This is a genomic window from Citrobacter sp. RHBSTW-01013 (genome assembly GCF_013781985.1).
GTDB classification, from domain to species: domain Bacteria; phylum Pseudomonadota; class Gammaproteobacteria; order Enterobacterales; family Enterobacteriaceae; genus Citrobacter; species Citrobacter braakii.
The window spans coordinates 3,684,179-3,741,252 of sequence record NZ_CP056185.1 but is presented as its reverse complement, the minus strand read 5'-3'; the positions used below and the strand labels follow the sequence as shown (position 1 = coordinate 3,741,252).

The 57,074-nt window shown below is 54.0% G+C and carries 55 protein-coding genes, 2 pseudogenes and 1 other annotated feature (2 of these 58 running past the window's edge); of the genes and pseudogenes, 26 read left to right on the top strand and 31 right to left on the bottom strand.

The window, feature by feature from the left end:
- Positions 1–706 carry the final stretch of a mechanosensitive channel MscK gene (gene mscK, locus HV350_RS18060; RefSeq protein ID WP_016152076.1) on the top strand. It extends 2,660 nt beyond the left edge of the window, so 706 of the gene's 3,366 nt are visible here — the last part of the coding sequence; its start codon lies off the left edge, out of view; its stop codon occupies positions 704–706.
- Between the two features lie 74 nt (positions 707–780).
- On the opposite strand, the gene rsmS is transcribed toward mscK, so the two are convergent.
- On the bottom strand, positions 781–942 hold the full coding sequence (gene rsmS, locus HV350_RS18055) for a pleiotropic regulatory protein RsmS (RefSeq protein ID WP_016155875.1): 162 nt from the start codon (positions 940–942) through the stop codon (positions 781–783).
- A 14-nt stretch (positions 943–956) separates the two neighbouring features.
- Positions 957–1,484 (bottom strand): primosomal replication protein N'', encoded by a 528-nt coding sequence (gene priC, locus HV350_RS18050; RefSeq protein ID WP_103283557.1) that lies wholly within the window; start codon positions 1,482–1,484, stop codon positions 957–959.
- 69 nt (positions 1,485–1,553) lie between these two features.
- On the opposite strand from priC, the gene HV350_RS18045 reads away from it, so the two are divergent.
- From HV350_RS18045 to hemH, 8 genes are all read left to right on the top strand, one after another.
- A complete protein-coding gene (locus tag HV350_RS18045) occupies positions 1,554–1,931 on the top strand; it encodes a DUF454 family protein (protein WP_103284448.1) in 378 nt (125 codons plus the stop codon).
- 193 nt (positions 1,932–2,124) lie between these two features.
- Positions 2,125–2,676: an adenine phosphoribosyltransferase gene (gene apt / locus HV350_RS18040; RefSeq protein ID WP_006685676.1), complete on the top strand. Its 552-nt coding sequence runs from the start codon at positions 2,125–2,127 to the stop codon at positions 2,674–2,676.
- A gap of 118 nt (positions 2,677–2,794) precedes the next feature.
- On the top strand, positions 2,795–4,723 hold the full coding sequence (gene dnaX / locus HV350_RS18035) for a DNA polymerase III subunit gamma/tau (protein WP_181629068.1): 1,929 nt from the start codon (positions 2,795–2,797) through the stop codon (positions 4,721–4,723).
- Positions 4,056–4,120, top strand: a sequence feature (DnaX frameshifting element). It overlaps the preceding gene by 65 nt.
- A 58-nt stretch (positions 4,724–4,781) precedes the next feature.
- Complete coding sequence (locus HV350_RS18030; protein ID WP_003021764.1) at positions 4,782–5,111, top strand: YbaB/EbfC family nucleoid-associated protein; 330 nt, start codon at positions 4,782–4,784, stop codon at positions 5,109–5,111.
- Positions 5,111–5,716 (top strand): recombination mediator RecR, encoded by a 606-nt coding sequence (gene recR / locus HV350_RS18025; RefSeq protein ID WP_016152082.1) that lies wholly within the window; start codon positions 5,111–5,113, stop codon positions 5,714–5,716. Before HV350_RS18030 ends, recR begins: the two co-directional genes overlap by 1 nt.
- Before the next feature lie 110 nt (positions 5,717–5,826).
- Complete coding sequence (gene htpG / locus HV350_RS18020) at positions 5,827–7,701, top strand: molecular chaperone HtpG (protein WP_181629066.1); 1,875 nt, start codon at positions 5,827–5,829, stop codon at positions 7,699–7,701.
- A 232-nt stretch (positions 7,702–7,933) separates the two neighbouring features.
- The gene (gene adk / locus HV350_RS18015; protein ID WP_003021773.1) at positions 7,934–8,578 is read left to right on the top strand and encodes an adenylate kinase; all 645 of its coding nucleotides are present in this window, start codon (positions 7,934–7,936) and stop codon (positions 8,576–8,578) included.
- 180 nt (positions 8,579–8,758) lie between these two features.
- A complete protein-coding gene (gene hemH / locus HV350_RS18010) occupies positions 8,759–9,721 on the top strand; it encodes a ferrochelatase (RefSeq protein WP_049042601.1) in 963 nt (320 codons plus the stop codon).
- Here hemH and aes read toward each other — a convergent pair.
- Positions 9,718–10,677, bottom strand: coding sequence for an acetyl esterase (aes, locus tag HV350_RS18005; RefSeq protein WP_181629064.1), 960 nt, complete (start codon positions 10,675–10,677; stop codon positions 9,718–9,720). The two genes, hemH and aes, sit on opposite strands and share 4 nt — an antisense overlap.
- Positions 10,678–10,829: 152 nt before the next feature.
- Here aes and gsk point away from each other — a divergent pair, with 152 nt between their 5' ends.
- Positions 10,830–12,134 (top strand): inosine/guanosine kinase, encoded by a 1,305-nt coding sequence (gene gsk / locus HV350_RS18000; protein WP_016152086.1) that lies wholly within the window; start codon positions 10,830–10,832, stop codon positions 12,132–12,134.
- Between the two features lie 45 nt (positions 12,135–12,179).
- On the opposite strand, the gene ybaL is transcribed toward gsk, so the two are convergent.
- Both ybaL and fsr read right to left on the bottom strand, forming a co-directional pair.
- The gene (ybaL, locus tag HV350_RS17995) at positions 12,180–13,859 is read right to left on the bottom strand and encodes a YbaL family putative K(+) efflux transporter (protein ID WP_016152087.1); all 1,680 of its coding nucleotides are present in this window, start codon (positions 13,857–13,859) and stop codon (positions 12,180–12,182) included.
- 224 nt (positions 13,860–14,083) lie between these two features.
- Positions 14,084–15,304, bottom strand: a complete 1,221-nt coding sequence (fsr, locus tag HV350_RS17990; protein ID WP_016155879.1) for a fosmidomycin MFS transporter — start codon at positions 15,302–15,304, stop codon at positions 14,084–14,086.
- Positions 15,305–15,601: 297 nt separating this feature from the next.
- On the opposite strand from fsr, the gene ushA reads away from it, so the two are divergent.
- The gene (ushA, locus tag HV350_RS17985; protein WP_181629063.1) at positions 15,602–17,254 is read left to right on the top strand and encodes a bifunctional UDP-sugar hydrolase/5'-nucleotidase UshA; all 1,653 of its coding nucleotides are present in this window, start codon (positions 15,602–15,604) and stop codon (positions 17,252–17,254) included.
- Positions 17,255–17,435: 181 nt separating this feature from the next.
- On the opposite strand, the gene ybaK is transcribed toward ushA, so the two are convergent.
- The 10 genes from ybaK to HV350_RS17935 form a co-directional block, all read right to left on the bottom strand.
- Entirely contained in the window at positions 17,436–17,915 is a 480-nt protein-coding gene (gene ybaK / locus HV350_RS17980) for a Cys-tRNA(Pro)/Cys-tRNA(Cys) deacylase YbaK (RefSeq protein WP_016152092.1), read from the bottom strand.
- A gap of 200 nt (positions 17,916–18,115) precedes the next feature.
- Positions 18,116–18,910 carry a TraB/GumN family protein gene (locus tag HV350_RS17975; protein WP_019076185.1) on the bottom strand — a complete coding sequence of 265 codons (795 nt, stop codon included), beginning with the start codon at positions 18,908–18,910 and terminating at the stop codon, positions 18,116–18,118.
- Between the two features lie 202 nt (positions 18,911–19,112).
- Positions 19,113–21,614, bottom strand: a complete 2,502-nt coding sequence (gene copA / locus HV350_RS17970) for a copper-exporting P-type ATPase CopA (protein ID WP_181629062.1) — start codon at positions 21,612–21,614, stop codon at positions 19,113–19,115.
- Positions 21,615–21,760: 146 nt separating this feature from the next.
- On the bottom strand, positions 21,761–22,531 hold the full coding sequence (locus HV350_RS17965) for a heme ABC transporter ATP-binding protein (RefSeq protein WP_181629060.1): 771 nt from the start codon (positions 22,529–22,531) through the stop codon (positions 21,761–21,763).
- Complete coding sequence (locus HV350_RS17960) at positions 22,528–23,520, bottom strand: iron ABC transporter permease (RefSeq protein WP_207388536.1); 993 nt, start codon at positions 23,518–23,520, stop codon at positions 22,528–22,530. Before HV350_RS17960 ends, HV350_RS17965 begins: the two co-directional genes overlap by 4 nt.
- Before the next feature lie 51 nt (positions 23,521–23,571).
- Positions 23,572–24,195, bottom strand: a complete 624-nt coding sequence (chuY, locus tag HV350_RS17955; RefSeq protein WP_016152097.1) for an anaerobilin reductase — start codon at positions 24,193–24,195, stop codon at positions 23,572–23,574.
- On the bottom strand, positions 24,195–24,689 hold the full coding sequence (gene hutX / locus HV350_RS17950) for a heme utilization cystosolic carrier protein HutX (protein ID WP_181598503.1): 495 nt from the start codon (positions 24,687–24,689) through the stop codon (positions 24,195–24,197). Before hutX ends, chuY begins: the two co-directional genes overlap by 1 nt.
- Positions 24,690–24,692: 3 nt before the next feature.
- Positions 24,693–26,039, bottom strand: coding sequence for a heme anaerobic degradation radical SAM methyltransferase ChuW/HutW (hutW, locus tag HV350_RS17945; protein WP_181598502.1), 1,347 nt, complete (start codon positions 26,037–26,039; stop codon positions 24,693–24,695).
- A gap of 18 nt (positions 26,040–26,057) precedes the next feature.
- Positions 26,058–26,882 carry an ABC transporter substrate-binding protein gene (locus HV350_RS17940; RefSeq protein ID WP_181629058.1) on the bottom strand — a complete coding sequence of 275 codons (825 nt, stop codon included), beginning with the start codon at positions 26,880–26,882 and terminating at the stop codon, positions 26,058–26,060.
- A 2-nt stretch (positions 26,883–26,884) separates the two neighbouring features.
- Positions 26,885–29,029, bottom strand: a complete 2,145-nt coding sequence (locus tag HV350_RS17935; RefSeq protein WP_137379469.1) for a TonB-dependent receptor — start codon at positions 29,027–29,029, stop codon at positions 26,885–26,887.
- A 290-nt stretch (positions 29,030–29,319) separates the two neighbouring features.
- Here HV350_RS17935 and cueR point away from each other — a divergent pair, with 290 nt between their 5' ends.
- Positions 29,320–29,730, top strand: coding sequence for a Cu(I)-responsive transcriptional regulator (cueR, locus tag HV350_RS17930; RefSeq protein ID WP_029139441.1), 411 nt, complete (start codon positions 29,320–29,322; stop codon positions 29,728–29,730).
- On the opposite strand, the gene HV350_RS17925 is transcribed toward cueR, so the two are convergent.
- From HV350_RS17925 to HV350_RS17910, 4 genes are read right to left on the bottom strand one after another with little or no spacing between them, the layout of a single operon-like run.
- Positions 29,727–30,443 (bottom strand): DUF3142 domain-containing protein, encoded by a 717-nt coding sequence (locus HV350_RS17925; RefSeq protein ID WP_181629056.1) that lies wholly within the window; start codon positions 30,441–30,443, stop codon positions 29,727–29,729. The genes cueR and HV350_RS17925 overlap by 4 nt on opposite strands.
- Positions 30,413–32,557 (bottom strand): hypothetical protein, encoded by a 2,145-nt coding sequence (locus tag HV350_RS17920; RefSeq protein ID WP_181629054.1) that lies wholly within the window; start codon positions 32,555–32,557, stop codon positions 30,413–30,415. Before HV350_RS17920 ends, HV350_RS17925 begins: the two co-directional genes overlap by 31 nt.
- A gap of 19 nt (positions 32,558–32,576) precedes the next feature.
- Entirely contained in the window at positions 32,577–33,035 is a 459-nt protein-coding gene (locus tag HV350_RS17915) for an NfeD family protein (RefSeq protein ID WP_016152105.1), read from the bottom strand.
- Positions 33,032–33,949, bottom strand: coding sequence for an SPFH domain-containing protein (locus HV350_RS17910; protein WP_016152106.1), 918 nt, complete (start codon positions 33,947–33,949; stop codon positions 33,032–33,034). The genes HV350_RS17915 and HV350_RS17910 overlap by 4 nt, the downstream gene beginning before the upstream one ends.
- 134 nt (positions 33,950–34,083) lie before the next feature.
- On the opposite strand from HV350_RS17910, the gene fetA reads away from it, so the two are divergent.
- Entirely contained in the window at positions 34,084–34,761 is a 678-nt protein-coding gene (gene fetA, locus HV350_RS17905; RefSeq protein ID WP_016155893.1) for an iron ABC transporter ATP-binding protein FetA, read from the top strand.
- The gene (fetB, locus tag HV350_RS17900) at positions 34,748–35,527 is read left to right on the top strand and encodes an iron export ABC transporter permease subunit FetB (RefSeq protein ID WP_181629052.1); all 780 of its coding nucleotides are present in this window, start codon (positions 34,748–34,750) and stop codon (positions 35,525–35,527) included. The genes fetA and fetB overlap by 14 nt, the downstream gene beginning before the upstream one ends.
- A 78-nt stretch (positions 35,528–35,605) precedes the next feature.
- Here the strand turns inward: fetB and HV350_RS17895 are convergent, their stop codons facing one another.
- From HV350_RS17895 to tesA, 3 genes are read right to left on the bottom strand one after another with little or no spacing between them, the layout of a single operon-like run.
- Positions 35,606–36,460: a co-chaperone YbbN gene (locus HV350_RS17895; protein WP_016152110.1), complete on the bottom strand. Its 855-nt coding sequence runs from the start codon at positions 36,458–36,460 to the stop codon at positions 35,606–35,608.
- A 58-nt stretch (positions 36,461–36,518) separates the two neighbouring features.
- Complete coding sequence (locus tag HV350_RS17890) at positions 36,519–37,289, bottom strand: SDR family oxidoreductase (RefSeq protein ID WP_155574034.1); 771 nt, start codon at positions 37,287–37,289, stop codon at positions 36,519–36,521.
- Between the two features lie 28 nt (positions 37,290–37,317).
- Positions 37,318–37,944, bottom strand: a complete 627-nt coding sequence (tesA, locus tag HV350_RS17885; protein ID WP_085951033.1) for a multifunctional acyl-CoA thioesterase I/protease I/lysophospholipase L1 — start codon at positions 37,942–37,944, stop codon at positions 37,318–37,320.
- On the opposite strand from tesA, the gene ybbA reads away from it, so the two are divergent.
- The 3 genes and pseudogenes from ybbA to HV350_RS17870 form a co-directional block, all read left to right on the top strand.
- On the top strand, positions 37,912–38,598 hold the full coding sequence (ybbA, locus tag HV350_RS17880) for a putative ABC transporter ATP-binding protein YbbA (RefSeq protein WP_016152113.1): 687 nt from the start codon (positions 37,912–37,914) through the stop codon (positions 38,596–38,598). The genes tesA and ybbA overlap by 33 nt on opposite strands.
- On the top strand, positions 38,595–41,009 hold the full coding sequence (gene ybbP, locus HV350_RS17875; protein WP_181629051.1) for a putative ABC transporter permease subunit YbbP: 2,415 nt from the start codon (positions 38,595–38,597) through the stop codon (positions 41,007–41,009). The genes ybbA and ybbP overlap by 4 nt, the downstream gene beginning before the upstream one ends.
- Before the next feature lie 187 nt (positions 41,010–41,196).
- Positions 41,197–42,156 (top strand): annotated as a pseudogene (locus HV350_RS17870) (porin); the annotation flags it as partial.
- Positions 42,157–42,410: 254 nt separating this feature from the next.
- Here HV350_RS17870 and HV350_RS17865 read toward each other — a convergent pair.
- Positions 42,411–43,433 carry an IS110-like element IS5708 family transposase gene (locus HV350_RS17865; RefSeq protein ID WP_000156884.1) on the bottom strand — a complete coding sequence of 341 codons (1,023 nt, stop codon included), beginning with the start codon at positions 43,431–43,433 and terminating at the stop codon, positions 42,411–42,413.
- A 77-nt stretch (positions 43,434–43,510) separates the two neighbouring features.
- Between HV350_RS17865 and HV350_RS17860 the strand changes: the two are divergent.
- The 4 genes and pseudogenes from HV350_RS17860 to HV350_RS17845 form a co-directional block, all read left to right on the top strand.
- Positions 43,511–43,693, top strand: a pseudogene (locus HV350_RS17860) (porin); the annotation flags it as partial.
- A gap of 244 nt (positions 43,694–43,937) precedes the next feature.
- Positions 43,938–44,768 carry a MetQ/NlpA family ABC transporter substrate-binding protein gene (locus HV350_RS17855; protein ID WP_016155899.1) on the top strand — a complete coding sequence of 277 codons (831 nt, stop codon included), beginning with the start codon at positions 43,938–43,940 and terminating at the stop codon, positions 44,766–44,768.
- Positions 44,769–44,830: 62 nt separating this feature from the next.
- Positions 44,831–45,847 (top strand): virulence-associated ABC transporter ATP-binding protein SfbB, encoded by a 1,017-nt coding sequence (sfbB, locus tag HV350_RS17850; RefSeq protein WP_046276103.1) that lies wholly within the window; start codon positions 44,831–44,833, stop codon positions 45,845–45,847.
- Positions 45,840–46,499, top strand: coding sequence for a methionine ABC transporter permease (locus tag HV350_RS17845; RefSeq protein WP_003831085.1), 660 nt, complete (start codon positions 45,840–45,842; stop codon positions 46,497–46,499). The genes sfbB and HV350_RS17845 overlap by 8 nt, the downstream gene beginning before the upstream one ends.
- On the opposite strand, the gene mnmH is transcribed toward HV350_RS17845, so the two are convergent.
- The 5 genes from mnmH to ppiB all read right to left on the bottom strand — a co-directional run bounded on the left by mnmH (position 46,500) and on the right by ppiB (position 50,649).
- Positions 46,500–47,585, bottom strand: a complete 1,086-nt coding sequence (gene mnmH / locus HV350_RS17840; protein ID WP_016152118.1) for a tRNA 2-selenouridine(34) synthase MnmH — start codon at positions 47,583–47,585, stop codon at positions 46,500–46,502.
- A 97-nt stretch (positions 47,586–47,682) separates the two neighbouring features.
- Complete coding sequence (purK, locus tag HV350_RS17835; RefSeq protein WP_181629050.1) at positions 47,683–48,750, bottom strand: 5-(carboxyamino)imidazole ribonucleotide synthase; 1,068 nt, start codon at positions 48,748–48,750, stop codon at positions 47,683–47,685.
- A complete protein-coding gene (gene purE / locus HV350_RS17830; protein ID WP_049042612.1) occupies positions 48,747–49,256 on the bottom strand; it encodes a 5-(carboxyamino)imidazole ribonucleotide mutase in 510 nt (169 codons plus the stop codon). Before purE ends, purK begins: the two co-directional genes overlap by 4 nt.
- Before the next feature lie 173 nt (positions 49,257–49,429).
- Positions 49,430–50,152: a UDP-2,3-diacylglucosamine diphosphatase gene (gene lpxH, locus HV350_RS17825; RefSeq protein WP_181629048.1), complete on the bottom strand. Its 723-nt coding sequence runs from the start codon at positions 50,150–50,152 to the stop codon at positions 49,430–49,432.
- A 2-nt stretch (positions 50,153–50,154) separates the two neighbouring features.
- Positions 50,155–50,649 (bottom strand): peptidylprolyl isomerase B, encoded by a 495-nt coding sequence (ppiB, locus tag HV350_RS17820; protein ID WP_003021875.1) that lies wholly within the window; start codon positions 50,647–50,649, stop codon positions 50,155–50,157.
- Between the two features lie 173 nt (positions 50,650–50,822).
- On the opposite strand from ppiB, the gene cysS reads away from it, so the two are divergent.
- On the top strand, positions 50,823–52,208 hold the full coding sequence (gene cysS, locus HV350_RS17815; RefSeq protein ID WP_006685638.1) for a cysteine--tRNA ligase: 1,386 nt from the start codon (positions 50,823–50,825) through the stop codon (positions 52,206–52,208).
- 93 nt (positions 52,209–52,301) lie between these two features.
- Here the strand turns inward: cysS and HV350_RS17810 are convergent, their stop codons facing one another.
- The 3 genes from HV350_RS17810 to folD form a co-directional block, all read right to left on the bottom strand.
- Positions 52,302–52,826: a metal-dependent hydrolase gene (locus HV350_RS17810; RefSeq protein WP_046276061.1), complete on the bottom strand. Its 525-nt coding sequence runs from the start codon at positions 52,824–52,826 to the stop codon at positions 52,302–52,304.
- Positions 52,827–52,949: 123 nt separating this feature from the next.
- On the bottom strand, positions 52,950–53,162 hold the full coding sequence (ybcJ, locus tag HV350_RS17805; protein ID WP_181629046.1) for a ribosome-associated protein YbcJ: 213 nt from the start codon (positions 53,160–53,162) through the stop codon (positions 52,950–52,952).
- Between the two features lies 1 nt (position 53,163).
- A complete protein-coding gene (folD, locus tag HV350_RS17800) occupies positions 53,164–54,030 on the bottom strand; it encodes a bifunctional methylenetetrahydrofolate dehydrogenase/methenyltetrahydrofolate cyclohydrolase FolD (RefSeq protein WP_003021887.1) in 867 nt (288 codons plus the stop codon).
- A 575-nt stretch (positions 54,031–54,605) separates the two neighbouring features.
- Between folD and fimA the strand changes: the two genes are divergently transcribed.
- The 4 genes from fimA to HV350_RS17780 all read left to right on the top strand — a co-directional run.
- Positions 54,606–55,160, top strand: coding sequence for a type 1 fimbrial major subunit FimA (gene fimA / locus HV350_RS17795; RefSeq protein ID WP_019076202.1), 555 nt, complete (start codon positions 54,606–54,608; stop codon positions 55,158–55,160).
- Positions 55,161–55,237: 77 nt separating this feature from the next.
- On the top strand, positions 55,238–55,771 hold the full coding sequence (fimI, locus tag HV350_RS17790) for a type 1 fimbrial protein subunit FimI (RefSeq protein ID WP_016152126.1): 534 nt from the start codon (positions 55,238–55,240) through the stop codon (positions 55,769–55,771).
- Positions 55,772–55,812: 41 nt separating this feature from the next.
- Complete coding sequence (gene fimC, locus HV350_RS17785; protein WP_016152127.1) at positions 55,813–56,505, top strand: type 1 fimbria chaperone FimC; 693 nt, start codon at positions 55,813–55,815, stop codon at positions 56,503–56,505.
- Between the two features lie 7 nt (positions 56,506–56,512).
- Positions 56,513–57,074, top strand: the start of a protein-coding gene (locus HV350_RS17780; protein WP_131405683.1) for a fimbrial biogenesis usher protein. The gene runs 2,060 nt beyond the window's last position; only the first 562 of its 2,622 coding nucleotides appear in the window; the start codon lies at positions 56,513–56,515; its stop codon lies beyond the right edge, outside the window.

Here is a 57,074-nt window from a genome sequence, read left to right as displayed (position 1 = left end):
GATCCTGAATTACGCCATCATCGCCATCGGTGCGATGACGGTCTTCGGATCGCTCGGCGTTTCGTGGGATAAGCTACAGTGGCTGGCCGCTGCTCTCTCGGTTGGTCTTGGTTTCGGCTTGCAGGAAATTTTCGGTAACTTTGTTTCCGGTCTGATTATTCTGTTTGAACGCCCGGTACGCATCGGCGATACCGTGACCATCGGTACGTTCTCCGGAACGGTCAGCAAGATTCGTATCCGTGCCACCACCATTACTGACTTCGATCGTAAAGAGGTGATCATCCCGAACAAAGCATTCGTGACGGAGCGTTTGATCAACTGGTCGCTCTCCGATACCACCACGCGTCTGGTGATCCGCATTGGCGTGGCCTATGGTTCGGATCTGGACAAAGTGAAGAAGGTGCTGTTGCAGGCGGCGACAGAACACCCGAAAGTGATGCACGATCCGGAGCCTGCAGTGTTCTTTACTGCCTTCGGCGCCAGCACGCTGGATCATGAGCTGCGTTTATACGTGCGTGAATTGCGCGATCGTAGCCACACGGTTGATGAACTTAACCGGGCGGTCGATCGTTTGTGCCGTGAAAATGACATTGATATCGCCTTTAACCAGCTCGAAGTTCATCTGCATAACGCGAAAGGTGACACCGTGACCGAGGTTAAACGTGACATCATTAAAGGTGACGATCCGACGCCTTCGGTAGGTTAACAGAAATAATCATCAGGCCTGCGAGCTTCGATTCATTCGTAGGCCTGATAAGTGCAAAGCCATCAGGTTTTCAGTTACAGCTCTTTTTTAGATAAAGAGAGTAGTTTCTTCTCGTAATCCTGCTTCACAATCTCCAGTGCTTTCAGAACTGTTTCAGGCTCCATCTGATTCTCTTCAAGCAGGACAATCAAATCGACGGCCAGTTTGACTTCATCTGGGGCGTTCTCTAATGACATAAATTCTCCGGGGATTAGCGGGTTAAACGCGCCAGCATGTTATCTATTCTTGCCAGTGCATGACGACAGCGTGCCAGTCGTGCTTCGAATGCCTCTACTTCGCGATGCAGTTTTTGCTGTTCTTCAAAGCCTGTAACCTGTGCCAGGCGTTCTTTACGTTCACGCGTCATTTCAACCAGGCGGCGCTCAAACTCCTGGTGTTGAACTCGCTTACGCTGCCAGCGCGCCAGACCAGGAGAGGCGCAGTCCCACTCCCGGAGCGACCAACTGGCGGTTTCACGTGAAATCGCCTCTAACTGTGAGGCAAGGTGTTCCGTAAGCCAGGTAATTTGTGGTAGTTGTTGCTGTTCAACTGCGCGACGTAGAGCAGTGAGATTATCATCAGCTTCATCCAGACAGGCCTGTAGCAACGTGCTGCGGGTGTGAAACAGATGCCTGTCAAAGCGGGCGCTAAGCGTGGCATGGTGTGCCAGTGGGGCACAACGCTGCCGCAAGCGGTTAAGCTGGTTTTCGAGCGTCTGAAGCAGCATGACGGTTTTCACGACAACACTCCGATGAAAATGAGAACTGTTATGATAAAGTAGCGATTCTCTGTGTTAAGTATTCATATTATGCAACGCATTATTCTAATCATCATAGGCTGGATAGCGGTAGTGTCAGGAACGCTTGGCGTTGTATTGCCTCTGTTGCCGACAACGCCGTTTATCTTGCTGGCCGCCTGGTGTTTTGCTCGCTCGTCGCCGCGTTTTCACGACTGGTTGCTGTACCGTTCGTGGTTCGGCGGGTATCTGCGCCACTGGCAAAAACACCGCGCGATGCCGCCGGGAGCAAAGCCGCGCGCTATTTTGTTGATCCTGGTAACGTTTAGTATTTCACTGTGGCTGGTCAATATGATGTGGGTACGCGGCCTGCTGCTGGTTATTCTCGCCTGTTTACTGATTTTTATGTGGCGGATCCCGGTGATTGATGAAAAACAACAAAAGCAGTAAAGCGCAATAAACGCTGTTGCAATTGTCTCTCACAGCCAGTAAATTCGACCGTTTTCGAGCACAGGCGCAGGTGGTCAAAGGTTAAGCAAATATAACCTTGGCTCTTATACAGACACAAAATCATTCAAGATACGTCGAGGATGAAGTGTATAGTGCGCCGTGAAGTAATACTGTATTAATCAGGCACAAACTTATGACCGCGACTGCACAGCAGCTTGAGTTTCTCAAAAATAGCATCAAAAGCATCCACGATTACCCAAAACCGGGCATTCTTTTTCGTGATGTCACCAGTTTACTGGAAGACCCGAAAGCCTACGCCCTCAGTATTGAATTGCTGGTTGAACGCTACAAAAATGCGGGTATCACTAAAGTGGTTGGTACCGAAGCGCGTGGCTTCCTGTTTGGCGCGCCGGTAGCGTTGGGTCTGGGCGTTGGTTTTGTTCCGGTACGTAAACCCCGTAAGCTTCCGCGTGAAGTTATTGCTGAGAGCTATGAGCTGGAATACGGCACCGATCAACTGGAAATCCACGTTGATGCCATCAAACCTGGTGATAAAGTCCTGGTTGTGGACGACCTGTTGGCAACCGGCGGCACGATTGAAGCGACCGTGAAACTGATCCGCCGTCTGGGTGGCGAAGTGACCGATGCTGCATTTATCATTAACCTGTTTGATCTGGGTGGCGAGCAGCGTCTGGAAAAGCAGGGACTGACCTGTTATAGCCTGGTTCCATTCCCGGGCCACTAATTTCGGGCTATCTTATCTCGGCAGATTAATACCGAGACACACAACCTCGCCGTCGCTGCGAGGTTGTGTTAGCATTATCTCCCTGTGAATCCACCCTCCAGCCTTTCAGAGCCTGCCAATGAGTTATCAGGTCTTAGCCCGAAAATGGCGCCCACAAACCTTTGCTGACGTCGTCGGCCAGGAACATGTGCTGACGGCACTGGCGAACGGCTTGTCGTTAGGGCGTATTCATCATGCTTATTTGTTTTCCGGCACCCGTGGCGTCGGGAAAACGTCAATCGCCCGTTTGCTGGCGAAGGGATTAAACTGTGAAACCGGCATCACCGCTACGCCGTGCGGCGTGTGTGATAACTGCCGTGAAATCGAGCAGGGGCGCTTTGTCGATCTGATTGAAATCGACGCCGCCTCACGCACCAAAGTCGAAGACACCCGTGACCTGCTGGATAACGTCCAGTACGCGCCAGCGCGCGGTCGCTTTAAGGTCTATTTGATTGACGAAGTGCACATGCTGTCGCGCCACAGTTTTAACGCCTTGCTGAAAACGCTCGAAGAGCCGCCCGCACACGTTAAGTTCCTGCTGGCGACCACCGATCCGCAGAAGCTGCCGGTGACTATCCTGTCGCGCTGTCTGCAATTCCATCTTAAAGCGTTGGATGTCGAACAGATTCGCCATCAGCTTGAGCATATCCTCAAAGAAGAGCATATCGCCCATGAGCCACGTGCGTTGCAACTGCTGGCTCGCGCCGCGGACGGCAGCCTGCGCGATGCGCTGAGCCTGACCGATCAAGCGATCGCCAGCGGCGATGGTCAGGTCTCGACCGACGCGGTCAGCACCATGCTTGGTACGCTGGACGACGACCAGGCGCTTTCGCTGGTTGAAGCGGTTGTGGCTGCGGACGGCGAACGCGTTATGACGCTGGTGAACGATGCCGCCGCGCGCGGTATTGAATGGGAAGCGCTACTGGTTGAGATGTCGGCTCTGCTGCATCGTATTGCCATGGTTCAGCTTTCACCTGCCGCGCTCGGCAGCGATATGGCCGCCATTGAACAGCGTATGCGCGAACTGGCGCGAATCGTCCCGCCAACCGATGTGCAGCTTTACTACCAGACCCTGTTAATCGGGCGCAAAGAACTGCCGTATGCGCCGGACAGGCGAATGGGCGTTGAAATGACGCTGCTACGTGCGCTGGCTTTTCATCCGCGCATGCCGCTCCCGGAACCTGAAGCCCCGCGACAGTCTTTTGCCCCGGTCGCCCCCACTGCGGTGATGAACCCGACGCAGGTGCCGCAGCAGCCTGCGGCAGCGCAACAGCAACAGAATGTACCGCTCTCCGATGCTACCAGCCAGGTGCTGGCGGCACGCAGCCAGCTGCAACGCGCTCAGGGAGCAACCAAACCAAAAAAGAGTGAACCGGCAGCCGCTTCCCGCGCGCGGCCGGTGAATAATGCTGCGCTGGAAAGACTGGCTTCGGTGTCGGAACGTGTTCAGGCGCGTCCAGCTGTCTCTGCGCTGGAAAAAGCGCCAGCGAAGAAAGAAGCGTATCGCTGGAAAGCGACCAATCCTGTTGCAGAAGTCAAAGAAGTCGTCGCTACGCCGAAAGCGCTGAAAAAAGCGCTTGAGCATGAAAAAACGCCAGAACTGGCGGCAAAGCTGGCGGCTGAGGCCATCGAACGCGACCCGTGGGCCGCACAGGTAAGCCAGCTCTCGCTGCCTAAACTGGTGGAGCAGGTGGCGCTTAATGCCTGGAAAGAAGAGAATGGCAACGTGGTTTGCCTGCACCTGCGTTCCACGCAGCGACACCTTAACTCCAGCGGCGCGCAGCAAAAACTGGCCGAAGCATTGAGTTCCTTAACAGGGTCAACGGTTGAATTGACCATCGTTGAAGATGATAATCCAGCGGTGCGCACGCCGCTGGAGTGGCGTCAGGCCATTTATGAAGAGAAACTCGCGCAGGCGCGTGAGTCGATTATTGCGGATAATAACATTCAGACGCTGCGTCGTTTTTTCGATGCGGACCTGGACGAAGGGAGTATTCGCCCCATTTGATCGTCAGCCATTACGGTTTGACGGTCGTCATCCCTTAACGTGATTGAGAGAGAAGCCTATGTTTGGTAAAGGCGGTCTGGGTAACCTGATGAAACAGGCCCAGCAGATGCAAGAAAAAATGCAGCAGATGCAGGAAGAAGTCGCCAAGCTGGAAGTGACCGGCGAATCTGGCGCTGGTCTGGTAAAAGTAACCATCAACGGCGCGCATAACTGCCGTCGTGTGGAGATCGATCCAAGCCTGCTGGAAGACGACAAAGAGATGCTGGAAGACTTGGTTGCTGCGGCATTCAACGACGCCGCGCGCCGTATTGAAGAGACGCAGAAAGAGAAGATGGCCTCTGTTTCCTCCGGAATGCAGCTGCCGCCTGGCTTTAAGATGCCGTTCTGATGCAAACCAGCCCGCTGTTAACTCAGCTTATGGAAGCTCTGCGCTGTCTGCCGGGCGTTGGCCCGAAGTCTGCGCAGCGCATGGCGTTCACGCTGCTTCAGCGCGATCGCAGCGGCGGGATGCGTCTGGCGCAGGCGTTAACGAAGGCGATGTCGGAAATCGGCCACTGTGCCGATTGCCGCACATTCACAGAACAGGACGTCTGCAACATCTGCTCGAACCCGCGTCGCCAGGAAAACGGTCAGATTTGCGTGGTGGAGAGTCCGGCGGACATCTACGCCATTGAGCAAACCGGGCAATTTTCCGGACGTTACTTCGTGCTGATGGGACACCTGTCGCCGCTGGACGGTATTGGCCCTGATGATATCGGACTGGATCGTCTTGAGCAGCGGCTGGCATCTGAGCAAATCAGCGAACTGATCCTGGCGACCAATCCCACGGTCGAAGGAGAGGCGACCGCCAACTATATTGCTGAGCTTTGCATGCAATATGACGTTGAAGCCAGCCGTATCGCCCATGGCGTTCCGGTTGGTGGCGAGCTGGAAATGGTCGATGGCACCACGCTGTCGCACTCTCTGGCAGGACGACACAAGATTAAATTCTGAACAAACGGAGGCCGCGACGGCGGCTTCCGCTTGAAATCCTTCCCGCTTGTCCCCATTTCACCCTCAACCTGTTTTTACCATTGAAAATGGCATTGTTGAGGTAGACCTACATGAAAGGACAAGAAACTCGTGGTTTTCAGTCAGAAGTAAAACAGCTTCTGCACCTGATGATCCATTCTCTGTATTCCAATAAAGAAATCTTCCTGCGTGAGCTTATCTCTAACGCCTCGGATGCGGCAGACAAGCTGCGTTTTCGCGCACTGTCTAACCCGGACCTGTATGAAGGTGACGGTGAGCTGCGTGTGCGTGTTTCCTTCGATAAAGATAAGCGTACGTTGACCATTGCCGATAACGGCGTGGGGATGAACCGTGATGACGTTATCGATCATCTAGGGACCATTGCGAAATCCGGCACTAAATCTTTCCTTGAATCCATGGGGTCCGATCAGGCGAAAGACAGCCAGTTGATCGGCCAGTTCGGGGTTGGCTTCTACTCTGCGTTCATCGTGGCGGATAAAGTCACCGTGCGTACCCGCGCAGCGGGTGATAAACCGGAAAACGGCGTGTTCTGGGAATCTGCGGGTGAAGGTGAGTACACCGTTGCCGACATCACCAAAGACGATCGCGGCACCGAAATCACGCTGCATCTGCGCGAAGGCGAAGACGAGTTCCTTGATGACTGGCGCGTACGTTCCATCATCAGCAAATATTCCGACCATATCGCGCTGCCGGTAGAGATCGAAAAATCCGAAGAGAAAGACGGCGAGACCGTGGTTTCCTGGGAAAAGATCAACAAGGCGCAGGCGCTGTGGACCCGTAACAAGTCGGAAATCAAAGACGACGAGTACAACGAATTCTACAAACATATCGCGCACGACTTCACTGATCCGCTGACCTGGAGTCATAACCGTGTGGAAGGTAAGCAGGAGTACACCAGCCTGCTGTACATCCCGTCTCAGGCTCCGTGGGATATGTGGAACCGCGATCACAAGCATGGTCTGAAACTGTACGTTCAGCGCGTGTTCATTATGGACGACGCCGAGCAGTTTATGCCGAATTACCTGCGCTTTGTGCGTGGCCTGATAGATTCTAACGATCTGCCGCTGAACGTTTCTCGTGAGATCCTGCAGGACAGCACCGTCACCCGTAACCTGCGTAGCGCGCTGACCAAACGCGTACTGCAGATGCTGGAAAAACTGGCGAAAGACGACGCGGAAAAATACCAGACCTTCTGGAAACAGTTCGGCCTGGTACTGAAAGAAGGTCCGGCGGAAGACAACGCTAACCAGGAAACGATCGCTAAGCTGATGCGCTTCGCGTCCACGCACACTGACTCCTCCGCACAAACCGTGTCGCTGGAAGACTACGTGTCGCGTATGAAAGAAGGGCAGGAGAAAATCTACTACATCACCGCAGACAGCTATGCGGCGGCGAAGAGCAGCCCGCACCTGGAACTGTTGCGTAAGAAAGGCATCGAAGTGCTGCTGCTTTCTGACCGTATCGATGAGTGGATGATGAACTACCTGACCGAGTTCGACGGTAAGGCATTCCAGTCCGTAGCCAAAGCTGACGAGTCCATCGACAAGCTGGCGGATGACGTTGACGAATCGACAAAAGAAGCGGAAAAAGCGCTGACGCCGTTCGTTGAGCGCGTGAAAACCCTGCTGGGCGATCGCGTAAAAGAAGTGCGTCTGACTCACCGTCTGACCGACACGCCGGCCATCGTTACCACCGATGCGGACGAAATGAGCACCCAGATGGCGAAACTGTTCGCTGCTGCCGGCCAGGCCGTACCGGAAGTGAAATATATCTTTGAACTCAACCCGGATCACGTGCTGGTCAAACGCACGGCGGATACCCAGGACGAAGCGCAGTTCAAAGAGTGGGTTGAACTGCTGCTGGATCAGGCGCTGTTTGCTGAACGCGGCACGCTGGAAGATCCGAACCAGTTCATTCGTCGTATGAACCAGTTGCTGGTGTCCTGATAGCCGTAAGGTAATGCCGGATGATGCTAACGCGTGTCCGGCTTACACCATCTCGTCGATCCCTGGCCGGATATGGTGTTTACACCGCGATCCGGCATTTTCTCTCCTCATTTTTAATTTTCCCACCGTTAACCGTTTCAGCGTCGGGCGTCTTCCTTGAGCCAATTGCGTGATGGTGGTATCGTTTAGCGCTTTTTAAAAAATATCGACAACCTTTAAGGGGATTTTCGTAATGCGTATCATTCTGCTTGGCGCTCCGGGCGCGGGTAAAGGAACTCAGGCTCAGTTCATCATGGAGAAGTATGGTATTCCGCAAATCTCCACCGGTGATATGCTGCGTGCTGCCGTGAAATCTGGCTCCGAGCTGGGCAAACAAGCGAAAGACATCATGGACGCCGGTAAGCTGGTGACTGATGAGCTGGTGATCGCGCTGGTAAAAGAGCGTATTGCTCAGGAAGACTGCCGTAATGGTTTCCTGCTTGATGGCTTCCCGCGTACTATTCCGCAGGCTGATGCCATGAAAGAAGCAGGCATCAACGTGGACTACGTTCTTGAATTCGACGTTCCGGACGAGCTGATCGTTGACCGTATCGTGGGTCGTCGCGTACACGCTGCTTCTGGCCGCGTTTACCACATCAAATTCAACCCGCCTAAGGTTGAAGGCAAAGACGACGTGACCGGCGAAGAGCTGACCACCCGTAAAGACGATCAGGAAGAGACCGTACGTAAGCGCCTGGTGGAATACCATCAGATGACCGCTCCGCTGATCGGCTACTACTCTAAAGAAGCGCAGGCGGGTAACACCAAATACGCGAAAGTTGACGGCACCCAGGCTGTGGCTGACGTTCGCGCAGCGCTGGAAAAAATCCTCGGTTAAGTTTTAGCGCAGTCAATGCCGGATGGCGGTGTAAACACCTTATCCGGCCTACGATTTTATGTAGGCCTGATAAGCGCAGCGCCATCAGGCAAATTCTCGTCTTACCTTTCACAGCAATTAGTTCTTCTTTATCGCTTTTCCGCTACAATTATCAACAATTTGAATCGATAAGAGGCGGTAATGCGTCAGACGAAAACCGGTATCCTGCTGGCAAACCTCGGCACTCCCGATGCCCCAACCCCCGAAGCCGTTAAGCGCTACCTGCGCCAGTTTTTAAGCGATCAACGCGTAGTCGATACGTCACCTGCGCTGTGGTGGCCGCTGCTGCGTGGTGTGATTTTGCCGCTACGTGCGCCACGCGTGGCAAAGCTGTACCAGTCAATCTGGATGGAAGACGGTTCCCCGCTGATGGTCTACAGCAGAGCGCAACAGCAGGCGCTGGCGCAACGTCTGCCAAATACGCCTGTCGCGCTGGGGATGAGCTACGGTTCACCGTCGCTTGAAAACGCGGTCGATGAACTGCTGGCAAGCGGAGTTGAACACATGGTGGTGTTACCGCTGTACCCGCAATATTCCTGTTCTACCGTGGCGGCAGTCTGGGATGAACTGGCGCGAATCTTAGCGCGTAAACGCAGTATTCCTGGTATCTCATTTATTCGTGATTACGCTGATGACAGCAGCTACATTGATGCGCTGGCCAAGAGCGCCCGTGATTCGTTTGCTCAACATGGTGAACCCGATTTGCTGCTGCTTTCCTATCACGGCATTCCGCAGCGCTACGCCGATGAAGGCGATGACTACCCGCAGCGTTGTCGCGATACGACTCGTGAGCTGGTTTCAGCGCTTGGCTTGCCGCCGGAAAAAGTGATGATGACCTTCCAGTCTCGTTTTGGCCGTGAACCGTGGTTGACGCCATATACCGATGAAACGTTAAAAATGCTGGCGGAGAAAGGGACCCGACATATCCAGGTCATGTGTCCGGGCTTCGCGGCTGATTGTCTCGAAACGCTGGAAGAGATAGCGGTGCAAAACCGGGAGATTTTCCTTGAGGCTGGCGGGAAGCAATATGAGTATATTCCGGCGCTGAATGCCACACCGGAACATATCGAAATGATGGTTAAACTGACCGCAGCCTACCGTTAAAGCTGCGCTCTGAAGTAACGCGCGCCCTCCCGCAACGCATCGTCGGCGGTTTTCATCATCCGCGAATAGTGCAGGAAGGCGTGCAACGTGCCGGGGTACATTTTGTACTGGCAGGGCTGCTGATGCGCCTGTAGCGTCTGGAACAATAAGCGGCTGTCGTCAATCAGCGGATCAAACTCCGCACCGGCGATAAAGCACGGCGGCACGTCGCGCGTCAGGTCGTTATTAAACAGGCAATAGTACGGTGATTCGCGATCGTCGGCGCTACGCAGGTACGCGTTTTCGTACATCTGCAGATCCTCGCGAGTTAAACCATCCCAGGCTCCGCCCATTAGCCGTCGGCTCAGTGAATCCTGCAGGCCGTAAAGTCCATACCACAACAGCACGCCAGCCACCTTGCCGCAGGCAATTTGTTTATCCCGCAACCACAACGCGCTGGCAAGCGCCAGCATGGCCCCGGCGGAATCGCCCGCAAAACCAATATGATTCACATTAAGGGAATAATCGCCAGCGTGCTGATAAAAGTACTGACAGACGGCGACAATCTCTTCGATGGCTTGCGGGTAGCGGGCCTCTGGCGCAAGCGAATAGTCGATGCCAATGATCGTGCACTGCGTATAGCGCGCCAGTAAACGCATAATGCGATCGTGGGTATCCAGATTACCGAGAATAAAACCGCCGCCGTGCAGGTAATATAGCGTCGCCTGGCTATGGGGCAGCGGAGCGTAAATTCGTGTGGCAACGGGGCCGCATGCGGTGGAAATAACACATTCTCGGGTATTCATCTGTGGGGCATCGGCATTCCACAACTGCCGTTCATGAATGTAGTGTTTACGCTGGGCCACGAAGTCATCGGCAGCGGGCCACGGCGGCAAATCTTCGCGATGGAAATTCACTACACTTTTCATTTCATCCGAAATGTTGTCGAGTACGGGGATCTTGTTTTCCGGCTTCATAAAGCGCTCCTTGTGAAGGTGAGTTATTGTAGAAATTCATCCCGGATAAACTGCGATCTCACCGTCCGATATTGAAACTCAGCGCCGCATCGCATGCGCAGCGGGGAATGTGCTACCATGCATCGCTCAGCTAACCACCCGTAAAATCGACCATGAAATTTCCCGGTAAACGTAAATCCAAACACTATTTTCCCGTCAGCGCGCGCGATCCGTTGCTGCAACAAATTCAGCCAGAAAATGAAACCAGCGCAGCCTGGGTGGTGGGTATTGACCAGACGCTGGTGGATATTGAAGCCAAAGTTGATGATAACTTTGTAAAACGTTATGGATTAAGTGCCGGGCACTCTCTGGTGATTGCAGATGATGTCGCTGAAGCGCTCTACCAGGAACTGGTACGTGAAAATTTGATCACCCATCAGTTTGCGGGCGGTACTATCGGTAATACGATGCACAACTACTCCGTGCTGGCGGATGACCGCTCGGTGCTGCTGGGTGTGATGTGCAGCAATATCGAGATTGGCAGCTATGCGTACCGCTATTTATGCAATACCTCCAGTCGTACCGATCTGAACTACCTGCAGGGCGTAGATGGACCGATTGGTCGCTGCTTTACGCTGATTGGCGAGTCCGGTGAGCGTACCTTTGCAATCAGCCCTGGGCATATGAACAAGCTGCGGGCGGATAGCATCCCTGAATCGGTGATTGCCGGAGCGTCCGCGCTGGTGCTGACATCCTATCTGGTGCGCTGCGAGCCGGGCGAGCCAATGCCGGAAGCGACCATGAAGGCGATCGAATTTGCTAAAAAACACAATGTACCGGTGGTACTGACGCTGGGCACCAAATTTGTCATTGCCGATAATCCGCAGTGGTGGCAGGCATTCCTGAAAGAGCATGTCTCAATTCTGGCGATGAATGAAGAAGAGGCCGAAGCGCTGACCGGCGAAAACGATCCGCTGCTGGCGTCCGACAAGGCGCTGGATTGGGTGGATCTGGTGCTGTGCACAGCGGGTCCGGCGGGTCTTTATATGGCGGGCTTTACGGAAGAAGAAGTCAAACGTAAAACCCAGCATCCGCTGCTGCCTGGGGCCATTGCCGAATTCAACCAGTACGAGTTTAGCCGCGCCATGCGCCATAAAGATTGTACCAATCCGCTGCGTGTGTATTCGCACATCGCACCGTATATGGGCGGGCCAGAGAAGATCATGAATACCAACGGCGCTGGCGACGGCGCGCTGGCGGCATTACTGCATGATATTACCGCTAACAGCTATCACCGCAGCAACGTGCCTAACTCCAGCAAGCACAAGTTCACCTGGCTGACCTATTCGTCGTTAGCCCAGGTGTGTAAATATGCGAATCGCGTGAGTTATCAGGTGCTGAACCAGCATTCCCCGCGCCTGACGCGCGGTTTGCCGGAACGCGAAGATAGTCTCGAAGAGTCGTACTGGGATCGTTAAATCATGCACATGCCGGATAAGCGATAGCGTCATCCGGCAACGACATCAGCCTGTAACGACCACCTCACCAGCAGGCGGCGTTTCAATCAGCTCCAGCATGGTACGGGCGATTTCACGCTCACCCATGACGACCTGATTGGCGCCGCGTTCGGTAATGTATTCCACCTCGTCGTCATAATGCGCGCGGGCGATAATTTCAATCGACGGGCACTTCTCGCGTGCTGAAGCGACAATTTCACCCGCTTCATAGCCATTGGGAATGGTCAGCAGCAGCCAGCGTGCGCAATCCAGATGCGCCAGATTCATAATTTCTTCGTTGGCGGCATTCCCCAGCACCGCGCGGATCCCGCGCTCGCGCAGTTCATCCACTCGGGTGCGTGAGGTTTCGATAACTACCAGCGGGATCCCCGCAGCCATCAATTTCTCGCCCAGCAGGCTACCGACGCGCCCAAAGCCAACCAGCAGGGCGTGATTGCAGATATCCACCGGAATTTGCTTCTCTTCTTCAATAGCCTCTTCCAGCGTCTGTTCTTCCAGCGTTTCTGTTTTGGCGAGATATTTTTCTAACACCGCGAACAGCACCGGGTTAAGCATGATGGACAGGATCGCCCCCGCCAGCACCAGATTCTGTCCGGCCTGCGGCAGCAGGTTTAACGCCATGCCCAGACCCGCCAGGATAAAGGCAAATTCACCAATCTGCGCCAGGCTGGTGGCAATGGTGAGCGCTGTGCGTTGGGAGTGACCAAACAGGCGCACCAGGAAATAGGCGGCAAGGGATTTACCAAAGATGATAATCGCCAGCGTGCCCAGTACCGCCAGCGGCTGCTGAATCAGAATCATGGGATCAAAGAGCATCCCGACGGAAACGAAGAACAGTACGGCGAACGCATCGCGCAGCGGCAGGGTGTCATGCGCCGCACGGTGACTCAGTTCAGATTCGTTCAGCACCATGCCGGCGAAGAATGCCCCCAGTGCAAAGGAGACATCGAACAGCTCCACTGCGCCAAATGCGATACCTAATGCGAGGGCGAGGACTGACAGGGTAAACAGTTCGCGTGAGCCGGTTGCGGCGCTACGGGCCATAATCCACGGTACCAGGCGACGACCGACCAGCATCATAATTGCGATAAACGCCACCACCTTACCGATGGTAATGCCCATATCTACGGCCAGCGAGGCAAAGCCGACATCTTCTTTTTCCAGCATTCCAGCGACGGCTGGCAGGAGAACCAGCGTCAGCACCATCATCAGGTCTTCGACAATCAGCCAGCCAATGGCGATTTGCCCGCGCTGACTGTCAATGAGCTGCCTTTCTTCAAGCGCACGCAATAGCACCACGGTACTGGCGGTTGAAAGACACAGACCAAACACGATCCCTACCATCAGCGACCAGCCCATCACCGCTGAAAGCGCCATGCCCAGCAGCGTTGCCACCGCTATCTGGGCAATCGCGCCGGGAATGGCGATAGACTTTACCGCCATCAAATCCTTCAGCGAAAAGTGCAGCCCCACGCCGAACATCAGCAGGATTACGCCAAGCTCGGCCAGTTCAGGCGCTAACTTGGTATCAGCAACAAAACCAGGTGTAAATGGACCGGCCAGAACGCCCGCTAACAGATATCCCACCAGAGGAGAAATACGTAGTTTATTGGCAATCATGCCTAATATAAAAGCGAGCACAAGGCCGCCGACAATGGTGGTGATAAGCGGGGTGGCGTGATGCATTCCGTCTCCTTTGGTTGCTGTGATAATCCTGAAAACTCAAACGACGAGTAATAGTTTATGACAATTTTGATGTTTTTGTTTGTGAATAATTATTGAATTTTGATGAAAATAGGATTTTAGACGTAAAAAAGCACGGATCGGAAAAGTACAGCGGTATGTGAGAGGCAAAGGCTGATGGCTGCTGTAAGTCTGACGGCCAAAATTTACTTTTGGCCGTCAGGAAATCACGCTTTATGTCGGTTATCAGGTAAGAATATGGTCAGTATCCCCAGTAGTGGCAGGAAAGCACATATTTTGTAGACCAAATCGATGCTGGTATGGTCGGCAATCAGCCCTAACACCGCGGCTCCCAAGCCGCCCATGCCGAAGGCAAAACCGAAAAATAGCCCAGAAACCATGCCGATACGGCCAGGAAGCAGTTCCTGCGCGTAGACCAGAATGGCAGAAAACGCCGATGCGAGGATAAAACCAATGATCACGGTTAAAATCCCGGTCCATTCCAGCGTTGCGTAGGGTAAAAAGAGGGTAAAGGGTGCTACGCCGAGGATAGAGCCCCAAATAACATATTTTCTGCCAATTTTATCGCCCAATGGTCCACCAATCACCGTCCCGGCTGCGACGGCAAACAGGAAGGCAAACAGGTGAAACTGGGCATTTTGTACCGATAATCCGAATTTTTGCATCAGATAAAAGGTGTAATAGCTGCTGATGCTCGCCATATAGAAGTATTTGGAGAAAATCAGCACCAGCAGGATGCTTACCGCCAGTACCACTTTATTCCGTGGTAACGGATTCACGATGGCGACTTTCGGTTTTCCTTTACTCATCCGGTGCTGCGCGGCATACCAACGGCTGATTTGCGCCAGGACGACAATCGCTAATAACGCAGCCAGCACAAACCAGGCCACATTACCCTTACCATATGGCGCGATGATGACAGCCGCCAGTAACGGTCCCAGAGAGCTACCGAAGTTGCCGCCAACCTGGAAAATTGACTGGGCAAGACCGTGACGACCGCCGGAGGCCATTCGCGCCACGCGGGATGATTCCGGGTGAAATACCGAAGAGCCGGTACCAACCAGCGCTGCGGCGAGCAGGACCATATGGAAACTGCCGGCCATGGCCAGCAAAACAAGCCCACTCAGCGTGAAGCACATCCCAATGGGCAGCGACCACGGCATTGGGTATTTATCCGTCCAGTAACCCACAACCGGTTGCAGCAGTGAGGAAGCAAGCTGGAAGGTCAGGGTAATCATCCCTATCTGCATAAACGTCAGCGAGAACTCTGACTGCAATAGCGGATAAATCGCCAGGATCAGCGACTGGATCATATCGTTTAGCAGATGGGAGAGGCTGATTGCCCCTAAAATGCCAAATGAGGTGCGTGCTTTAGCAACCGACGCTGACGCGCCAGCCACTGGCTGGGTTGGTTCACTTATTGCCATAGAAAGTCACTTCTGTTTGGGTTGCGATTATGAGGGTAATCTAATTTGTTATTATTACCTGACTAACATACCTGCGGAAGGTGTTTGAAGGAAGTCTCATTTCTGAAAACATTTTCGGCTATTATTTTCAGTAGCTGTAATTTTATGCCCGAACTAATTCGACTTACAGGCAGGCGGCAAACGCGAGAGTCCCAGGAGCTTACTGCATAAGCGACAGGGGGAAGTGAGCGCAGCCAACGCACATGTAATTTGAAGGATAACGGGTATGGCGGTTGATATTGAGTCAGGGAGTGAAATATGAAGTTTTTAAAACGGGGCGTGGCGCTGGCGTTATTTGCCGCATTTGCGCTGGCAGGTCAACCTGCACAGGCGTACGAAAAAGATAAAACCTACAAAATTACCATTCTGCATACCAACGATCATCACGGTCACTTCTGGCGCAGCGAATACGGTGAATACGGGCTGGCGGCACAAAAAACGCTGGTGGACGGTATTCGTAAAGAGGTGGCTGAGGAAGGAGGCAGTGTACTGCTGCTTTCCGGTGGCGACATTAATACCGGCGTACCGGAGTCCGATCTGCAGGATGCGGAACCTGATTTTCGCGGAATGAACCTGATTGGCTATGATGCGATGGCGGTCGGAAACCACGAGTTTGATAATCCGCTTAGCGTATTGCGCCAGCAGGAAAAATGGTCCAAATTCCCGTTTCTCTCGGCCAATATCTATCAGAAAAGCACCGGCGAGCGTTTGTTTAAGCCGTGGGCCATCTTTAAGCGCCAGGATTTAAAAATTGCCGTACTCGGTTTAACCACTGACGATACGGCGAAAATTGGCAACCCAGAGTTCTTTACCGATATTGAGTTCCGTAAACCTGCTGATGAAGCCAAACTGGTTATCCAGGAACTGAACATGGGGGAAAAGCCGGACATCATTATTGCGACCACCCATATGGGACATTATGACAATGGCAATCACGGCTCGAACGCGCCTGGCGACGTAGAAATGGCGCGCAGCCTGCCGGCGGGATCGCTGGCAATGATTGTGGGTGGTCACTCGCAGGATCCGGTATGTATGGCCGCGGAAAACAAGAAGCAGGTTGATTACGTACCGGGTACGCCGTGTGCGCCAGACAAGCAAAACGGGATCTGGATTGTGCAGGCGCATGAGTGGGGGAAATACGTGGGGCGGGCGGACTTTGAGTTCCGCAATGGCGAAATGAAAATGGTTAATTACCAGCTCATCCCCGTCAACCTTAAGAAAAAAGTGACCTGGGACAACGGTAAAAGTGAGCGCGTACTCTACACCCCGGAAATTGCAGAAAATCAGCAAATGCTTTCTCTGCTGACGCCGTTCCAGAATAAAGGTAAAGCGCAGCTCGACGTGAAAATTGGTAGCGTCAATGCGCGCCTCGAAGGCGACCGTAGCAAAGTCCGTTTCGTGCAGACCAACATGGGGCATTTACTGCTGGCTGCGCAAATGGCGCGAACCAGCGCTGATTTTGGCGTGATGAGCGGCGGCGGTATCCGTGACTCCATCGAAGGCGGTGATATCACCTATAAGAGCGTGCTGAAAGTGCAGCCGTTCGGTAACATCGTGGTGTACGCCGACATGAGCGGGAAAGAGGTGATTGACTATCTGACCGCCGTGGCGCAAATGAAGCCGGATTCCGGGGCCTATCCGCAGTTTGCCAATGTCAGCTTCGTGGCGAAAGACGGCAAGCTTAACGATTTGAAAATTAAAGGCGAACCCGTTGATCCAGCCAAAACCTATCGCATGGCAACGCTGAGCTTCAATGCCACCGGCGGCGATGGCTATCCGCAAATTGATAACAAGCCTGGCTATGTAAATACCGGGTTTATTGATGCGGAAGTGCTGAAAGAGTACGTGCAGAAGAACTCACCGCTCGATGCTGGTGCGTATGAGCCGAAGGGCGAGGTAAGCTGGCAGTAACAGGGCAATTTGGGGCATCATTTTATCCGCTCCTCCGGGCCGCCCTTCATGGCGGCCCAATAATCCTACTTATTACCTCTATGCTCCGGTTCCTGCACGCTGGCCGAGTCCAAACTGTCTTCACCAATCACACCCTGTAATCGCAGTAGGCTCAATTGCCGTATCACCGGGCAAAAGACAATTAATCACGGCGTGCGATATCGGCGAATTTCGCATCCAGAATTTTCGCCAAATCGCCCGCTGCCAGTTCAATATCCAGCCCGCGTTTGCCGCCGGACACATAAATGGTGTCAAACGTCTGGGCGGGAGCGTCGATGAGCGTCGGCAATCTTTTTTTCTGCCCCAGCGGGCTGATGCCGCCTACCAGATACCCGGTGGTTCGCTGCGCGATCATCGGATCGGCCATATCGACCTTTTTGGCTCCCAACGCCCTGGCGACTTTTTTGAGATCCAGTTGACCGGCTACCGGCGTAACGGCAACCGCCAGGTGCTTCATATCGCCATTCACGGCAACCAGTAGCGTTTTGTAGACCTGGTCCGCATTCAGACCTAACTTGCGTACCACTTCGTCACCAAAGTTCGTCTCGGACGGATCGTGATCGTAGGTGTGGATCTGGAAAGAAATTTTGTTTTTTTCGAGTAATTTAACGGCGGGTGTCATAGCAATTTTCCTGGCCCAGACAAAATACGACACAAGCATACGCCTGATGTCTGTCTAAAAAATAGTACCATCTTGCGCAATAGTGTTGGCAGGATGATGACTTTGAGCGACAATCGAACTACACCGATGCTTTAAGCGTCGGGATCATAATAATGATGAAATTCCTCTTTGACGGGCCAATAGCAATATTGGCCATTTTTTTACCGTAACATCTCCGGCAAATTTCCTTCTCCATACAAATGCAGCGCACCAACGGCCACGACATAGTGACCGGCGGGCATCGCCCTGAGTCGATCGCGCCAGGCCGCATTACGCTGATGCATCAAAACGTCATACAGCGACTGGCTAAAAGTATTGGGTAGATTGAGTTCGCTATTGCGTGGCGGCGTTTTAAGCCACCAGCCCATCATCTGTTGTAGCAGTCTGGCATTGGTGTGCCAGTGCGTCAGGGTATCGTCCAGCAGAGCCAGTCCGTTATCGGGTAACTGACACAACAGCTCGATTTGGCTGGATGCGCCTTCCAGCTCGATTATGGGTTTATGCACCTGTTTTGCCGCATTCAGAAGTTGGTAATCAATGCCGTATTCTGCCCGCAACCCCAACTGCTGCGCCTGCGTTGCCTGCAAGACCATGGCGATTTGCCACAGCGGCTGTGTAGACAGCAGGGAAGGGGAAATACCCAGCTCGTCGGTGACTTTGTGCAGATTATCTAGCAGCTCTGGGCTGATGCGCTCTTCCAGTGCGGCAAAGGTCGGAAGGTTGGCAAACGGCGCGTCGTCGCCGGAAACATCGGCTTCGACAATGAGCGCATCGGCACGCTGGAGCTTTTTGAGTAATTTGGCAGGCAGAGGCGCCATATCGCGGCTGCCCATGTGAATACTGCCAATCAGATGAAAATGGCGGTTTCCGGGCAAGGAGATGTCGATGGCAGGCCAGGTATAGTGGTTGCCGCGTAGCGCGGTGAAAAATGATTTTACCCGGTACAACAGATCCATACGGCCTCCCTAAGTAGACTTCCATGCTAGCGCGTGGTCCTGGAAGGTGCAAATACACTTCATCATTCGCTCCGCCTCTTTATTGGCAGCGTGCAAAAACCCCAGTCACATAATTGGCTATGCTCCTGGGGTTTTTATACTTGCCGCCTTGAGGCAACGCGAATGATTTGGGGCCCCGTTCAGAGCGACATCCGGTAAAGGCTTACTCTTTAGGTTTGAAGCGCAGCAGTCGATTAGCGTTGCTCACCACGGTAATGGAGGAGAGCGCCATCGCCGCTCCGGCAACGACCGGGTTGAGCAGTGTTCCGGTGAACGGCCACAAAATCCCGGCGGCAACGGGGATACCGATGCTGTTATAGATAAACGCGCCGAGCAGGTTCTGCTTCATATTGCGCAGCGTTGCCCGGGAGATAGACAGCGCATCTGCAACGCCCATCAGGCTATGGCGCATCAGCGTAATCGCGGCGGTTTCAATCGCCACATCGCTGCCGCCACCCATGGCAATCCCTACGTCAGCCTGAGCCAGCGCAGGCGCATCGTTGATACCGTCACCGACCATGGCAACCTGACGCCCCTGGCTCTGCAGACGTTTAATCGCCTCGGCTTTACCGTCCGGCAGAACGCCAGCAATCACCTCATCAATACCCGCCTCTTTGGCAATGGCGTTGGCGGTCGTTGGGTTGTCGCCGGTGAGCATCACCAGACGATACCCGGCGCGGTGCAGACGCTGGAGTGCTGCCACGCTGTCGCTACGCAGAGGATCACGTACCGCTAACAGCGCTGCTGCTTTACCGTCAATCGCTAACAGTACCGGGGTTGAGCCTTGGGAAGCCTGAGCGGTGATTTCAGCCTCCATTTCAGTGGTATCTACCTGCTGTTCATTGAGCAGCGCCTGGTTTCCCAGCAGCAGCGTGTGACCTTCCGTTTCGCCACTGACGCCTAAACCGCGCAGCGTACGGAAACCGTTGACCTGCGGCAGCGTGACATCACCTGCTTTGTCCAGAATCGCCCTGGCTAACGGGTGGCTGGAACCCTGTTCAAGGGCCGCTGCCAGACGAATTGCCAGTGCTTCGTCGGTATTGGCAAACGTTTTGATGGCGACAACCTGTGGTTTGCCTTCAGTTAGCGTCCCGGTTTTATCAAACACGATGGTATCGAGCGTGCTGGCGCGCTGCAGCGCATCGGCATCACGTACCAGCACCCCAAATTCAGCGGCACGCCCGACTCCGGAAATAATCGACATCGGCGTTGCCAGACCCAGCGCACAAGGGCAGGCAATAATCAGGACGGTGGTGGCGATTACCAGCGTATAGACAATCTGCGGCGCCGGTCCAAAGAAATACCAGATAGCCGCACTGACCAGCGCAATGGCGACCACGACCGGAACGAACACCGAGGAGATGCGGTCGGCCAGTTTGCCAATTTCCGGTTTGCTGCTTTGCGCCTGGCGCACCATACGAATAATGCGCGACAGCGTGGTGTGACTGCCAACAGCGCTGGCGCGGAACAGCACGCTACCGTCCTGTACGACCGTACCGGCGTGGACGCTATCGCCTGCACCTTTTTGCTGTGGAATCGGCTCACCGGTCAGCATGGCCTCATCCAGCCAGGCTTCACCCTGAGTGATTTCGCCATCAACCGGAACGCGGTCACCGGTGGTCAGGCGCAGCAACATTCCAGCCTGCACCTCTGCCAGCGGCACGTTCTTTTCACCTTCGTCAGTGACGACGCGTGCGGTCGGCGGTGTCAGATCGAGCAGTTTTTCCAGTGCTTTAGACGAGCGTTGGCGAGCCCGCGCTTCCAGCATGTGTCCGAGGTTAATCAGACCGATAATCATGGCACTGGCTTCATAATAGAGGTGTCGCGCTTCCATCGGGAACCATTGTGGCCAGAGGTTGACGCTCATGGAATAGAGCCATGCCACCCCCGTACCCAGCGCCACCAGCGTATCCATGGTCGCGGTGCCGTTCATCAGGCTTTTCCACGCATTGCGGTAAAAGTGACCGCCCGCGAAAACCATCACGGCAAGCGTTGCCAGACCAATCATCAGCCACAGGCTGCGGTTGTCGTCGCTCACCATCATGTTGTCGCCAATCATGCCCCATACCATGACCGGGATACCCAGGAGCAGCGCGACGGCTGCCTGCCAGCGAAAACGTTTCATGGTTGCCACGGCGGTTTCTTGCTGACGTTCGCGACGCTTAGCATCATCTTCAATCGCTTCTGCGCCGTAGCCCGCTTTTTCAACCGCCTGTACTAAATCTGCGGCGGAGGCACTGCCCATTACCAGCGCAGTGCGTTCCGCCAGGTTTACCCGTGCCTGCGTGACGCCCGGTACACTTTGCAATGCATTTTGTACGCGGGTCACACAACTGGCGCAGCTCATGCCGTTTAACAGCAACTGTTGGCTGTCATCATCAGCCGTAGCTGCCGGAAGCTCGGAAGGGACCGCTGCCAGTGCTTCCGACGGGATTGATGACTCCGTCAGCGGTTTAGCCTTTGGGTGGCTTAACTCCGCGCCGTAACCGGCTTGTTTAATGGTTTCAATCAGCGCTTCTGCGCTGGCGCTCCCGGTAACATGCGCTTCTGTCACGGTGACATCCGCTTGCTCAACGTCCGGACGTTGTTCCAGACTTTCTTTAACGCGTTTTACGCAGTGACCACAGGACAGGCCGTCCAGGGTTAGATCGATTGTTTGAGACATAACCAACTCCTTTTTTGCAGGATTAACTGACTGTGATAAAGGTTAAACCTTCCAGCAAGGGGAAGGTCAAGGGCGTTTTTAGAAAAGGTGAAAAAAGGGTGTAAAGGGAGAAAAACGGGAACGCCACGTCAGGGGTTCCCGGTCTGTTATTGATTGAGGACGATAATCGGCGTTCGATGCTTCGGTTCATTTATGACCGTGAGATCGGCACCGTACAGCGCGTTCAGCGACCGTTGCTTCAGAACATCCTGCGGATATCCGTTATCAACTATTCTGCCGCGTTCCATCAATACCACACGGTCGGCATAGCGCGCCGCGAGGTTGAGATCGTGCAGGACGCAGCAGACGTTAAGCTGCCGTTCACGCACCAGACGACGTAGCAGACGAAAAAGGTGCTGCTGGTGGTGAATATCCAGCGCGGAGGTGGGTTCATCCAGAAACAACCATTTCGGCCCAGGCTCGGGCTCCCAAAGCTGAACCAGCAGGCGCGCCAGCTGTACCCGCTGTTGTTCTCCTCCCGACAGATGCCGGTAATCGCGTGCGGCCAGCGCCTGGCAATCACACAATGCCATGATGTACTCCGTTTCATCGCCCGTGTTGCGCGTACGATACGGATGTCTGCCCATGCGAATGACCTCCTGAACGCTAAACGGGAAGGCCATATGACTATTCTGGCGCATCACGGCACGGGTTTTTGCCAGCTCGGTGATTGACCACTTGTCCAGCGGCTTGCCAAACATGCTACAACGCCCACTGTGGGGCTGCAGATATCCCGTAAGCTGGCGTAGCAGCGTCGACTTCCCGGCTCCGTTCGGGCCAAGAATCGCGATGATCTCTCCATCAGGTAGCGTCAGGGAAACGTCGTCGGTCAGTCGTCTTCCCTGAATGTGGTAGACCAGATTTTCAGCGACGATCATGACACCCTCCGGCTACGCAGTATTAACCACAGGAAATACGGTCCACCGATCAGGCTGGTTAACAGGCCAACGGGCATTTCGGCTGGCTGAACAAGTGTGCGGGCCAACGTATCGGCAATCAGAAGTAAACAGGCACCGGCCAGCGTAGAGCAGGGAATCAACCAGCGATGATCGGCACCGGTCGTCATTCTGATCAGATGTGGGATCACCAGGCCAATAAAACCAATTACGCCGCTGACGGAAACCGCAGCGCCGACCAGGAGCGAACTGAGCAACAGTAACTGCTGACGCTTACGTTTGACGTTTACGCCGAGGTAATGCGCCTCTTCATCACCCAACTGCAGTAAATTAAGCGTTCCCGCCATGCAGACGGTTACAACAATGGCTGGAAGAACAAACGTGCTGGCAACCAACAGCGTTGGCCACTGGGCCTGGCCGAGATTTCCCATCATCCACAATGTAAGTTGACGTAGCTGCTGCTCGTCGCCCACATAGCTCAGTACGCCAATAGCCGAACCGCACAGGGCATTGATAGCGATACCGGCTAACAGCAGTTGCATCATTCCACCGTGGTTATGACGCTGGCTTATCAGGAAAATAATCGTGCAGACCACCATGCTGCCTGCGACGGCAAAAATCATCTGCTCATACAGCACCAGCACTACGGGGAACGAAAATGGGATAACTATCGCGATGCCGACCATCAGCGCGGAGCCGCTGCTGACGCCAAGCAGGCCAGGATCGGCCATCGGATTGCGGAAAAGTCCCTGCATGATGACCCCAGCCGTCGCCAGCGCAGCACCGACCAGAACGGCCAGCAGCACGCGAGGCAGGCGGATGTTTAACCAGATATCACGATATTCGTCGTTGAACAGAGCGCTGAAGCTAATGTTCAGCGCCCCCTGGCTGGCACCGAAGAGCATCAGAGCAACCAGCAAAAGAGAAAGACCCGTCAGGATGCTGACGGAAGAAAGCGAGTCCTTAAGCACGTAACGCTCCATAACGTCTTTGCGGCGCGGAGTTCCCGCGCCGTGAGGGGTTTACGCGGGTTTCAGTCCCGGCTCAACCAAACTGTAAATCTGGTTATTAAGTGCTGGCGCAGTGGCCAGTTCGTGAATATGCTTCGCAACATCTGCACGCATTACAAAGCCGTGACACTCCTGAGCCTGTATTCGTTGCGCCTGGCCGGTGGCTGCACCGTTCAGCAAACCGCCGGGGCGGAGAATGGCGTAGTCCAGTCGACTGGTTTGTAGCCAGCTTTCAGCCAGCGATTTTTCCCGTACAGCCTGACCAAATGCGGCCTTTGCGCGTGAAGAAAGAAAAGGCCAACTGTCACCGCAGCCGAGTGAGGTCACCAGAATCATGCGCTTGATCTCCGCTTTTTCTGCTTCATCAATGACGGTTCTGTGCGCCAGATAATCCTGGGCGCCGCCCATGGAGGAGATCACCGTGGCATGTTGACCCGCTGCGCGACAGGCACAGGCGGTGACCTGACTATCGCAGGCGTCGCCGATGAAGACCTGCACACCTTTTTCCTGCAACCCAGCAGCGACCTGTGCGTTGCGAACGACGGCAATCACCGGACGTTGTTCCGCCAGTGCGAGTTCAAGCGTTTTCGCGCCGACGCCGCTACCACCCGCACCAAAAATGAGCCATGGAGCCATCAGGCATGTTCCTTTAAAGATGAAGACAACGCGTGAAAGGCGCTGACCTGTTCGGCCAGTAGCTGTCGATGTTCATCCCGACCGAGGAAAATTTTGAACATTGCGCTACCCGCCTGGTTAAAGAAGAGAATGGACGCGGTGTCCATTCCCATAAATTTGCGTTCAATCAGGGCAATATGCGTACAGTTTTCTACCTTGATATGACCGGTCATGCCTTTTTTGCCGCGCAGGTTGAAGTAGCCATGACGGTGGAATCCGGAAGGTAATTCCCCGGTGAATTCCAGAATGACATCAGCAGTATGGACCAGGGTGGTGACTTTGCCCCATTCGCTGACGGTTTCCCAGACAGTATCAAATTGATCGCCGGAAACCAGCGTCGGGGAGGGGAGGTTTTTCACCACCTCCAGCAGCGTGGTGTTGTACTGGGCAGCGATAGCTTCCAGCGTACCGTCCGGTTCAGTTTTCAAAAAATCCTGTAAAGAGACATGGCTCATAATTCACTCCTGGTATGGTTGTTCTACCGCAATGCGCGGCGCGTTAAGTGCCTGAATAAGTTCATCAAGAGACTGCAAAATATTGCTCGCCCAAAAACGCCCTTCATTGGTCAGGCGCACACAGGTGCTGGCATCTCGCGTCAGTCCTGCGTGATGCCATTGGGTCAGTAGCGGGGTCAGTTTTTGTGCATGAGGCGTCAGTTCATCCAGCGGAACGCGGGCCGTTTCAATGCCCGCCTGGAGAGTGTGTCGCCACTGGAAACCACGCTCGGCGGTACGCATCATCATCATTAGCGGTTTTTTCCCGGCGGCGATAGATTCATGCCATGTTGTCAGATTGCGCTCGACCATCCAGGAATAGCCATTGACTGATCCCCCGGCGCCTGAGCCGAATGCCAGACAGTCCGCTCCCTGTTTAATCAGCAGGTTGTACAGATTGCGTTCACGCGTGGTACGCGCCCAGTGGCTGTTGCTGATGCAGCGCCAGCCTGCGCTGTCCATGAAATCGCAACCCTGAAGATAGAGATCGCGACGTTCGGCGGGAGAGGGAACGGTTGTGCGCCCGGTTTCAACTGCTTTGCCAAGCGGTGTATTGGGGATCAGGTTCAGCGCATAAAGATCTACGCCGTCGAGGCCGATTTCACGGGCAATCGCCAGATCGTCGCCCCACAGTTTTGCATCTTGTCCTGGCAGACCAAACAACAGATCGCATACCACGGCGGCACGATCCCGTTTTACCAGCCCCTGCATAAAGGCAATTGCGGTCGGGCCGTCTGAGGTGCGCGCCATTTTCTTGCGGATCCGGCTGTTAAAAGATTGAATACCGATCGAAAACCGATTGGCGCCAGCGTCAAGGCAGGCATCAATTCGCGCATCGTCAAAATTGAGCACTCGTCCCTCAATGGTAATTTCGCAGTCCGGTGCCAGCGGTAACTTTTCACGCAGCGCGGTGATGATTCTGCCCAGATCCCGTGCTGACAGCGCTGAAGGCGTACCGCCGCCAAAATAGACGGCGTGAATTGGGGCTGACTGATGTAATGCGCTATCGGCTTCCATCTCGATTTCGCGCAACAGCGCGTTGGTGTAGCGGGCGCAGTGATCTTCTTCGAACCGGTTTTGATAAAAACCGCAGAAAGTACAATGCGTTGCACAAAAAGGGATATGCAAGTACACCAGCCGTTTACGCGGCGGGGTAGGCTGGCTGATAACATCCTGCCAGGTTTGTGACAATAGCTCTTTGGCAATCGGGATCGCCCCGCGCCATGGCATTGTGGCGCGGCGATCCTTAAAGGGCTGACTTCCCTCAAGCGCAAAATGCGCGGTGAGATCCAGCGAGTGTTCAGTCTTCATTCTTTTTTATAAATCCAGTTAGTGAGGCCAGAATTGCTGGTGCAGGGCTTCAACCGCATCGGCGACGCGAGGCCCCATTCCCAGAATCAGCGCCTGGTCTACCGCCACAATGCGCTGGTTTTTCCAGGCCGCAGTGTGGGTAATACCGGCAATCGCGCTCAGACGAGCCAGATCGCCATCCACCATTTGCGACGTCACCACGATCACCTCCGGGTTGGCGGCGATCAGCGACTCCGCGCTGTAACTTTTATACTGCGCGTGGGTGGCGACATTTTGTGCGCCTGCAAGGGTCATAATGGCATCGGCAACGCTGCCCTTGCCGGCGACCTGCGGCGCGCTGCCGCCAGCGGAGAGAATGAACATGGCTTTGACCGGCGCATTTTTCGCCGCCACGCTGTGCTGAACACGATCCAGACGTTTATGCAGGCGATTGACCAGCGCTTCACCTTGTTCAGGAATGCGCAGCGTTTGAGCCAGCTCCCGAATGTTGGCGTACATTTGCTCGACGGTGGCCGGTACGCGCGGCAATGTAACGACGTTAACTTTCTGCGCCCGGAGCTGATCCAAAACGATTTGAGGGCCTGCATCCTGCCAGGTGATAAAGCTGTCCGGGTGCAGCGATAAAATGCCCTCGCTGCTTAACTGCTTCCAGTAGCCGATATGCGGGAGTGCGGCAGTTTCTGGTGGGTACGAGGTGGTTTCATCGACGCCAACCACCCGGTTGCCGACGCCCATGGCGTAAATCAGTTCGCTAAGCGAACCGCCCGCCACCACCAGGCGGTCAGCGGACTGGGCGCTGAAAACACAGGCGAGGCTCAGTAAGCCAATCATGAGTTTTTTCATCGTCAGAAATTCCACGCAAAGCCAACAGCGGCATTGAAACCAGCGTCTGGGATAGATTCATGCGCGGTTCTGTAACGCTTGTCGGTCAGGTTGTTGAGCGCGAGGTTGACCTGATACTGGTCCTGCGGACCAAACTCAGTGTTGAATGCGAGGTTTAGCGTGGCCCAGCCTGGGTAGTTTATTTCCGTGGTGCCGGTATTATCTTTGGCGCGGGACGCCGCGCGAATAAAGACATCGGACGTCACGTTAGCGGCATTCATCAACCAGGTATGTTTCAGGCCAACGCGCCCGGTCAGCGTGGGTTCGCCGGTATCCCAGGTTTTTATGGTGTTGCCTTCGTATTGACGGCGAATGAGATTACCGCTCAGGTAGGGTGAAACCGCCCAGCCGTTGTATTCTGCGGTTAATTCCATGCCCCAGGTTTTGGCACGATCGATGTTGTCGTAGTAGTAATAGCCGCCGCGGGAAGAGGTGGTGTTGCCGTTGCAAACGGGTTGGCCTGAACAGGCCAGACTGGCGATATAGTCTTTGGCTTCGGAGTAATAAATAGCGCCGTCAATCAGCCACATATTCCCTTTATACCGCGCGCCCAACTCATAGTTATTCGAGTGTTCAGCCTTCAGGTTTGGGTTGCCGTAGGTAACGCTGCCGCCGGCGGATGTCTGCATGAACAATTGAGTAAGCGTGGGGAAGACATAGCCCTGGGCGTATGCAGCCCGGAGTTCAAGATCTTCAAAGCCGGAATAGCGCAGGCTGGTCGAGGTCACCAGTTCATCATCGTGAACGGAATTTCCCCCGGTGGATTGCCAAGTGGTGCCGCTGCTTTGGATGGTTTGCGTATCGTTGCGATTGAGTTTCGAAGACAGCCAGTACTGGCGTGCGCCCACGGTCCACGTCCAGTCATCGGCAAAGCGCCAGTCGTTTTGCGCGAACAGTGAGGTGTTGCTTTGTTCCGCTTCGTTATATGACAGGGTACGAGTTTGCGTATCGAAGAAGCCGGTAGCCGCGGTCTGGCGCGTACTGCCGTCCGTGTCCTGTTTTATTTTGTCATGCTGATACTGAGTGCCAATCACCAGCGTGTTGTTAGCCGGAAGGGAGATATTACCCTGCAGCGTTACACCCTGGGTATATTGTTTGTCGTTGGTATTGGTTTGATTGCTTACCGTCAGCGCTTTAATCATCGGGCTGGGGATAATCTGGGTCGTTTTGACCCGGTTTTCAAATTTGCGCTCTATTGTCTGGGTGTATGCGTCAAAATGGATGTTCTTCAGGTAATCCCCGTCGGCCGCGTAGTCGTAGAAAAGACCGATTTTCTCGCGTTCCAGCTTAGGAATTTTGACGCTAAAGTCATCGAACTGACCTTCGGGATCGTCAAACCAGGTTTGAGTGGATAGCTTATAACGGTCGAGTGAGAGCCCAATTTTGTGGCGATCGAGATTGTAGCCAAGCCACACTCCCTGACCGTTATTACGGAAGTTGGTGTCGGGCAATCTTCCGTCAGGTGTATCGCGATCCCCCTGGTCGGAATAGCTGCCATTGATACGGTAGTCAAAGTTACCGATGCTTCCCCAGGCTGCCGCTGACTCTTCCCATCCTGCCGTTGCGGAGTTATAAACAGCCTTAACGCTACCACCCAAAGGCTTATCGCCGCCTTTTTTGGTAATAAAGTTCACGACGCCGCCAATTGCCTGCGAACCATAGAGGACAGAATAAGGGCCTTTGACCACTTCAATACGTTCCAGCGCGGATTCGTCAATCAGTAAACCGGCTCCGTAGTTTTGTCCGGCACGTTGGTAGCTGACGACCTGGCCGTCTATCAAAATCAGCACCCGCGAAGAAGCTTCGCCACGGATACGAATTTGTTTCCGACCTGCGAGAGCGTTATCGGTAACTTCGACGCCGGGGATATCTTGTAAATCATCAGCAAGAGAAACGCTGGTGGAGTTTTGTAGCGTCTGGCGATCGATAACCTGAATGGTTGCCGGGCTATCCCAGAGACTACTTTCTGTGCGGTTAGCCGTAACGATCACCGTATCTTCGTCGGACGTTGAACCGTGTGTTGGAGAGGTCGCTGCAAAAGTAGCGCCGGACATGCATAATGTCAGGGCTGAAAGAATAAATGGCCTTTGGTTAATCCGTGGCAACATAAGAGAACCTTTATTGAATGTAAATGATCATCATTATCATTCGCGTTTGTATATAAAATTGTTTCCCTTTGTTCAAGATGAAAGGTGCAGAACCGATACATCTTTTGATTTGAGTCAATTTTGCGTGGTCAATAAATGCTGAAATGTGATCTGAATCGGATATAACAATGTGAATTAAAAGGATTTGTGCATCGCTGTGATGGTGGGAAATGCGCGGGGTTCTTGGGTAAAGGATTACGGCAATGTGGGCTATAATGTGGCTCAGTACCAACAAGATCAGCGGGGGAAATGTGAATATTAGCGATGTTGCGAAAAAAACCGGTTTAACCAGCAAAGCGATACGCTTTTACGAAGAAAAGGGGTTAGTGACGCCGCCGCTGCGTAGCGAAAATGGCTATCGCACATACAACCAACAGCATCTGAATGAGCTTACGCTGTTACGACAGGCACGACAGGTTGGTTTTAACCTGGAAGAGTGCGGCGAGTTGGTGAACCTGTTTAACGATCCGGCGCGTCACAGCGCAGATGTGAAAAAGCGTACGTTAGAAAAGGTGGCGGACATTGAGCGCCATATCAGCGAGCTGCAGGCTATGCGCTTGCATTTGTTGGCGCTGGCGGAGAGTTGCCCTGGCGATGACAGCGCCGAATGCCCGATTATTGATAATCTCTCCGGCTGCTGCCACCATAAAGCGAAGGCTTAACGAAGTGGCGGATTAAGCATAAACACCACCGTGCCGCGGTACCACGGTGATTTCTCAAGTTGCGCTTCAGCCTGCGGGTCCCGGCTACCGTTTTGTACCAGCCCCAGCTTAAATGGAATGCGCAGACGACTGAGGGCGGGCAGATACGCCTGATAATTCGGTACCGTGTGACGTCCCTGATAGCTCTGGACCACCAGTTCATCGACCGCCAGCGCGTTCAGCGTGGCGACGTCGCCCGTTTTTGCCCAATCCAGTAGTCCGGTTACGCCAAGTGCAAACTCGGTCGGTAGCCGTTGGCGTAACTGCTGCAGAAAGTAGGCGTAATCGGCAAGCTGATGGGTCGCCGCGTCAAAATCAACCTGCAGGCCGATGACGTGATTTCCGGCCGTCTGCCAGCGTTGCATCAAGCGTATGATGCGCGCCGGGATCTCCTCCGGTACGTCGAGTGTGGTAAAGCGCACGGTCAACCAGATAGAGGGGAAAGTCAGGCGATTAACCGGCAGTCCTAGACGCTGGAACACCACGTTACCTGAACGTACCAGGACTTCGCCCTGATGCAGATAGACTGTTTGTGCGTTTTTCAGCTCGTCACTGGCCTTCACTCCGGACCATAGCCAGAAGGCCGGATGTTCACGGGCGGCGACGATTTCCGCCGCCTGTGCCTGGCCGAGTAGCAGCGCAGTTACCAGTAGTATTTGAGTTTTTGCGCCCACGGACTTCCCGGATACTGTGTTTTCAGTTGGGTGAACCAGCCTTTACGCTGTAGTTTATCTACTTCCTCACCGCCGCACTCGTTAGAGCCTGACGGCGCATAGCACATGATGGCGCGATACAGCGCAAAGCTCTTATCTTCAACCTCTGCTTTTGGCGATGTGATCACCTGCTGGTAGTAGCTTTGCCTGTCGAACTGGCCGAACGGTTTCTTGCGCGAGATTGCTGATTCAAGCACATCGTTGCCGGAACTGTTTTTCCATAAATCAACGTGGGTTTGCGTAGTGCGGAAAAATTCGCCTAAGCAGTTCAGGGAGTGGGCATCATGCGCTTGTTTGCTCAGAACCGTTACCGTTTCATTGAGGCTGCGACAGGTATAACCGCTCTCGGCAGAGTCGCCTTTCCAGTCGAAAATACTCAGATTAACGTCATCAAACGCTTCGCCAATGACCGGCGGCGTAATGGCGCTGGCCAGTTTTCTGTCATTCAGCCAGTCGTCAAAGCGATGCTCAGTGAGATCCCGCACCAGCAGCGTATGCAGGGCGATGGTACGCTCTTCGTTATTAGGACCATGGACGGCTTGCTGGCGCAGTAGTTCAGGCGTGGCCTGGGTTTTCAGCACCTGCGAGCGAAAGCGCAGGTTAGTTACTGCGCTTTCTGGGGCGAAAATTGCCGCCACGTCGCCGCTATAAACCAGCGTCGCGGCTAGCTTAGCCTGCACATACTGCTGCTGTTCGTTGTCCTGGCTGAGCTTCAGCAATGTCTGCCAGAAATCACGTGCGGTGGTCCATTTCTGCTGGCCCATCAGCGCTTCGCCGTACAGCACCTGTTCGCTGAAGGCCAGCGTATCGTGGGCCGGAAGTTTCTGCGCCGGAGTAACTGCCGAAATAATCGCCGCGTAGTTGCCCGTTGCCAGCCACAGATTCAGCTGCAGATCGCGCCATAGCGGCAGTTTTTGGCTCTGCTCAAACACCGGTTTGCTGGCGTCAAGCTGGGCCTGCGTCAGCGTTGGTTTGTTGTTGTTATTCAGGCGCAACGCGCGCAGCAGTTCGATATAGCTGACAAGCGGCGCATCGGGGAAAGCCTCCACCACGGACTGTTCGTAGAACGCCATGCCGTAGACATTATCGTATTCGATGACGATCTCACGCAGTTGCTGTGCGTCAGCCGATTGCTGAAGCGTCTGCTCATACAACCCCGCCAATTGCGGCCACGCCTGTAAATACCAGTTGATACGACGCAGCATACCGTGCGAGGAAGCGGCGTACAGGCCTTGCGGGTAGTGTTGCAGATAGGCTTGCGCCAGCGTCTGAGCCTGAGAAGCGTCCTCGCGGTTAATTTTTGTGATATCAAAATCGCCGTACTCGCCCACGCTGTTCTGGCTGCTTTTGTTCAACGCCGCACGTATCAGCATGTATTGCGCGGTCTCAGCCAGCCACGGACGATCGCTTTTGGCTAGCTGAGCGAAATCCTGTTCGGCGCTGGCATAATCACCGGCATAAAAACTGGCGGCCGCTGCCAGATAGCTTTTGTAGGACTGAGCTGGAGAATCTGCCGGGAGAGTGGCAAGCGATGACTCAATCTGCTCGCGGGTTGCCCCGGATAACAGTCCTGTGCGCGCCTGGGCCAGGGCCTGACGCTGATTTGCCGTTAACGTTGAGTCGGCCAGCAGTGCGGCAAAAAATGCGCTGACGCTCGCGGTATTATTCGAAACATGACGGTTCTCAAGCTCAGCGTCGTTGACGTTTATTTCGTCTGCGCTAATGTTCAGTTCGGCTATCTGTCGGGACAGGGGGCTGTCTTCGGCAGATACCTGCGCTGCGGCTGGCTGCGGGGCAATGTCATCCCACTGCGGATGATACGCAAAATAGAAATCGCGGGAGCGGGTGATGTCCGCCGGCATCGACTGCACCGGCAGAGCAAATGATTTCTCCTGGCTCAGCAGCCGCAGCAGGTTATCACGACTGTCGTTTTCCGGATTGAAGGTGGGCGTGCCTTTCAGCAGGCAGCTGTCGTCGCTCCATTTGCAGTCTTCCATATCGAAAGAGGCGAATACCTGCGGGGCGACGACCAATAATGAGCAAAGGGCAAAGGCAAGGGGTGTCTTCCTGACCATAGTCTTATTTCCTGTCTTTTTAGTGTGATACCGCTGTAATAATCAGGGTAATTCCCTCAACGGCAATAACTTCAACCTGCGTTCCGGCGCTCAAATCGTCGCGGGCGCTGACGGGCCATGAGCTGTCGCCGACGCGCATATGTCCGCGGCCATTGACCAGGGCTGTTTCCAGAATAAATCGACGGCCAACCAACTGCTGCCCGCGCTGGTTAAGATGGCTGTCGGCGGGTTTCTGATCTTGTACGCGCCTTGCCAGCCACTTCCACCACAGCCAGGCCGCCAGCAGGGTGAGTACGGCGAACATCGCCCCCTGCCACGCCCAGTCAAGCGGGATAAGCCACACCACCAGGCCGGTAATCACCGCCGCCACGCCGCTCCACAGCAGATAGCCGTTACCGCCCAGCATCTCGGCGGCGAGTAGCAGACCGCCGAGGCTGAGCCAGAAGATGTGCGGGTGCACCAGAATCATCGCTATCATGATTTTTTCCGTTCGCTGGCGCTGTCTTTCACCAGTTCGGCTATCCCGGCAATGGACCCCATCAGGCTGCTGGCATCCAGCGGCATCATCACCACTTTGCTGTTATTCGACGAACCGATGTGCTGCAGCGCTTCGGTGTATTTCTGCGCCACGAAGTAGTTCACGGCCTGAATATCCCCGGCGGCAATGGCCTCCGAAACCATCTGCGTCGCGCGGGCCTCGGCTTCTGCGGAACGTTCACGCGCTTCAGCCTGTAAAAATGCCGACTGGCGTTCACCTTCCGCTTTGAGGATTTTCGACTGCTTCTCACCTTCGGCCTTGACGATTTCTGCCTGACGGATCCCTTCCGCTTCAAGAATATAGGCGCGCTTGGTACGTTCGGCTTTCATCTGCGCGTTCATGGCGTCGATAAGTTCCGCCGGCGGACGCACATCGCGGATTTCAATACGGGTGATTTTAATGCCCCAGGGATTCGTGGCCTCGTCAACGATATGCAGCAGGCGCGTGTTAATGTTGTCGCGCTGGGAGAGCATTTCATCGAGTTCCATCGAGCCGAGAACGGTACGAATGTTGGTCATGGTCAGGTTGATGATCGCCAGTTCCAGGTTGCTGACCTCATAAGCCGCTTTTGGCGCGTCGATCACCTGAATAAAGCAGACGGCATCGATCGCGACGTTGGCGTTGTCTTTGGAGATGACTTCCTGAGAGGGGATATCAAGCACCTGTTCCATCATGTTGATCTTACGACCGATGCGGTCCATGAACGGTACAACAAGGTTTAAACCCGGTTGCAGGGTTTTGGTGTAACGGCCAAAACGCTCGACCGTCCACTGATATCCCTGCGGGACGATTTTGACGCCAGCACCGACGATGACCAGCGCGACAAAAATGAGAATAGGAATAAAAATGAGCATTGATGAAACCTCCTGTTGTGTTGTCCTTTACTGCCTCATTAGTCAAATTATACCCGATTTATCAAGGTGGGCTCCCCTATAATAAATTACAGGGATAGACTGTCTGCACGAAAGAGGTAAAAAAGGGATTGGTAATGGAAGAAAGCAGCATTCTGCTTCAGTTAAAAAATGTCGCATGGCAGGCAGGGGCGACGCAGGTTCTCAATAACATCTGTTTTAATCTCCGGGCCGGAGAATTTAAGCTGATTACCGGCCAGTCTGGTTGCGGTAAAAGTACGTTACTCAAGATAGTGGCGTCATTAATTAGCCCGACTGCCGGTGAAATTCTCTTTGAGGGCAAGGAGATAAACACTCTTAAGCCTGAAACATATCGCCAGCAGGTCTCTTATTGTGCGCAAACGCCCGCGTTGTTTGGTGACACCGTTTACGACAACCTCATTTTCCCCTGGCAAATCCGCGATAAACGTCCGGAGCCGGATGTGTTTCTTGCCGATCTGGCCCGTTTTGAGCTACCCGAAACGATCCTCAAAAAAAACATCAATGAGCTGTCTGGCGGCGAAAAGCAACGCGTCTCGTTAATTCGTAATTTACAGTTTCTGCCAAAAATCCTGCTGCTTGATGAAATTACCAGCGCGCTGGATGAAGCCAATAAACGGAATGTGAACGAATTAATTCACCACTATGTTCGCGATAAGAATATTGCTGTGCTGTGGGTGACGCACGACAAAGATGAAATTAATCATGCGGATAATGTCATAACCCTTCAACCGCACGCCGGGGAAATGCAGGAAGTAAGCAATGAACGAGCATAATATTACCAATGAATCACTGGCGTTAGCGATGATGCTGGTGGTGGTCGCGATACTGATCAGCAACAAAGAAAAACTGGCGCTGGAAAAAGATATTCTCTGGAGCGTTTGCCGGGCGGTGGTTCAGCTTATTATCGTTGGTTATGTGCTGAAATATATTTTCGGCGTTAACCACAGCATTCTGACCTTATTGATGGTGCTGTTTATCTGTTTCAACGCGGCCTATAACGCGCAAAAGCGCAGTAAATATATTGATAAAGCTTTTCTCTCGTCATTTCTCGCCATCACGGCGGGGGCGGGGTTAACGCTGGCGGTGCTGGTTCTGTCAGGCTCTATCGAGTTTACCCCAATGCAGGTGATCCCAATTTCCGGCATGATTGCAGGCAATGCGATGGTTGCGGTAGGGCTGTGTTACAACAATCTGGGGCAGCGGTTTAACAGCGAACAGCAGCAAATTCAGGAAAAACTCAGCCTCGGTGCGACGCCGAAAGTGGCCTCCGCGCCGCTGATTCGCGACAGTATTCGCGCTTCGCTGATCCCGACGATCGATTCAGCGAAGACCGTGGGACTGGTGAGTTTACCGGGGATGATGTCCGGGTTGATCTTTGCAGGTATTGATCCGGTAAAAGCGATTAAGTATCAGATTATGGTGACGTTTATGCTGCTTTCGACCGCCAGTCTGTCAACCATTATCGCCTGCTACCTGACCTATCGGAAGTTCTATAATTCACGTCACCAACTGGTGGTGACGCATTTGAAAAAAAACTAATGGAGTACCGGATGGCGCGGGCCTACGGGGAGATTGTAGGCCCGATTAGCGCAAGCGCCATCAGGCAAATGCAGCGGATTAGTACAACAGCGCGTACAGCTGGCGGCGGTATTTCGAGGCCAGCGCATCGCCGGTGCCCAGTGCGGCAAGGATCTCCTGGAAGGTTTTACGCGCCTGACCGTCGGCTGCAGTGAGATCTTTCTTCAGGTGACTGAACAGCAATTCCAGCGATTCCTCGTTACGTCCGACCTGGTGTAACTGAATGGCCAGTTGAGTTGCCAGCGCCGCATCCTGTGGATTGCTGGCGACCTGCTGCTGCAACTGTTGGATTTCAGGTGTATCAGCCGCCTGCTTCAGCAGTTCGATCTGTGCCACCAGGCCCTGATAACGGGTGTCCTGATCCTGCAACGGGATAGTTTTCAGTACCGCTTCGGCTTCGTCAGAACGGTTCAGGGCGATTTGCGTTTCCGCCAGCAGCAGGCCAATTTCGCTGCTCTGGTTGGAGATCTGCCAGGCTTCTTTCAGCAGCGGCAGCGCATCAGCGTGATTGCCGGCTTCGATGAACTCGATCGCCTGGCGCGCTTTCAACTCTTCTTCGCTCGGTAACACTTTCTCCAGCAGCGCGCGAATAACTTCTTCCGGCTGCGGGCCCTGGAATCCATCTACCGGCTGACCGTTCTGGAACAGATAAACCGTGGGGATCGCGCGCAGACCAAACTGGGAGGCGATCATCTGCTCGGCGTCGCAGTCTAACTTGGCGAGAATAAACTGACCGTTGTACTGAGCAACAAGGCTCTCCAGCACCGGCGTTAATTGCAGACAATGCTGGCTGCGCTCAGACCAAAAATAGAACAGGACCGGCGTGGTCATCGACTGTTCAAGGGTCTGCTGGAGATTCGATTCGTTAATGTTAACAATATTCTGTGTGGACATGGAGTTACTCTCTTTTGTCGATTTCTTGTTACATGGGGGCTGACGCGCGTGCTTCAACTCAACCGTGTAAAATTTTGTCCATTATGCGGCCTGGCAACAGGCGTTTCAGTAGCATAACTGCCCAGGTCACCAGCGTAACCGGATAACGCAGCTTTGGTTTGTTGCTCTCAAACGCATGACGCACTTTGGCGACAACCGCTTGTGGCCCCAGCGTAAAACGCGCGGCAATTCCGGGGTTTTCCACGGGAGCATCGCTCTGGGTCTGGTTGACGTTTTCGGTAAAGCGGGTGCGAATAGGGCCAGGCTCAATCAGGCTGACCTTAATCCCGCTGTGGCGCAGCTCCATACGCAGCGCGTCGGACCAGGCTTCCAGCGCATATTTGCTGGCGGCATAGGCCCCGCGCCCCGGCGTTGAGATCAATCCCATTACCGACGAGGTCATCACAATTCGTCCTTCGCCGTGGGGTAGCATGGCGGGTAACAGGCGCATGGTAAGCTGATGTGCGCCGAAGAAGTTGGCGGAAAACTGCTGTTCCATCTGCTCGCGGCTGATGGTGGGCAGTGGGCCATAGACGCCGTATCCGGCGTTGTTAAAGATCCCATACAAACGATTATCGGTCAGGGCGATCACCTCATCAGCCGCGCGATCTACGCTCTCGGGTGAATCCAGATCCAGCAATATGCCGGTGAATCCCATGCTGTTCATACGCGCCACATCGTCAGGTTTGCGACAGCCTGCCAGAATTTGAAAACCCTGGCGCTTTAGCTCAAGCGCGCTTTCCAGACCGATTCCGCTGGAACATCCTGTTATTAAGACCGATTTTTGCATAACTTTACCTGTCAGGATCTCCGTTGTTTTACGAGTCGTGATTTACTAGAGGTGTGAGATGTTGCGCCATCCAGTCGGCAATAAACGGCTGGGCGTCACGGTTAGGATGAATACCATCATCCTGCATCCACTGGGGTTTCAGATAAACCTCTTCCATAAAAAAGGGCAGCAGAGGTATATCAAACTCTTTGGCGAGTTTTGGATAAATCGCGCTAAAGCTTTCATTATAACGGCGACCGTAGTTTGCCGGCAGACGAATTTGCATCAGCAGCGGTTCGGCATTTGCTGCTTTCACATCCTGCAGAATCGTGCGCAGGGTTTGTTCGGTTTGCGCAGGCGCAAAACCGCGCAGACCGTCGTTGCCGCCAAGTTCTACCAGCACCCAGCGCGGCTGGTGCTGCTTCAGTAATGCAGGCAGACGGGCCAGACCCTGCTGCGAGGTGTCGCCGCTAATACTGGCATTCACCACCGGCGTTTTGGTTTGCCATTTATCATTAAGTAGCGCAGGCCACGCGGCGCTGGCGGACATACGGTATCCGGCGCTCAGGCTGTCACCCAGAATTAATAACGTGTCCGCTGCGGCGGCGCGGAAAGTTAACAGGACCAGGAACAGGAAAGGCCAATGCCAGCGGAAAACATTGTTGAAGTTCATCATCTTAAGAAATCCGTCGGTCAGGGTGATCATGAGCTATCCATCCTTACCGGAGTTGAACTGGTTGTCAAACGCGCCGAGACCATTGCGCTGATTGGCGAGTCGGGTTCAGGAAAATCCACACTGCTGGCGATCCTCGCCGGGCTGGACGATGGCACCAGCGGTGAAGTCAGCCTGGTGGGGCAGGCGCTGCACACCATGGATGAAGAAGCCCGGGCACAGCTGCGGGCGCGACACGTGGGTTTTGTCTTCCAGTCATTCATGTTAATTCCGACCCTAAACGCGCTGGAAAACGTCGAGTTGCCCGCGTTGTTGCGCGGCGAAAACAGCGGAAAAAGTCGCGACGGGGCAAAAACGTTGCTGGAGCAACTGGGGCTGGGAAAACGTCTTGATCATCTTCCGGCCCAGCTTTCCGGCGGGGAGCAGCAGCGCGTGGCGCTGGCGCGGGCGTTTAACGGTCGCCCTGACGTGCTGTTTGCCGATGAACCGACGGGCAATCTGGACCGCCAGACCGGAGACAAAATCGCCGACCTGCTGTTTTCTCTGAACCGGGAACATGGCACCACCCTGATTCTGGTGACCCATGATTCTCAACTGGCGGCGCGTTGCGATCGGCGTTTACGCCTGGTGAACGGACAGTTGCAGGAGGAGGCATGATTGCACGCTGGTTCTGGCGCGAATGGCGCTCGCCTTCATTACTGATTGTCTGGCTGGCGCTGAGCCTGGCCGTGGCCTGCGTGCTGGCTCTGGGCAATATCAGCGATCGTATGGAAAAAGGGCTGAGCCAGCAAAGCCGTGAGTTTATGGCGGGAGATCGGTCGCTACAAAGTTCGCGTACCGTGCCGAAAGCGTGGATTGACGAGGCGCTACAGCGTGGCCTGAAAGTGGGCGAACAGCTGACCTTTGCCACTATGACCTTTGCCCGGGATACGCCGCAGTTGGCGAACGTCAAAGCGGTGGATGATGTGTATCCGATGTATGGCACGTTGCAAACCAATCCGCCGGGACTGAAACCTCAGCCAGGCTCGGTGCTGCTGGCTCCGCGTCTGATGGCGTTGCTGAACTTAAAAATCGGTGATTCCATCGACGTGGGCGATGCCACGCTGCGCATCGCCGGAGAAGTGGTGCAGGAGCCGGACGCCGGTTTTAATCCGTTCCAGATAGCGCCGCGCCTGATGATGAACATGGTGGATGTCGAGAAAACGGCGGCGGTCCAGCCGGGGAGCCGTGTGACCTGGCGCTATAAATTTGGCGGGACACCGCAGCAACTGGAAGCCTATGAAAATTGGCTGCTCCCGCAGTTAAAGCCTGAACAGCGCTGGTATGGGCTGGAGCAGGATGAAGGGGCGCTGGGGAAATCACTGGAGCGTTCGCAACAGTTCCTGCTGCTGTCGGCGCTGCTAACCCTGCTGCTGGCGGTCGCTGCGGTTGCCGTGGCGATGAGCCATTACTGCCGCAGTCGTTACGATCTGGTGGCTATTCTGAAAACCCTTGGCGCGGGCAGAGCACAGTTGCGCAGGCTGATTGTTGGTCAATGGCTGATGGTGCTGGCGCTGTCTGGCGTGACCGGAGGGTTATTCGGACTGTTGTTTGAACGCGCGCTGGTGGTATTACTTAAGCCGGTACTGCCCGGCGAACTGCCGCCTGCCAGTCCCTGGCCGTGGCTATGGGCATTAGGCACCATGACGGTCATTTCTCTGCTGGTGGGGTTACGCCCTTACCGTTTGCTGCTGGCGACTCAGCCACTGCGGGTACTGCGCCGTGACGTGGTGGCAAACGTCTGGCCGCTGAAGTTTTATTTGCCGGTGGTATTGTTAGTCGTGATTGCCCTGCTCGCCGGACTGATGGGCGGAAGTCCGCTGCTGTGGGCCGTGCTGGCCGGAGCGGTAGTGCTGGCGCTTTTGTGCGGGGTGCTCGGCTGGATGCTGCTCAACGTGCTGCGTGGCCTGACGCTCACCTCGCTGCCGCTGCGTTTAGCGGTCAGTCGGCTGTTGCGCCAGCCGTGGTCAACGCTCAGTCAGCTGTCGGCATTTTCGCTTTCCTTTATGTTGCTGGCGCTGCTGCTGGTACTGCGTGGCGACCTGCTCGACCGCTGGCAGCAGCAAATGCCGCCGGAAAGCCCGAACTATTTTCTCATCAACATTGCCACCGAACAGGTGGTTCCACTCAAGGCTTTCCTGGCTGAGCATCAGGTGATCCCGGAATCGTTCTATCCGATTGTGCGGGCGCGTCTGACGGCGATCAATGAGAAGCCGACCGAAGGCAATCACGATGAGGCGCTGAACCGTGAGCTTAATCTGACCTGGCAGGATACCCGACCGGATCATAACCCGATCGTTGCCGGAAGCTGGCCGCCAAAAGCGGGCGAAGTCTCGATGGAAGAGGGGCTGGCGAAACGGCTGAACGTCAAGCTTGGCGATCGGGTGACCTTTATGGGCGATACCCAGGATTTCAGCGCTACGGTCAGCAGTCTGCGCAAAGTGGACTGGGAAAGCCTGCGCCCCAACTTCTTCTTTATCTTTCCCTCCGGCGCGCTGGACGCTCAGCCGCAAAGCTGGTTAACCAGCTTTCGCTGGGAGAACGGCAACGGCATGCTGACGCAGCTTAACCGCGAATTCCCGACTATCAGCCTGCTGGATATTGGCGCAATCCTCAAACAGGTGAGCCAGGTGCTGGAGCAGGTGAGCCGGGCACTGGAGGTGATGGTGGTGCTGGTTACCGCTTGCGGTATGTTGCTGCTATTGGCGCAGGTCCAGGTCGGAATGCGTCAGCGTCATCAGGAACTGGTGGTCTGGCGCACGCTGGGCGCGGGTAAGAAGCTGCTGCGTACCACGCTATGGTGCGAGTTCGCCATGCTCGGGATGGTCGCCGGACTGGTGGCTGCCATCGGCGCGGAAACCGCACTGGCGGTGCTGCAAACCCGAGTGTTTGATTTTCCGTGGGAGCCAGACTGGCGACTGTGGGTCGTGTTGCCGCTTTGTGGGGCATTGTTGCTCTCGTTATGCGGCGGATGGCTCGGTTCACGTCTGCTAAAAGGCAAAGCGCTGTTCCGTCAGTTCAGTAGTTAATTCATATTCGTGATGATTACGCACCGGTTTTTTAAATCGGTGCGTTTTTTTATCTATGTAGCACAAATTGATAACTCATTGATATTTAACAGCACAGAACAATAAAAACCCGACAACACGAGTGTATTAATAAACGTTAATATTTGTATGCTGAATAATTGGCAGGCTATCTATCAAGGTACAAATAATGACTATAAAAAAAACGGCGCTGGCGGTATCGATCGGCGCAGCAGTGGCATTAACGACGTTCGCCTCCCAGGCGGAAATCACGGTCCTGAAACAAGATCCACAGGCGGGCAACCCGCTGAGCCGTCTTAACTTCACCGTTGGCGGGAGTATTCGTCCGCAGTTCCAGAATATGGCCGGTGACGATGGTAAGAATGGCTACAAACGTAATGGCTTCGACGGCGGGACGCGTTTCCGCTTCGCCGCTGATTACTATCTGTTTGATGACATCAGCTGGGTGAGTTATTACGAGCTGGGCGTTAACTTCCCGGCAATGTTCAACTGGGATAATCACTATGCTAACGGCGCCAACGATACCACGCGTCGTATGTTGTACACCGGTCTGAAGAGCGCGACCTGGGGTACGCTGACCTTCGGTCAACAGAACAGCATTTACTATGATGTGGTTGGTGCGAAAACGGATATCTGGGACTACGACATGATCGGTCAGGCACCAGGTAACGGTATCAATGGCGACTATGATGGTTCCTATCGTACGCGTAAATCACTGAAGTATAAGAAAACGGTTGGCGATGTTGATCTCTACGCGTCTTATCTGTTCAGCGATGATTACAACCCGAACAACGGTCTGCGCTACAAGCGTAAAGGCGGTGGCTCGCTGGGTGTGGATTATCACATCACCGATGACCTGACCTGGGGTACGGCGTGGAACTACACCCGCGCGGAAATGCGTGGCGACACCAGCAAAACCTACGATCAAAACATCGTCGGTACCGCGCTGAGCTGGAAACCGGACAACTGGACCTTCTCGATGGGCGGCGGTTGGTATCAAAACTTCATGACCACCAAAAAAGTCTCTGTTAACGATTACTTTGCCGGTGATGCCTGGGGTCTGGAATACTTCGCGGGTTACACCTTCCCGGTTGGTCAGTATGCGCTGAAATCCGTTCAACCCTACTATAAGGGCTTCCCCGAACAGTCAACGCCGGTTTTTAATTTCTGTCTGTTCATCAATGAAAGGCAAGGGATAAGACTGCGCTACTATAAACGGTCATGCTGAATCGCTAGTGATTCGGACCCTGATGAAAGACGCTCGTGAGATCCTCCTTCGTTAATCGGATAGTGATATCCAGTAGGATATGCAGATACTTCTCACGGGGGTCTAACCCTTTACCATCAACAATTTACAGTTCAGTTACTACTCAGTTAAATTTTTCATGTTGTTGAATACAGTCTGAAGTCATCGCCGTAATGTAATGATGCCCAGCACAACCTCGCATTCTTGGCGGCGATTGCAACGACAGCACGCCAGTATCCCCGCCTACCAATCAACGAGCAGACCCAACGGCTAAACGGGTCCGTTCTATTCTCTGCCCCTACCATTACAGAACGGGCTCCCTGGACCAGTAGGGTTCGCAGATAGGCATCACCCGCTTTTGTTATCCTGCCAAGCTTTGATTTTCCGCCACTACTGTATTGTGATGGCGTTAGCCCCAACCAGGCTGCCAGTTGGCGCCCGTTCTTAAAATCATGGGCATTGCCAATACTGGCGACCAGCGCACTCGCTGTGGTGGGCCCAACACCTTTCAGTTCCATTAACTGCTGGCTGCGATGATCTGTTTTGGCCACACGAGATAATACCCTGTCATATTCGGCGATTTTCTCTTCAATATTAGTGACATGTGTCAATAGATCATCAATGCACAGCCTAACCTGTACTGGCAGAGTTTCCTTCTGGTCAGAAACAACATGACGCAGAGCATCAGTGCTTTGTGGGGCAATAACCCCGAATTCAGATATCAGGCCCCGAAGACGGTTATACGTTGCTGTTCTTTCCTGGATAAATCCCTGTCTTGTCCGATGTAAGCATTGCATTGCCTGCTGGCTTTCGTCTTTGACTGGTACAAAGCGCATATGCGGCCGCTGCACTGCCTCACAAATAGCTATTGCATCAGCTGCATCATTTTTCCCGGTCTTACCCGCCATGCGATAGGGTGAGACAAATTTCGGAGCCATCAACCGGACATCATGGCCATACTGCCTGAATAATCTTGCCCAATAGTGGGCACCCGAGCAGGCTTCCATTCCAATGACACAGGGAGGTAAACCTGCGATGAGTTCAGAAAGTGCTGCACGCGACACCTTGGGTTTAACCAGAACAGCTTTACCATTTTGGTCAATGCAGTGAACAGCAAACACATTTTTAGCAAGATCGATACCGACAGTGGTGATGGTCATAACGAATCCCTCTGGGTCAATGTTTATCCTATGATTGCACGAAAGTTAATCAGGCGCATATCTAGGGGAAGTCCCTTCCATTCGTTATGGGCGACCGTATTGAATACGTGAATGGTCGTAACTACCTGCGTACCGACAATGGTGTGGGTATCAGCTTCCAGCTGGACTACGGTTTCCGTGTTGATTACGAACACGTCTTCACCTCCAGCACCGACGATCTGGGTGATATGAACCTGGTTCGTCTGCGTTACGATTTCTAAGTCAATTTCCCTGCCAAAACCGGGTAACCAGAAGGTTATCCGGTTTTTTACTATCCTTTGCTGAAAAACACATTAGTCCTTCAACGTACATTCAACGACATATCCCGCAACATCATGAAATAATTTCAAGGACAGCAGGTTGTGATCTGTGTCATGTTAACAATCAGCCTGTTAACAGGCCAACAAGAACAACGCCGCAAGAACGGCGTGAGACATGACACCACAACGTTAAAATGGAGAAATTATGGGATTGCGTCAGAGTTTACGCGTCGCGACCGGAGCGCTGTTACTGGCCTGTGGATTACAACTTGCTCATGCGAACAGTGACCCGCATACCATCGTGTTTGGCGTCGCACCTGGTCCGTACGGCGATATGGTGAAACAGGCCATTGCCCCTACGCTGAAAGAGAAAGGCTATAAGGTAGTGGTGCGCGAATTCAGCGACTACGTGCAGCCGAACATGGCGCTTTCCAACGGCAGTATTGATGCCAACTTGTTCCAGCACTCGCTCTACTTTGACAAATTCACCGCTGATAAAGGACTGAAGCTGAGCAAGCTGATTGTGGTCCCGACGGCCGGGATGGGTTTTTACTCACATAAAATCAAAAGCCTGGATGAGTTAAAAAAAGGGGATGTGATCACGCTTTCCAATGATCCAACCAATCTGGCTCGCGGTCTGCGTTTCCTGCAGTCTATTGACCTTATTACCATCAAAGACACTATCGATCCGACTAAAGCCTCTGAGCGCGATATCGCCAGCAACCCGAAAGGGCTGGTGTTTAAACCGCTGGAAGCGGCACAACTGCCGCGTACCCTGGACGGTGTGACCGGCGCGCTGGTCAACGGTAACTTTGCCGTGGCGGCGAAACTGGATCTCGCCAGCGCCATCAAGCAAGAGCATCTTGATGAAAATCTGAAAAATATCATAGCGGTACGCAGTGAAGATGCGGATAAACCGTTCGCGAAAGATATTGTGGCGGCGGTGAAATCTCCGGCGTATCGCGCGGTGATCGACGATCCGCAAAATATCTACAGCGCCTTCCAGAAACCGGAATGGATGTCGGCAGCCCAATAATCGCTGCGCACAAGGTTAACAGGGGCAGCGGCGACTGCCCTTTTCGCATTTCTGAGGTGGCTATGATTGAGATAGAAAAGGTTTGCGTGGATTTTAGCGCAGGCCGTGGACCATCAACCCGGGCGGTTGATGACGTCAGCTTGCGCATAGGCGCAGGCGAGATATTTGGCATTGTCGGGACCAGCGGCGCGGGGAAAAGCACGCTGCTGCGCACCCTGAACGCCTTAACGCGACCAAGCCTGGGAAGCGTAAAGGTTAACGGCGTAGAAATTTCCGCGCTGGAAGGGGCGCAACTACGTAAAGCCCGTCAGCGTATTGGGATGATTTTTCAGCATTTTAATCTGATGCATACCCGTACCGTGGCGCAAAACGTCGCTTTCAGCCTGAAGGCTGCCGGATGGGAGCGCAGTAAAATTGGCCCACGCGTCAGCGAAATCCTGACGCTGGTGGGGCTGTCTGACAAGGCAAACCGCTTTCCTGTGCAGCTCAGCGGCGGGCAAAAGCAGCGCGTTGGTATTGCCCGTGCGATTGCCAATCACCCCGATGTGCTGCTGTGTGATGAACCGACCTCTGCGCTGGATCTGGAAACGTCGGCCACTATTCTGGCATTGCTTAAGCAGATCAACCAACAGCTGGGGATCACGATCGTGCTGATCACTCACGAGATGAACGTGATCAAATCGATTTGCGATCGTGTGGCGGTGATGTCCGGCGGCAAGGTGGTGGAGTCCGGTGAGGTGTTTGACGTTTTTGCTCACCCGCAGCACGCTTTCACGCAGCAACTGGTGTCGCATACCCTCAATCTGACGCTACCCGAACGCTTGCGCCAGCATTTGCCTGGCCAGTTGCTGAAAATTCTGTTCATCGGCGATTCAGCGGAACAGCCGGTGTTGTCAGAAGTCGCGGTTAAATTTGGTGTGGCGGTGAACATTCTGCACGGCAAAATTGAATATATCGGCGAGCGTGCTCTGGGGATTCTGGTGGTGCAACTGACCGCGCCGCATAACCCTTCTGCGGTGGATGTCGCCGTGGAACATATTCGTCAACGCACGGCACAGGTGGAGGTGATTCGTGGATGATTTATTGCCTGATTTGACGCTGGCGTTTAATGAAACCTTTCAGATGCTAAGTATCTCTACGGTGCTGGCGATTATTGGCGGTCTGCCGCTCGGTTTTCTTATTTTCGTCACCGACCGGCATTTATTCTGGCAAAACCGTTTTGTGTATCTGCTCAGCTCCGTGCTGGTGAATATCATCCGTTCAGTGCCGTTTGTGATCCTGCTGGTGCTGCTGCTGCCGCTCACCCAGTTTTTACTCGGAAATACCATTGGGCCGATTGCTGCGTCGGTCCCGCTCTCGGTGGCGGCAATCGCTTTTTATGCCCGTCTGGTCGACAGCGCACTGCGCGAAGTCGATAAAGGCATTATTGAAGCGGCGGAAGCCTTTGGCGCCAGCCCGATGCGCATCATCTGCACCGTTCTGTTACCTGAAGCGAGCGCGGGTCTGCTGCGTGGGTTGACGATAACGCTGGTGAGTCTGATCGGTTACTCCGCGATGGCCGGAATCGTTGGTGGCGGTGGGGTAGGCGACCTGGCGATTCGCTTTGGTTATTACCGCTATGAAACCCAGGTCATGATCGTCACCGTGGTGGCGCTGATTATTCTGGTGCAGGTCGTTCAGGTGCTGGGCGACTGGCTGGCGAAACGCGCGGATAAGCGCGACAGACACTGATCACTGTGCGTTAAGCCAGTCGGCAACGTCCTGCCATGTGCCGCGAAAGACGACTTTCGCGGCTTTCTTTTCCAGTTGATAACGATACATCGGGTCGTAATACTCGTTGAGCAACGGCACCAGCCAGCCCATATGGGCGTCGGTACTGCCCGTTGCTTGCTGTTCGCGCAGAGCCACGTCGAGCAGGGCGGTCAGCTCGGCAAAACGTTGTAAACCCAGACGGCGGCGAATAGCAAACAGGCCGTGGTGCAGATACTCGCTATACTCCTGCCAGCCCTGACTCTCGCCATAAGCATGGGTAAAATCGTGGTGCATCCGCACGAAATACTCTTCGCGCAGTCGCTCCAGACGACGCTCAAAAGGATCGTCCACCACTGCAATAGATGCCTGGGTCATGCGTTCACGCAGGCACTCAGGAAGATGATTAGCCCCGATCATGCGGCCTTCATCTTCCAGTACCCACAGACGCAGATCCTGACGGCTGTCGGTTCTGAGCATTTCGACCGCCAGCAGGTTTTCAAAACTCGCCTGACTCAACTGCGGTTCAACGGTGCGACCAAACGAGGAACCGCGATGGTGCGCCAGACCTTCGAGATCCACGCCGTTCGGCTGCTGTTGCACCAGCTGCGTTTTACCGTTCCCGGTACAGCCGCCAATTAAGACGATCGGCTTTTGCACTAATTCTTCCGTCAGCTGAATCGCCGCCTGACGCAGGGCTTTGTAGCCGCCGTGTATCAGCGGGTAGTCAATCCCGGACTCGTGCAGCCACTGCTGCACAATGTGCGAACGCTGACCGCCGCGCGCGCAGCATAAATAACCCGCAGGATTTTGACGACAGGCATCCAGCCAGGCCTTCATACGTTGTTGGCGAGTCTCGCCGCAGACCAGTTGATGACCGAGCGTGAGGGCTGCCTCGGGTCCCTGACGTTTATAACAGGTACCCACGGCGGCACGTTCGTCATCGTTCATTAGGGGAAGGTTGATTGCGCCCGGCATTGCGCCTTGCAGAAATTCGACAGGGGCGCGTACATCGATTATAGGCGTACCAGCGAGCAAAATTGCGCGATAGTCCGTTCCATCGTTCATGTGTGATCCTGAAAATACAAAAACAGCAATGGAGGGGATTTTACGCGCCAGAGGAGGGGCCGGGGAAGGATAAAATCAAATCCCCGGCATTAATGGCTTATTTCAGCGTTGACTGCGCCCAGATAATACCGCTGGCATATTCCGGCGGCAGCAGGGGAATAAGCGCTTCCAGCGTCGCGCTAAGACGCGCGGTATCGCTGTCGCTCAGGTTCAGGTGTCCCACTTTACGCCCTTCACGCACCTCTTTGTCATACCAGTGCAGATGCACCAGCGGAAGCTTCAGCCAGTCGTAGTTCAGGTCGCTACCAATCAGATTTACCATCACCGAAGGAGTGTTCACTACCGGCGTGGGTAACGGCAGGTTGGTAATGGCGCGCAGGTGCAGCTCAAACTGGCTGATGCTGGCACCGTTTTGCGTCCAGTGCCCGCTGTTGTGCACGCGTGGAGCCAGTTCGTTAATCAGCAGACCTTCCGGGGTGATGAAACATTCCATCGCCATCACGCCGACATAGCCCAGCTCCTGCATGATGGCAGAGAGCATCGCTTCGGCCTGTTTCTGCTGTTTGGCGTTAGCCTGCGGGAAGACCACGCTGGTGCGCAGAATGCCGTCCTGGTGCAGGTTATGGGTCAGCGGATAGAAGACGGTGCTACCGTCGTGCGCACGAGCGCCAACCAGTGAGACTTCACCAGAGAAGTTGATTCCCTGCTCAACGATGCACTCGCCGTAGCAGTCGTCCGGCAGTTGTTCGGTTTCATTTGCGCGCAAACGCCACTGCCCACGACCGTCGTAACCGCCGACGCGACGTTTCACGATCGCCAGCTCACCGAGTTTGTCGAATACTGCAGGCCATTCGCTTTTATCCGCCAGCAGTTGCCACGGCGCAGTTGCCAGGCCGAGCTTGTCAAAAAGCTGCTTTTGCGTCAGACGGTCGGCAATAATCGGGAAAACGTCGCGGTTGACAAACGCCGGGTGGCGCGCGAGCTCGCGGGTGAGCGCCGTTTCCGGCCAGCGCTCAATCTCAGCGGTGATCACGCTTTGCTGAAAAGGGACCGCTGCTGGTTCGGCATCCAGCCCGACGGGCCAGACCGCAATGCCCAGCGGCTCACCGGCCTGGCGCAGCATGCGCCCTAGCTGACCGTTACCGAGTACGCAGACCTGCTTCATGCCGCACCTCGCGGGTCCGGATTCTCCAGCACCTCGTCGGTTTGCGCTATGCGCCAGTCGTTCAGACGCTGGTGTAATGCTTTGTCGTGTGTTGCCAGAATTTGTGCGGCAAGCAGGGCCGCATTTGCCGCGCCCGCTTTGCCGATAGCCAGCGTTCCGACCGGAATACCGCGCGGCATCTGTACGATGGAGTAAAGGCTATCTACGCCGCTCAGCGCCGCGCTTTGCACCGGGACGCCTAAAACGGGCACCAGCGTTTTCGCCGCAATCATGCCCGGCAGATGCGCAGCGCCACCCGCACCGGCAATGATCACCTGATAGCCGTTCTCTTCTGCGCTTTCAGCGAAGCTAAACAGTTTGTCAGGGGTGCGGTGGGCGGAGACGACTTCAACATGATGCGGCACGTTCAGAATTTCGAAGATTTCGGCGGCGAACTGCATGGTAGCCCAGTCGCTTTTGGACCCCATCACGATGGCGACACGCGCCGGGTTATTGCGGGAAGACATGCGTCTGAAAACTCCTGTGATGCACTACACTCGACTTTTGAGGCCACAGAGAATAGCATAATTCGCCGCCAAGGAAAACGATTGCGCGCTTTACACTTCACCCTTCAGGCAGCCTCTTTAGTTGGCTACATCGCAACGAGTTTTGTGTAAAGAGGAACTGGATATCTGCGGAATTAAAACGGAAATGCGATCAGTTCAACGTCATCTGGCGTGACTTTGATCATCGACCCTTCGGTGTGCCATGCGCCTAATACCACGCGGAAAGCGGGTTGCTCATTGGCTGTAAGTTTGTGGACTGCCGGGCGGTGGGTGTGGCCGTGAATTAACCACTGGACCTGATGCTTTTCCATCTCGGTGATGACGGCCTGCGGATTCACATCCATGATCTCCAGTGACTTGCTGCTGTTGGCCGCTTTGCTGTTGGCGCGCATTTTCGCGGCGATACGTTGGCGAACGAACAGAGGTAGGGAGAGGAACAGCTTCTGTAGCCAGGGTTGATGTACTTTGGCGCGAAACGCCTGATAGCCTGCATCGTCGGTACACAAAGTGTCGCCATGCATGATCAATACCTTGCGGCCATACAGGTTGAGTACTTTTTTCTCAGGCAGCAAGCTCATGCCGCTTTCACGGGCAAAACGTTTGCCGAGCAGAAAATCTCGATTGCCGTGAATAAAAAAGCAGGGAACGCCGGAATCAACCAGTGATTTTATCGCCGCGGCTATTTCATGATGCAGTGGGTTTGGGTCGTCGTCGCCAATCCAGGCTTCAAACAGGTCGCCGAGAATGTACAGTGCATCAGCTTTTCGCGCATCACCGGCTAAAAAACGCAGAAAACCGGCGGTGATCGCCGGTTCTTCTGTGCAGAGGTGAAGATCTGCAATAAACAGTGTCGTCACGATTACTCGCTGACGGTCACGTTTTCGATGATGACGTCTTCTTTTGGCACATCCTGGTGCATACCGCTGCGACCAGTGGAAACGCCTTTGATTTTATCAACCACGTCCATGCCTTCAACAACTTCGGCAAACACGCAATAACCCCAACCCTGCATGCTTTCGCCGGAGAAGTTCAGGAAGTCGTTGTCTGCAACGTTGATGAAGAACTGTGCGGTTGCGGAGTGCGGAGCCTGAGTGCGCGCCATCGCCAGCGTACCACGGGTGTTTTTCAGACCGTTGTTCGCTTCGTTTTTGATCGCTTCTTTCGTGGCTTTTTGCTTCATGCCCGGTTCGAAACCGCCGCCCTGGATCATGAAACCGTTAATAACACGGTGGAAAATGGTGTTGTTGTAAAAACCTTCGCGGCAGTAGTCCAGGAAGTTTTTAACTGTTTCAGGCGCTTTATCATCAAACGTTTTGATTACGATATCGCCGTGATTAGTGTGGAAAGTAACCATTTTTGCATCCTGTTCCGATAGATTGGTGCTTCGACCCCGTGAAGGGTCAGAGTTAGGGGTGTGTTATAGCATAACCGCAAGCTGCGATCACCTCGCAAAGTGTGCTGCTTCCGGTCTAAATTATGGGTATTATACAGACTTTACTATCCACACACGTCTACACGGAATCTTCGATGTTAAAAATCTTTAATACACTGACGCGCCAAAAAGAGGAATTCAAACCTATTCATGCCGGGGAAGTCGGCATGTACGTGTGTGGTATTACCGTTTACGATCTCTGTCATATTGGCCACGGACGTACCTTCGTTTCTTTCGACGTTGTCGCGCGCTATTTGCGCTTCCTCGGCTATAAGCTGAAATATGTGCGCAACATTACCGATATTGATGACAAAATCATCAAGCGCGCGAATGAAAACGGTGAGAGCTTTGTGGCGTTGGTCGACAGAATGATCGCGGAAATGCATAGCGATTTCGACGCGCTGAATATTCTGCGTCCGGATCTGGAGCCGCGCGCTACGCATCATATCGCTGAGATCATTGAAATCACTGAACAGTTGATTGCCAAAGGTCACGCATATGTCGCTGATAACGGCGACGTGATGTTCGACGTGCCGACTGACCCGAACTATGGTCAGCTGTCACGCCAGGATCTGGATCAGCTGCAGGCGGGCGCACGCGTTGATGTGGTTGATGTGAAGCGCAACCCGATGGACTTCGTGCTGTGGAAAATGTCCAAAGAAGGCGAGCCGAGCTGGCCGTCTCCGTGGGGCGCGGGTCGTCCTGGCTGGCACATCGAATGTTCGGCGATGAACTGCAAACAGTTGGGCAACCATTTTGATATTCATGGCGGTGGTTCGGATCTGATGTTCCCGCACCATGAAAACGAAATCGCTCAGTCCACCTGTGCGCATGACGGTGAATACGTTAATTACTGGATGCACTCCGGGATGGTGATGGTTGACCGGGAGAAAATGTCCAAATCGCTGGGCAACTTCTTTACCGTGCGTGACGTGCTGAAATACTACGACGCCGAAACCATTCGCTACTTCCTGATGTCTGGTCATTACCGCAGCCAGTTAAACTACAGCGAAGAGAACCTGAAGCAGGCGCGCTCTGCGCTGGAGCGTCTGTATACCGCGCTGCGCGGCACCGATAAGTCCGTTGCCCCAGCCGGTGGCGAAGCCTTTGAAGCACGCTTCATTGAAGCGATGGACGATGACTTCAATACGCCGGAAGCCTACTCCGTGCTGTTTGATATGGCGCGTGAGGTTAACCGCCTGAAGGGTGAAGATATGGCGGCGGCTAACGGTATGGCTTCGCATCTGCGTAAGCTTTCCAGCGTGCTGGGCCTGCTGGAACAGGAGCCCGAAGCATTCCTGCAAAGCGGTGCGCAGGCGGATGACGGTGAAGTTGCTGAAATTGAAGCGTTAATCCAGCAGCGTCTGGATGCCCGTAAAGCCAAAGACTGGGCGGCAGCTGACGCCGCGCGTGACCGTCTCAATGAGATGGGTATCGTGCTGGAAGATGGCCCGCAGGGCACTACCTGGCGCCGTAAGTAATGATATTGATTGCCGGATGGCGGCTCGCGCCCTGTCCGGCAATCAATGTACGAATGTCGGTCGGATAAGACACTGTGTGTCTTATCCGGCAAATTAATATTTCCGATACCACCACAGCACCCCCATCATCATAACTCCCGGTAGCCATACCCATATCAACTCCGAAATTATCACCTGGTGCCCGTATGGTGTGGCGTAGCGTGATAGCGCAAACGGGGCGACTTTAATCACCTGCCACGGTGCAAAGAAGCGTTCATCCGACCACGGCCACAGCCAGCCGACGCCTTTGCCGCCAGTGGTGACCGAATCCAACAGGCTGTGCGACAGCAGTGAAACCGTCAGGAATAGCCAGCAGCGAATTAAGCCTGCCTTAAACCATCGTCGACCCATCCATACGCAGAGCAGCGGCACCACGAAGGCGAACAGCAGCGAATGGGTAAAACCGCGGTGACCAAACACGTTGCCGTAGGCGACGCCAAGCTTAAACGACAGTACGTCGGCATCCGGCAACATAGCCAGAATGACGCCAGTAAACAGTAATTGCGGGGGGATGACTTTACGCCCGAGACCTAATCCTAAACAGAGAGGAACGGCAGCGTGGGTAACGATTGTTGGCATGATGATCGCTTCATGTGGAAAAACAACATGCTAACAGTTCACTGTGAAGTGGTGATGAAGTCATTATCTGAAAACGAGAGAGGAAGTGGCCGGACAGGGGTTAACCTCATCCGGCTCCTGGGATCACGCCACGACGTTAATGCTGTTGCCTTCAAAGCTGACGGTCTGTCCGGCAACGATTTTGCAGCGTTTACGCGTTTCTACCGCACCATCGACCTTCACTAACCCTTCGCCAATAGCAATTTTTGCCTGGGCGCCGCTTTCGCTCCAGCCTTCCAGCTTCAGTAAATCGCAGAGTTCAACGTGTGGGTGTTTACCCAGTGAAAATGTGGCCATCTTAAACGTCCTTTACATCATGATATTCAACACACGCCTGCAGCGTGTTTTCGATAAGTGTGGCGACCGTCATTGGGCCTACGCCGCCGGGTACCGGCGTGATGTATGACGCGCGTGCGGCAGCATCTTCAAAGACCACATCGCCAACAACCTTACCATTCTCCAGACGGTTGATGCCGACATCAATCACAATCGCACCTTCTTTGATCCACTCGCCGGGAATAAAGCCAGGTTTGCCGACGGCAACAATCAGCAGGTCTGCATGCTCTACATGGCGACGCAGATCTTTGGTGAACCGGTGGGTGACGGTGGTGGTGCAGCCAGCCAGCAGCAGCTCCATGCTCATCGGGCGGCCAACAATATTCGACGCGCCAATAACGACCGCATTCAGACCGTAGGTGTCGATATTGTAACGCTCAAGTAGAGTCACAATACCGCGCGGAGTACACGGGCGCAGGCGCGGCGCACGCTGGCACAGGCGACCAACGTTATACGGGTGGAAACCGTCAACGTCTTTATCCGGCGCAATACGCTCGAGAACTTTAACGTTGTCGATACCCGCAGGTAACGGCAGCTGGACCAGAATACCGTCGATGGTGGTATCTGCATTGAGCGTATCGATCAGCTCGAGCAGCTCCGCCTCGCTGGTGGTTTCAGGCAGGTCATAGGAGCGGGAGACAAACCCCACCTCGTCACAGGCTTTGCGTTTACTCGCGACATAAATCTGCGAAGCCGGGTTGCTACCTACCAGCACAACAGCCAGGCCTGGGGCGCGTAATCCAGCCGCTAAACGCGCCTGAACTTTTTGAGCAACCTCAGAGCGCACCTGCTGCGCAATCGTTTTACCGTCAATAATCTTTGCTGCCATCAGAGAGAGGATTCCGTCTGTTACGTTAAATCGAAGGGGATGCCGCTATTTTGTCAGAAGCGGGACGTGCTGTCAGTTTTCGTTTGCATTTTTACGTGCGCCAGGGGGCGTCACGATCTGCGAATGGGATCAGGACAAAGGCATAAGCCTTGCGGATAATTAATGAGCATGCTAATTAAAATTAACGTGAATGAAACAACTCATCACCCTGGTATTTTCAGGGGTAATGCGCCACAAACCAGTCTGTTACGGTTAATTATGAGGGATTTTACCTCATTCCCACCCAGATTTTTCCTAGGTCCCATTAAGAATTAGCTAGGGTCATTAAAAGGATTTGCAGGTATTTTTCATTAATTGAAATGTTTAATTTATCGCTGTGACGAATAGTCATATTCGCGAGGAATAATTAGTGAATCAAATACTCAGGAGAATTGGGGTAAAAGGTTAGCTAATTCTCATGCGATATATATCTTTACAGGATGCAGAGATAATTAGCCTGACATTTAATGTCGATAATGATTCAAACGGATCCCGCAGGATGCTGGAGCCGGATGTGTGTAATTCAAGGGAAATCCATGAAACGTAAATTAATGACCTCTTCTGTTATTGCCAGCCTGATGTTAGTCGCCGGTGCAGCGGTTGCAGCCGATCCGGTAAGCGTTAGCGGCGGTACTGTGCATTTTGAAGGTGAACTGGTCAATGCAGCCTGTGCAGTCAGTACTCAGTCATCCGATCAGGTTGTGACGTTAGGCCAGTATCGTACTGCCAGTTTTGCCGCAGTGGGTGACACTACAGCACAAATTCCGTTCTCTATCGTGCTGAACGACTGTGACCCGAACGTTGCCGCAACTGCAGCCGTTGCTTTCTCTGGCCAGTCCGATAATACCAATAACAACCTGCTGGCTGTCACTTCTGCAGACAACGGTACCACTGCAGGCGGTGTTGGGATTGAAATTCTGGACAATACGTCCACCGCGCTGAAGCCGGATGGCGCAACCTTCTCTACCGCTCAGGCGCTGGTAGAAGGGACCAACACCCTGCGTTTCTCTGCGCGTTACAAAGCCACTGCCGCAAGCGCAACGCCGGGTCAGGCAAATGCCGACGCGACGTTCATCATGAAGTACGAATAAGCCGTTTTGATTTGCGCAAGGATGACGTTCGCCTCAATGGATGAGGCAATATCCGGGGATGATGAAGGATGCGGCAGATGATAGGGAAAGGCGTGGCGCTGGCGGGAATGCTGTGCGTAATGCCTGTGCTTTCACATACGGTAATACTGGAAAGTGGCCGCGTTCACTTACGGGGGCAGCTCGTCAACGGCGCCTGTACGGTCGCCACTGACAGTCAGGATATGCGGGTGCAAATGGGGCAGTATCGCACCAATGCTTTCTCTGGGACGGGAAGCTTCGCCTCTACCAGCGTACCGTTTTCACTGCGCTTAACGTCGTGCAGCTCCGATGTTTATGACCATGTTGGGATTGCGTTTGCGGGCGTGACGCCAGCGGAAGATCCGCAGGTTTTTCTTGCCAGCGGCGATGCGTCTGCGGCTTCGGGGATTGGCCTGGCGTTATTTGACGAGCGCCAACGGCAAATTATACCGAATGCCCTGCCGCTTCATTATGCGCCGATTATAACGCAAGAGATGACGTTTCATTTCACTGCCCGCTATCGGGCTGTCTCGGAAAATATAACGCCGGGAACGCTTCGCTCAGACGTGTGGTTTACGTTGGTTTATCCCTGATTTATTTCCCAACGATAATCGCATCAAAGGTATTTTTAGCTATGTTTAATTATCTAAAATCAGGTTTTATCCTTTTACTGGCCTTATTTTCTGCTGCCAGTGTTCAGGCTGCCGGAGGCATTGCATTAGGCGCCACTCGCGTTATTTATCCGGCCGATGCTAAACAAACGTCCCTGTCTATTAGCAATAGCGATACCAAAGAACGTTACCTGGTAAATTCATGGATTGAGAATAGCGCCGGCGCTAAAGAAAAATCGTTTGTGGTTACGCCTCCGCTGTTTGTTAGTGAACCCAAAAGCGAAAACACGCTGCGTATCATCTATGCCGGTGAACCGCTGCCCAAAGACCGTGAGTCGCTGTTCTGGATGAACGTCAAAGCCATTCCGTCAGTCAATAAAAACAGCCTTGAGGGCAAAAACGTTCTGCAACTGGCGATTCTGTCACGCATCAAACTTTTCGTTCGTCCGAATAATCTGCCGCAAATCCCGGAAGATGCACCAGGAATGCTGACCTTTTCCCGCTCCGGCAACCACCTGAAAATCAACAATCCGTCAGCGTACTACGTCACGTTGGTCAATCTCAATGTGGGGAAAACGAAGGTCGATAACGTGATGGTTGCGCCGAAAAGCGATGCGCAGGTCCTGCTACCCACGGGCGTTCAGGGCAACGTCACGTTCCAGACGGTCAATGATTATGGCGCTGTGACCCCGGCCAAAACGGTTAGTGTGCGTTGAGATAACGATGAATAAGACAACGTATTTTCCTGGCCTGTTACCGGGGGTTACGCCACCGCTGGCGGGGGTGGCGTTGTCCACGCTGGCGGCGCTCTTTCCCTCTCTAAGCTATGGGGAAAGCTATTTTAATCCGGCCTTTTTATCTGCGGATACGGCAACCGTGGCGGATTTATCACGTTTTGAAAAAGGCAATCACCAGCCTGAAGGCGTTTATCGCGTGGATATCTGGCGCAACGATGAGTTTGTTGCCACTCAGGATATTCGTTTTACTACCAGTGCGGCAAAAGCCGGGGAGAAGTCCGGTGGGTTGATGCCGTGCTTTGGACTCGACTGGGTGAAGCGCCTTGGCGTCAATATCGCCGCGTTTCCGGCACTCAGTAAGGATCCGAACGATACCTGTATCAATCTACCTGAGGCGATTCCCGGCAGCGAGATTGCGTTTGATTTTTCTACCCTGCGCTTAAACGTCAGCCTGCCACAGGCGTCAATGTTAAACAGCGCGCGCGGCTATATTCCACCGGAAGAGTGGGATGAAGGGATCCCGGCCGCGCTGGTTAACTACAGCTTTA

What these genes read in the sequence shown, in the direction of transcription:
- ybbA (WP_016152113.1), top strand. Translation starts at nt 37,912, where the DNA reads ATGCCAGCGGAAAACATTGTTGAAGTTCATCATCTTAAGAAATCCGTC.
- htpG (WP_181629066.1), top strand. Translation starts at nt 5,827, where the DNA reads ATGAAAGGACAAGAAACTCGTGGTTTTCAGTCAGAAGTAAAACAGCTT.
- HV350_RS17940 (WP_181629058.1), bottom strand. Translation starts at nt 26,882, where the DNA reads ATGAAAAAACTCATGATTGGCTTACTGAGCCTCGCCTGTGTTTTCAGC.
- chuY (WP_016152097.1), bottom strand. Translation starts at nt 24,195, where the DNA reads ATGGCTCCATGGCTCATTTTTGGTGCGGGTGGTAGCGGCGTCGGCGCG.
- HV350_RS17975 (WP_019076185.1), bottom strand. Translation starts at nt 18,910, where the DNA reads ATGGATCTGTTGTACCGGGTAAAATCATTTTTCACCGCGCTACGCGGC.
- HV350_RS17810 (WP_046276061.1), bottom strand. Translation starts at nt 52,826, where the DNA reads ATGCCAACAATCGTTACCCACGCTGCCGTTCCTCTCTGTTTAGGATTA.
- copA (WP_181629062.1), bottom strand. Translation starts at nt 21,614, where the DNA reads ATGTCTCAAACAATCGATCTAACCCTGGACGGCCTGTCCTGTGGTCAC.
- HV350_RS18045 (WP_103284448.1), top strand. Translation starts at nt 1,554, where the DNA reads ATGCAACGCATTATTCTAATCATCATAGGCTGGATAGCGGTAGTGTCA.
- hutW (WP_181598502.1), bottom strand. Translation starts at nt 26,039, where the DNA reads ATGAAGACTGAACACTCGCTGGATCTCACCGCGCATTTTGCGCTTGAG.
- HV350_RS17910 (WP_016152106.1), bottom strand. Translation starts at nt 33,949, where the DNA reads ATGCTCATTTTTATTCCTATTCTCATTTTTGTCGCGCTGGTCATCGTC.
- purE (WP_049042612.1), bottom strand. Translation starts at nt 49,256, where the DNA reads ATGTCTTCCCGCAATAACCCGGCGCGTGTCGCCATCGTGATGGGGTCC.
- HV350_RS17935 (WP_137379469.1), bottom strand. Translation starts at nt 29,029, where the DNA reads ATGTTGCCACGGATTAACCAAAGGCCATTTATTCTTTCAGCCCTGACA.
- tesA (WP_085951033.1), bottom strand. Translation starts at nt 37,944, where the DNA reads ATGATGAACTTCAACAATGTTTTCCGCTGGCATTGGCCTTTCCTGTTC.
- fimC (WP_016152127.1), top strand. Translation starts at nt 55,813, where the DNA reads ATGTTTAATTATCTAAAATCAGGTTTTATCCTTTTACTGGCCTTATTT.
- apt (WP_006685676.1), top strand. Translation starts at nt 2,125, where the DNA reads ATGACCGCGACTGCACAGCAGCTTGAGTTTCTCAAAAATAGCATCAAA.
- HV350_RS17865 (WP_000156884.1), bottom strand. Translation starts at nt 43,433, where the DNA reads ATGACCATCACCACTGTCGGTATCGATCTTGCTAAAAATGTGTTTGCT.
- sfbB (WP_046276103.1), top strand. Translation starts at nt 44,831, where the DNA reads ATGATTGAGATAGAAAAGGTTTGCGTGGATTTTAGCGCAGGCCGTGGA.
- hutX (WP_181598503.1), bottom strand. Translation starts at nt 24,689, where the DNA reads ATGAGCCATGTCTCTTTACAGGATTTTTTGAAAACTGAACCGGACGGT.
- HV350_RS17920 (WP_181629054.1), bottom strand. Translation starts at nt 32,557, where the DNA reads ATGGTCAGGAAGACACCCCTTGCCTTTGCCCTTTGCTCATTATTGGTC.
- fetB (WP_181629052.1), top strand. Translation starts at nt 34,748, where the DNA reads ATGAACGAGCATAATATTACCAATGAATCACTGGCGTTAGCGATGATG.
- HV350_RS17915 (WP_016152105.1), bottom strand. Translation starts at nt 33,035, where the DNA reads ATGATAGCGATGATTCTGGTGCACCCGCACATCTTCTGGCTCAGCCTC.
- HV350_RS17855 (WP_016155899.1), top strand. Translation starts at nt 43,938, where the DNA reads ATGGGATTGCGTCAGAGTTTACGCGTCGCGACCGGAGCGCTGTTACTG.
- fsr (WP_016155879.1), bottom strand. Translation starts at nt 15,304, where the DNA reads ATGGCAATAAGTGAACCAACCCAGCCAGTGGCTGGCGCGTCAGCGTCG.
- HV350_RS17890 (WP_155574034.1), bottom strand. Translation starts at nt 37,289, where the DNA reads ATGCAAAAATCGGTCTTAATAACAGGATGTTCCAGCGGAATCGGTCTG.
- HV350_RS18030 (WP_003021764.1), top strand. Translation starts at nt 4,782, where the DNA reads ATGTTTGGTAAAGGCGGTCTGGGTAACCTGATGAAACAGGCCCAGCAG.
- recR (WP_016152082.1), top strand. Translation starts at nt 5,111, where the DNA reads ATGCAAACCAGCCCGCTGTTAACTCAGCTTATGGAAGCTCTGCGCTGT.
- fimI (WP_016152126.1), top strand. Translation starts at nt 55,238, where the DNA reads ATGATAGGGAAAGGCGTGGCGCTGGCGGGAATGCTGTGCGTAATGCCT.
- purK (WP_181629050.1), bottom strand. Translation starts at nt 48,750, where the DNA reads ATGAAGCAGGTCTGCGTACTCGGTAACGGTCAGCTAGGGCGCATGCTG.
- cysS (WP_006685638.1), top strand. Translation starts at nt 50,823, where the DNA reads ATGTTAAAAATCTTTAATACACTGACGCGCCAAAAAGAGGAATTCAAA.
- ybbP (WP_181629051.1), top strand. Translation starts at nt 38,595, where the DNA reads ATGATTGCACGCTGGTTCTGGCGCGAATGGCGCTCGCCTTCATTACTG.
- rsmS (WP_016155875.1), bottom strand. Translation starts at nt 942, where the DNA reads ATGTCATTAGAGAACGCCCCAGATGAAGTCAAACTGGCCGTCGATTTG.
- folD (WP_003021887.1), bottom strand. Translation starts at nt 54,030, where the DNA reads ATGGCAGCAAAGATTATTGACGGTAAAACGATTGCGCAGCAGGTGCGC.
- ybaK (WP_016152092.1), bottom strand. Translation starts at nt 17,915, where the DNA reads ATGACACCCGCCGTTAAATTACTCGAAAAAAACAAAATTTCTTTCCAG.
- fetA (WP_016155893.1), top strand. Translation starts at nt 34,084, where the DNA reads ATGGAAGAAAGCAGCATTCTGCTTCAGTTAAAAAATGTCGCATGGCAG.
- ybcJ (WP_181629046.1), bottom strand. Translation starts at nt 53,162, where the DNA reads ATGGCCACATTTTCACTGGGTAAACACCCACACGTTGAACTCTGCGAT.
- HV350_RS17965 (WP_181629060.1), bottom strand. Translation starts at nt 22,531, where the DNA reads ATGATCGTCGCTGAAAATCTGGTCTACCACATTCAGGGAAGACGACTG.
- adk (WP_003021773.1), top strand. Translation starts at nt 7,934, where the DNA reads ATGCGTATCATTCTGCTTGGCGCTCCGGGCGCGGGTAAAGGAACTCAG.
- ybaL (WP_016152087.1), bottom strand. Translation starts at nt 13,859, where the DNA reads ATGCATCACGCCACCCCGCTTATCACCACCATTGTCGGCGGCCTTGTG.
- dnaX (WP_181629068.1), top strand. Translation starts at nt 2,795, where the DNA reads ATGAGTTATCAGGTCTTAGCCCGAAAATGGCGCCCACAAACCTTTGCT.
- fimA (WP_019076202.1), top strand. Translation starts at nt 54,606, where the DNA reads ATGAAACGTAAATTAATGACCTCTTCTGTTATTGCCAGCCTGATGTTA.
- mnmH (WP_016152118.1), bottom strand. Translation starts at nt 47,585, where the DNA reads ATGAACGATGGAACGGACTATCGCGCAATTTTGCTCGCTGGTACGCCT.
- ushA (WP_181629063.1), top strand. Translation starts at nt 15,602, where the DNA reads ATGAAGTTTTTAAAACGGGGCGTGGCGCTGGCGTTATTTGCCGCATTT.
- hemH (WP_049042601.1), top strand. Translation starts at nt 8,759, where the DNA reads ATGCGTCAGACGAAAACCGGTATCCTGCTGGCAAACCTCGGCACTCCC.
- HV350_RS17895 (WP_016152110.1), bottom strand. Translation starts at nt 36,460, where the DNA reads ATGTCCACACAGAATATTGTTAACATTAACGAATCGAATCTCCAGCAG.
- ppiB (WP_003021875.1), bottom strand. Translation starts at nt 50,649, where the DNA reads ATGGTTACTTTCCACACTAATCACGGCGATATCGTAATCAAAACGTTT.
- gsk (WP_016152086.1), top strand. Translation starts at nt 10,830, where the DNA reads ATGAAATTTCCCGGTAAACGTAAATCCAAACACTATTTTCCCGTCAGC.
- aes (WP_181629064.1), bottom strand. Translation starts at nt 10,677, where the DNA reads ATGAAGCCGGAAAACAAGATCCCCGTACTCGACAACATTTCGGATGAA.